The 57671-nt window shown below is 68.3% G+C and carries 52 protein-coding genes and 2 pseudogenes (2 of these 54 cut by a window edge); 21 read left to right on the top strand and 33 right to left on the bottom strand.

Annotated features, from left to right (window positions below):
- On the top strand, positions 1 to 302 hold the final stretch of the coding sequence (locus BLU62_RS15095) for a 3-deoxy-7-phosphoheptulonate synthase (protein WP_074850325.1). It extends 787 nt beyond the left edge of the window; the window shows 302 of its 1089 coding nt (coding positions 788–1089); its start codon lies beyond the left edge, outside the window; it ends in the stop codon at positions 300 to 302.
- An 83-nt stretch (positions 303 to 385) separates the two neighbouring features.
- On the opposite strand, the gene BLU62_RS15090 is transcribed toward BLU62_RS15095, so the two are convergent.
- Entirely contained in the window at positions 386 to 2020 is a 1635-nt protein-coding gene (locus tag BLU62_RS15090; protein WP_074850323.1) for an alkaline phosphatase D family protein, read from the bottom strand.
- A gap of 231 nt (positions 2021 to 2251) precedes the next feature.
- On the opposite strand from BLU62_RS15090, the gene BLU62_RS15085 reads away from it, so the two are divergent.
- Entirely contained in the window at positions 2252 to 2707 is a 456-nt protein-coding gene (locus tag BLU62_RS15085; RefSeq protein ID WP_074850321.1) for an Hsp20/alpha crystallin family protein, read from the top strand.
- A 273-nt stretch (positions 2708 to 2980) separates the two neighbouring features.
- On the opposite strand, the gene trhA is transcribed toward BLU62_RS15085, so the two are convergent.
- Entirely contained in the window at positions 2981 to 3655 is a 675-nt protein-coding gene (gene trhA / locus BLU62_RS15080) for a PAQR family membrane homeostasis protein TrhA (protein WP_074850319.1), read from the bottom strand.
- Between the two features lie 116 nt (positions 3656 to 3771).
- Here trhA and BLU62_RS15075 point away from each other — a divergent pair, with 116 nt between their 5' ends.
- A complete protein-coding gene (locus BLU62_RS15075) occupies positions 3772 to 4554 on the top strand; it encodes an isoprenyl transferase (RefSeq protein ID WP_074850317.1) in 783 nt (260 codons plus the stop codon).
- Between the two features lie 107 nt (positions 4555 to 4661).
- On the opposite strand, the gene BLU62_RS15070 is transcribed toward BLU62_RS15075, so the two are convergent.
- Together BLU62_RS15070 and BLU62_RS15065 are read right to left on the bottom strand one after the other, a co-directional pair.
- Complete coding sequence (locus tag BLU62_RS15070; RefSeq protein ID WP_074850315.1) at positions 4662 to 6056, bottom strand: PepSY-associated TM helix domain-containing protein; 1395 nt, start codon at positions 6054 to 6056, stop codon at positions 4662 to 4664.
- Positions 6057 to 6201: 145 nt separating this feature from the next.
- Positions 6202 to 6744, bottom strand: coding sequence for a hypothetical protein (locus BLU62_RS15065; protein ID WP_244278191.1), 543 nt, complete (start codon positions 6742 to 6744; stop codon positions 6202 to 6204).
- A gap of 63 nt (positions 6745 to 6807) precedes the next feature.
- On the opposite strand from BLU62_RS15065, the pseudogene BLU62_RS31885 reads away from it, so the two are divergent.
- A pseudogene (locus BLU62_RS31885) lies at positions 6808 to 6906 on the top strand (undecaprenyl diphosphate synthase family protein); the annotation flags it as partial.
- On the opposite strand, the gene pdxR reads toward BLU62_RS31885, so the two are convergent.
- Positions 6865 to 8388 (bottom strand): MocR-like pyridoxine biosynthesis transcription factor PdxR, encoded by a 1524-nt coding sequence (pdxR, locus tag BLU62_RS15060; RefSeq protein ID WP_074850311.1) that lies wholly within the window; start codon positions 8386 to 8388, stop codon positions 6865 to 6867. The pseudogene BLU62_RS31885 and the gene pdxR overlap by 42 nt on opposite strands.
- Before the next feature lie 95 nt (positions 8389 to 8483).
- On the opposite strand from pdxR, the gene BLU62_RS15055 reads away from it, so the two are divergent.
- Entirely contained in the window at positions 8484 to 9278 is a 795-nt protein-coding gene (locus BLU62_RS15055) for an SDR family oxidoreductase (protein ID WP_074850309.1), read from the top strand.
- 60 nt (positions 9279 to 9338) lie between these two features.
- On the opposite strand, the gene BLU62_RS15050 is transcribed toward BLU62_RS15055, so the two are convergent.
- Positions 9339 to 10502, bottom strand: a complete 1164-nt coding sequence (locus BLU62_RS15050; protein WP_074850307.1) for an acyl-CoA dehydrogenase family protein — start codon at positions 10500 to 10502, stop codon at positions 9339 to 9341.
- A 72-nt stretch (positions 10503 to 10574) separates the two neighbouring features.
- On the opposite strand from BLU62_RS15050, the gene BLU62_RS15045 reads away from it, so the two are divergent.
- Positions 10575 to 11162 carry a TetR/AcrR family transcriptional regulator gene (locus BLU62_RS15045; RefSeq protein WP_074850305.1) on the top strand — a complete coding sequence of 196 codons (588 nt, stop codon included), beginning with the start codon at positions 10575 to 10577 and terminating at the stop codon, positions 11160 to 11162.
- Here the strand turns inward: BLU62_RS15045 and coaA are convergent.
- A complete protein-coding gene (gene coaA / locus BLU62_RS15040; RefSeq protein ID WP_074850304.1) occupies positions 11134 to 12075 on the bottom strand; it encodes a type I pantothenate kinase in 942 nt (313 codons plus the stop codon). The genes BLU62_RS15045 and coaA overlap by 29 nt on opposite strands.
- Positions 12076 to 12201: 126 nt before the next feature.
- Between coaA and BLU62_RS15035 the strand changes: the two genes are divergently transcribed.
- The 4 genes from BLU62_RS15035 to phoH2 all read left to right on the top strand — a co-directional run bounded on the left by BLU62_RS15035 (position 12202) and on the right by phoH2 (position 17346).
- Positions 12202 to 13422: a DUF885 domain-containing protein gene (locus tag BLU62_RS15035; RefSeq protein ID WP_074850302.1), complete on the top strand. Its 1221-nt coding sequence runs from the start codon at positions 12202 to 12204 to the stop codon at positions 13420 to 13422.
- Positions 13423 to 13456: 34 nt separating this feature from the next.
- Entirely contained in the window at positions 13457 to 14764 is a 1308-nt protein-coding gene (gene glyA / locus BLU62_RS15030; RefSeq protein ID WP_074850300.1) for a serine hydroxymethyltransferase, read from the top strand.
- Positions 14765 to 14824: 60 nt separating this feature from the next.
- Positions 14825 to 15697: an acyl-ACP desaturase gene (locus BLU62_RS15025; protein WP_074850298.1), complete on the top strand. Its 873-nt coding sequence runs from the start codon at positions 14825 to 14827 to the stop codon at positions 15695 to 15697.
- Between the two features lie 347 nt (positions 15698 to 16044).
- Positions 16045 to 17346, top strand: a complete 1302-nt coding sequence (phoH2, locus tag BLU62_RS15020; RefSeq protein WP_074850296.1) for an RNA 5'-3' helicase PhoH2 — start codon at positions 16045 to 16047, stop codon at positions 17344 to 17346.
- A 176-nt stretch (positions 17347 to 17522) separates the two neighbouring features.
- Here the strand turns inward: phoH2 and BLU62_RS32525 are convergent, their stop codons facing one another.
- On the bottom strand, positions 17523 to 17771 hold the full coding sequence (locus BLU62_RS32525) for a hypothetical protein (protein WP_139180029.1): 249 nt from the start codon (positions 17769 to 17771) through the stop codon (positions 17523 to 17525).
- A 171-nt stretch (positions 17772 to 17942) separates the two neighbouring features.
- Between BLU62_RS32525 and BLU62_RS15015 the strand changes: the two genes are divergently transcribed.
- Entirely contained in the window at positions 17943 to 18914 is a 972-nt protein-coding gene (locus BLU62_RS15015; RefSeq protein WP_074850294.1) for a L,D-transpeptidase family protein, read from the top strand.
- Here the strand turns inward: BLU62_RS15015 and BLU62_RS15010 are convergent.
- The 3 genes from BLU62_RS15010 to BLU62_RS15000 all read right to left on the bottom strand — a co-directional run bounded on the left by BLU62_RS15010 (position 18901) and on the right by BLU62_RS15000 (position 20959).
- Complete coding sequence (locus tag BLU62_RS15010) at positions 18901 to 19107, bottom strand: hypothetical protein (RefSeq protein ID WP_074850292.1); 207 nt, start codon at positions 19105 to 19107, stop codon at positions 18901 to 18903. The two genes, BLU62_RS15015 and BLU62_RS15010, sit on opposite strands and share 14 nt — an antisense overlap.
- Before the next feature lie 147 nt (positions 19108 to 19254).
- Positions 19255 to 20145 carry a universal stress protein gene (locus BLU62_RS15005; protein WP_074852921.1) on the bottom strand — a complete coding sequence of 297 codons (891 nt, stop codon included), beginning with the start codon at positions 20143 to 20145 and terminating at the stop codon, positions 19255 to 19257.
- Positions 20146 to 20314: 169 nt separating this feature from the next.
- Positions 20315 to 20959, bottom strand: a complete 645-nt coding sequence (locus BLU62_RS15000) for a response regulator (protein ID WP_074850290.1) — start codon at positions 20957 to 20959, stop codon at positions 20315 to 20317.
- Positions 20960 to 21225: 266 nt separating this feature from the next.
- Here BLU62_RS15000 and BLU62_RS14995 point away from each other — a divergent pair, with 266 nt between their 5' ends.
- Positions 21226 to 22953, top strand: a complete 1728-nt coding sequence (locus BLU62_RS14995) for a GAF domain-containing sensor histidine kinase (protein WP_074850288.1) — start codon at positions 21226 to 21228, stop codon at positions 22951 to 22953.
- 268 nt (positions 22954 to 23221) lie between these two features.
- Here BLU62_RS14995 and BLU62_RS14990 read toward each other — a convergent pair whose 3' ends face one another.
- The 4 genes from BLU62_RS14990 to glpX form a co-directional block, all read right to left on the bottom strand.
- A complete protein-coding gene (locus BLU62_RS14990) occupies positions 23222 to 23923 on the bottom strand; it encodes a PIG-L deacetylase family protein (protein ID WP_074850286.1) in 702 nt (233 codons plus the stop codon).
- A gap of 13 nt (positions 23924 to 23936) precedes the next feature.
- A complete protein-coding gene (locus tag BLU62_RS14985) occupies positions 23937 to 25349 on the bottom strand; it encodes a class II fumarate hydratase (protein WP_074850284.1) in 1413 nt (470 codons plus the stop codon).
- Between the two features lie 7 nt (positions 25350 to 25356).
- Positions 25357 to 27054, bottom strand: coding sequence for a fumarate hydratase (locus BLU62_RS14980; protein ID WP_074850282.1), 1698 nt, complete (start codon positions 27052 to 27054; stop codon positions 25357 to 25359).
- Between the two features lie 118 nt (positions 27055 to 27172).
- Positions 27173 to 28168 (bottom strand): class II fructose-bisphosphatase, encoded by a 996-nt coding sequence (gene glpX / locus BLU62_RS14975; protein ID WP_074850280.1) that lies wholly within the window; start codon positions 28166 to 28168, stop codon positions 27173 to 27175.
- Between the two features lie 144 nt (positions 28169 to 28312).
- Between glpX and BLU62_RS14970 the strand changes: the two genes are divergently transcribed.
- Positions 28313 to 28888, top strand: coding sequence for a DUF4245 domain-containing protein (locus BLU62_RS14970; protein ID WP_074850278.1), 576 nt, complete (start codon positions 28313 to 28315; stop codon positions 28886 to 28888).
- Between the two features lie 77 nt (positions 28889 to 28965).
- On the top strand, positions 28966 to 29277 hold the full coding sequence (locus tag BLU62_RS14965; protein ID WP_074850277.1) for a methyltransferase: 312 nt from the start codon (positions 28966 to 28968) through the stop codon (positions 29275 to 29277).
- A gap of 13 nt (positions 29278 to 29290) precedes the next feature.
- Here BLU62_RS14965 and BLU62_RS14960 read toward each other — a convergent pair whose 3' ends face one another.
- Genes BLU62_RS14960 through BLU62_RS14950 form a run of 3 tightly spaced genes read right to left on the bottom strand, consistent with a single transcriptional unit; the run spans position 29291 to position 31535 of the window.
- Complete coding sequence (locus BLU62_RS14960) at positions 29291 to 29539, bottom strand: exodeoxyribonuclease VII small subunit (protein ID WP_074850275.1); 249 nt, start codon at positions 29537 to 29539, stop codon at positions 29291 to 29293.
- A complete protein-coding gene (xseA, locus tag BLU62_RS14955) occupies positions 29536 to 30804 on the bottom strand; it encodes an exodeoxyribonuclease VII large subunit (protein ID WP_074850273.1) in 1269 nt (422 codons plus the stop codon). Before xseA ends, BLU62_RS14960 begins: the two co-directional genes overlap by 4 nt.
- Complete coding sequence (locus BLU62_RS14950; RefSeq protein WP_074850271.1) at positions 30801 to 31535, bottom strand: lipid droplet-associated protein; 735 nt, start codon at positions 31533 to 31535, stop codon at positions 30801 to 30803. Before BLU62_RS14950 ends, xseA begins: the two co-directional genes overlap by 4 nt.
- 51 nt (positions 31536 to 31586) lie before the next feature.
- Here BLU62_RS14950 and BLU62_RS14945 point away from each other — a divergent pair, with 51 nt between their 5' ends.
- On the top strand, positions 31587 to 32540 hold the full coding sequence (locus BLU62_RS14945) for a 4-hydroxy-3-methylbut-2-enyl diphosphate reductase (RefSeq protein WP_074850269.1): 954 nt from the start codon (positions 31587 to 31589) through the stop codon (positions 32538 to 32540).
- On the opposite strand, the gene mycP is transcribed toward BLU62_RS14945, so the two are convergent.
- Together mycP and eccD are read right to left on the bottom strand one after the other, a co-directional pair.
- Positions 32541 to 33938 (bottom strand): type VII secretion-associated serine protease mycosin, encoded by a 1398-nt coding sequence (mycP, locus tag BLU62_RS14940; protein ID WP_074850267.1) that lies wholly within the window; start codon positions 33936 to 33938, stop codon positions 32541 to 32543.
- A pseudogene (gene eccD, locus BLU62_RS14935) lies at positions 33938 to 35489 on the bottom strand (type VII secretion integral membrane protein EccD). The gene mycP and the pseudogene eccD overlap by 1 nt, the downstream one beginning before the upstream one ends.
- Positions 35490 to 35587: 98 nt before the next feature.
- Between eccD and eccCa the strand changes: the two are divergent.
- The 6 genes from eccCa to BLU62_RS14905 all read left to right on the top strand — a co-directional run bounded on the left by eccCa (position 35588) and on the right by BLU62_RS14905 (position 44247).
- On the top strand, positions 35588 to 39682 hold the full coding sequence (eccCa, locus tag BLU62_RS14930; RefSeq protein ID WP_074850266.1) for a type VII secretion protein EccCa: 4095 nt from the start codon (positions 35588 to 35590) through the stop codon (positions 39680 to 39682).
- A gap of 6 nt (positions 39683 to 39688) precedes the next feature.
- A complete protein-coding gene (locus tag BLU62_RS14925) occupies positions 39689 to 41002 on the top strand; it encodes a type VII secretion-associated protein (protein WP_074850264.1) in 1314 nt (437 codons plus the stop codon).
- Positions 41003 to 41205: 203 nt separating this feature from the next.
- Positions 41206 to 41649 carry a 50S ribosomal protein L13 gene (gene rplM, locus BLU62_RS14920; RefSeq protein ID WP_006434435.1) on the top strand — a complete coding sequence of 148 codons (444 nt, stop codon included), beginning with the start codon at positions 41206 to 41208 and terminating at the stop codon, positions 41647 to 41649.
- Positions 41646 to 42158, top strand: coding sequence for a 30S ribosomal protein S9 (gene rpsI, locus BLU62_RS14915; RefSeq protein WP_074850263.1), 513 nt, complete (start codon positions 41646 to 41648; stop codon positions 42156 to 42158). Before rplM ends, rpsI begins: the two co-directional genes overlap by 4 nt.
- A 2-nt stretch (positions 42159 to 42160) precedes the next feature.
- On the top strand, positions 42161 to 43540 hold the full coding sequence (gene glmM, locus BLU62_RS14910; RefSeq protein ID WP_074850262.1) for a phosphoglucosamine mutase: 1380 nt from the start codon (positions 42161 to 42163) through the stop codon (positions 43538 to 43540).
- Positions 43537 to 44247, top strand: a complete 711-nt coding sequence (locus BLU62_RS14905; protein WP_074850261.1) for an HAD family hydrolase — start codon at positions 43537 to 43539, stop codon at positions 44245 to 44247. The genes glmM and BLU62_RS14905 overlap by 4 nt, the downstream gene beginning before the upstream one ends.
- Positions 44248 to 44260: 13 nt before the next feature.
- Here the strand turns inward: BLU62_RS14905 and BLU62_RS14900 are convergent, their stop codons facing one another.
- The 13 genes from BLU62_RS14900 to BLU62_RS14840 form a co-directional block, all read right to left on the bottom strand.
- Positions 44261 to 45013 carry an SDR family NAD(P)-dependent oxidoreductase gene (locus tag BLU62_RS14900; RefSeq protein ID WP_074850260.1) on the bottom strand — a complete coding sequence of 251 codons (753 nt, stop codon included), beginning with the start codon at positions 45011 to 45013 and terminating at the stop codon, positions 44261 to 44263.
- A 38-nt stretch (positions 45014 to 45051) separates the two neighbouring features.
- Positions 45052 to 46338, bottom strand: a complete 1287-nt coding sequence (locus tag BLU62_RS14895; protein WP_074850259.1) for an acyl-CoA dehydrogenase family protein — start codon at positions 46336 to 46338, stop codon at positions 45052 to 45054.
- A 75-nt stretch (positions 46339 to 46413) separates the two neighbouring features.
- Complete coding sequence (locus BLU62_RS14890) at positions 46414 to 47487, bottom strand: phosphotransferase family protein (RefSeq protein ID WP_074850258.1); 1074 nt, start codon at positions 47485 to 47487, stop codon at positions 46414 to 46416.
- A gap of 86 nt (positions 47488 to 47573) precedes the next feature.
- Positions 47574 to 49424: a GAF domain-containing protein gene (locus tag BLU62_RS14885; RefSeq protein WP_074850257.1), complete on the bottom strand. Its 1851-nt coding sequence runs from the start codon at positions 49422 to 49424 to the stop codon at positions 47574 to 47576.
- Positions 49425 to 49488: 64 nt separating this feature from the next.
- Complete coding sequence (locus tag BLU62_RS14880; protein ID WP_084811805.1) at positions 49489 to 50781, bottom strand: bifunctional 3,4-dihydroxy-2-butanone-4-phosphate synthase/GTP cyclohydrolase II; 1293 nt, start codon at positions 50779 to 50781, stop codon at positions 49489 to 49491.
- Positions 50778 to 51278 (bottom strand): flavin reductase family protein, encoded by a 501-nt coding sequence (locus tag BLU62_RS14875; protein WP_074850256.1) that lies wholly within the window; start codon positions 51276 to 51278, stop codon positions 50778 to 50780. The genes BLU62_RS14880 and BLU62_RS14875 overlap by 4 nt, the downstream gene beginning before the upstream one ends.
- A gap of 80 nt (positions 51279 to 51358) precedes the next feature.
- Complete coding sequence (locus BLU62_RS14870) at positions 51359 to 52450, bottom strand: LLM class flavin-dependent oxidoreductase (protein ID WP_074850255.1); 1092 nt, start codon at positions 52448 to 52450, stop codon at positions 51359 to 51361.
- A 73-nt stretch (positions 52451 to 52523) separates the two neighbouring features.
- Positions 52524 to 52946, bottom strand: a complete 423-nt coding sequence (locus tag BLU62_RS14865) for a nuclear transport factor 2 family protein (RefSeq protein ID WP_074850254.1) — start codon at positions 52944 to 52946, stop codon at positions 52524 to 52526.
- Between the two features lie 149 nt (positions 52947 to 53095).
- Positions 53096 to 53827, bottom strand: a complete 732-nt coding sequence (locus BLU62_RS14860) for an SDR family NAD(P)-dependent oxidoreductase (protein ID WP_074850253.1) — start codon at positions 53825 to 53827, stop codon at positions 53096 to 53098.
- Positions 53824 to 54624, bottom strand: coding sequence for an alpha/beta fold hydrolase (locus BLU62_RS14855; RefSeq protein WP_074850252.1), 801 nt, complete (start codon positions 54622 to 54624; stop codon positions 53824 to 53826). The genes BLU62_RS14860 and BLU62_RS14855 overlap by 4 nt, the downstream gene beginning before the upstream one ends.
- Complete coding sequence (locus BLU62_RS14850; protein WP_074850251.1) at positions 54605 to 55780, bottom strand: LLM class flavin-dependent oxidoreductase; 1176 nt, start codon at positions 55778 to 55780, stop codon at positions 54605 to 54607. Before BLU62_RS14850 ends, BLU62_RS14855 begins: the two co-directional genes overlap by 20 nt.
- Before the next feature lie 10 nt (positions 55781 to 55790).
- On the bottom strand, positions 55791 to 57473 hold the full coding sequence (locus tag BLU62_RS14845; protein WP_074850250.1) for a long-chain fatty acid--CoA ligase: 1683 nt from the start codon (positions 57471 to 57473) through the stop codon (positions 55791 to 55793).
- Positions 57470 to 57671, bottom strand: the 3' end of a protein-coding gene (locus BLU62_RS14840; protein ID WP_074850249.1) for an LLM class flavin-dependent oxidoreductase. Its footprint extends 833 nt past the window's final position; only the last 202 of its 1035 coding nucleotides appear in the window; its start codon lies off the right edge, out of view; its stop codon occupies positions 57470 to 57472. Before BLU62_RS14840 ends, BLU62_RS14845 begins: the two co-directional genes overlap by 4 nt.

Below are 57671 nucleotides of genomic sequence, written 5' to 3'. Positions count from 1 at the left end.
CTGCGACGGCCCTGGAGAAGGCCGGTCTGCCCGCACGCGTGATGATCGACTGCTCGCACGCCAACTCCGGTAAGGACCACATCCGCCAGGCGGAGGTCGCCACCGAGATCGCCGCGACCCTGCGCGCCGCGCGCGAGGCCGGCGAGGCGTCGAACATCAGCGGGGTGATGCTGGAGAGCTTCCTCGAGCCGGGCGCCCAGTCCACCGATGCCACCCCGCTGATCTACGGCAAGTCGGTCACCGACAAGTGCATGGGCTGGGAGGCCAGCGCCACCGTTCTCGACGCGCTCGCGCGCGCCTGACCCTTCGATACGCCCCTCCGCAAGCTCCGGGGCTACTCAGGGAGCGGATTGGCCTACGTCGACCTCGCCAGCTCCGGGGCTACTCAGGGAGCGGATTGGCCTACGTCGACCTCGCCAGCGGCGTCGGGAATCGTGACGGTGGCGCGTCGTCGCAGCGAGCCGCGTGGTGATCGCACCGACGGTGCCACGCGGAACTCGGCCTCCCAACGGTCGCGGTACACGCGATTGAGCAGATAGCCGCGCTGGGAGTTGCCGAACCGCACATGCGGCGACGCGGCCTTCAACTCGCGGTCGCCGTCGTCGCTGTCCTCGCCGTCGCCGCCCGAGGTGATCGACGTCGTGGCGAGTTCGACTCCGCGAGTGGGGGAGTCGTCGGCATAGTCGGTCCGCAGGTCGGCGACGACACTCCGGTGGATGTCGCCGGCGAGGGACACGAGGTTCCGTACGCGGCGGTGCGCCGCCCCGTCGAGGACGCGCCGTCGCGATGACTCGTAGCCGCTCCACCCGTCCATGCTGACCGCCCGGGACCTGCCGCGGGCGAGGTCGGCCATCGGGACCTGCTGGGCGAGGACATCCCATCGAGCACGGCTCGACGCCAGGCCGTCGAGGAGCCAGCGTTCCTGCGCCGCACCGAGGATCGTCCGTGACGGATCCGCGGTGCGGGCGTTCTGCGGGGAGTCGTTGTCCCCGTTGACCTGATCGTCGCGGTGGCTGCGCGTGTCGAGGAGGTTGATCTCCGCGAGATCGCCGAAGGCGAGGCGCCGATGCGCGCGGATGACGGTGCCGTCGGGTCGCGCGGTGATTCGCACCGGGGTGTTCTCCCACCACGCCCGCAACGCACAGGCGCGCCGTACGGCGAACCGCGACAGGGGTGTCTCGTCCTCGGGAACCTTTGCGGCCCAGTTGTTGTCGATCTCGTGATCGTCGAAGGAGATCGAGAACGGCGACATCGCGTGGGCCTGTTGCAGGTCGGGGTCGGACTTGTAGAGCGCGTACCGCTCCCGATAGTCGTCGAGGCCGACAGCCTCGTGGGTCGCCGATGCGGGCCGGATCGCGCCGCGGCGGGCGTCGAGGGGGATCGGCTTCTCGTAGATGTAGTCACCGAGGTGCAGCACCAGATCCGGTGCGTGCGCGGCCATGTCGCCGAAAGCGTGGTAGTAGCCGTCGGCCCAGTTCTGGCACGACGCCACTGCGATCGACAGCGCACCCGGCCGCGCGTTCGGAGCCGGCGCGGTGCGGGTCCGGCCGATCGGCGAGATCTCACCGAGCGCCCGGAAACGGTAGAAGTGATCGGCCGCCGGGGCGAGCCCGCGCACGTCGACGTGGACGCTGTGGGCCCATTCCGGCGTCGCGTGTGCGGTCCCGCGGCGCACGACGCGCGTCATCGATTCGTCCGTCGCGATCTCCCACTCGACGCGGACCGGACGCGAACCCATCCCGCCTCCGGGGGCGAATGGGTTGCGCGCCAGTCTCGTCCACAACACGACGCCGTCCGGCAGTGGATCGCCGGAGGCGACACCGAGGGAGAACACGCCGGCCGAATTCGCCGGGGAGGTCGCAGCAGGAGGAGCGCCGCCCAGCAGTCCCGGGGTGAAGGCCAGTCCCGTCACGAGTCCGGCCCAGGAGAGAAACCGGCGTCGGGAGGTGCTTGCTCGAAGGGTGGGGTCGGGGTCGCAGTGGACTATCGCCGGCGGTGTACCGGCCGGAGTTCCCGGCATGGCCTCAGCCGACCAGGATCACCTGACGCGGACGTCACCGCGAAGCGGCGGCAAGGTGATGTTCGCGTGAAGAGGAGGCGTGGTGGAGAGGGCTTGGTGACGAGAAGCCGAGGGGTGGGACTGAGTCCGCAGTCCTTCGATGGATGACGGTTGGCCCTACCGCGACGTGCTGATTCGGCACGCAATCACGAGGTCAGTCATCGCGAGATTCCCCTGTTTTCGGAGGTAGTCATGAGTATCCGATCAGCCCGCCGTCCCAACCCGTCGTGGCCGGCGCTGCCGGATTGGTCCGATCTGATGTCCCGATTCGAGTCCATGCCGCCATGGAGCTCCGGGGCGGGACGTCTGATCCGCGTCGAGGAACACCTCGATGAGGGCAAGTACACCGTGCGAGCCGAACTGCCTGGCATGGACCCGGACAAGGACTTCGACATCAGCGTCCGTGACGGGCGATTGACGATCAAGGCAGAACGCGAGGAGCGCAGCGAAGAAGGCACCCGGACGGAGTTCCACTACGGGAGTTTCTATCGCTCCGTGCCGCTGCCCGAGGGCGCGAAGGCGGGCGACATCGACGCGACCTACACCGACGGCATCCTGACCGTGACGATGCCGGTGAGCGAAGCGCCGTCTCCCGAGAAGCGGATCGAGATCAAGCGGACGCCAGCCGAGGGCGGCAAGGACAAGTGACGAGGTAACGGCACCGAACGCGACATTGTCGTGAATTGTGTTGCCGCCGGACGTGACCCGTCGACGATGACGGCGGGTGACCTGGCACAGGGCGGTACCTACCATCTTCCTGAACCGGTCCGGTGTCGTCGTCGAACCGGGGGAGGTGAGGAAGAATGCTCGATCAGATGATGCACATCTGTCACCACCTGATGATGTGGATGCACGGCATGGGGATGATGCCGCCGATGCACATGCACATGTGAGCCGGCGGTGCCGGCCGGCATGCGGACACTACGTCGCGACGACCAGCCAGGCGGCGGCGTAGTGGAGCAGTGCGGCCACCGCGGTGCATAGGTGGAAGACCTCATGATGACCGAAGGTCCGAGGCCACGGGTTTGGCCAGCGGGCCGCGTAGAGGACCCCGCCGACGCTGTACAGGACGCCGCCGAGGGCCAGCAGGATCATGATCAGGTAGCCGGTCTGGGCGACGAGGGCGGGAGCCACCGCGACGATGACCCAGCCGAGCAGGATGTAGAGCGTGACGCCCAGCCAGCGGGGAGCTCCGGGCCAGAGGATCTTGAGCAGAGACCCGCCGAGCGCGCCGGCCCAGACGATGCCGAGAACCCACCAGCTCGCCGGCGACGGCAGTCCGAGGGCACAGAACGGCGTGTAGGTGCCGGCGATGAACAGGAAGATCATCGCGTGGTCGGCGCGCTTCATCCGGATGCGCGCACGCGCGGTCTTCCACGGGACCCGGTGATAGGTCGCACTGACGGTGAACAGCCCGACCACGGTGACCGCATAGATCGCGCACGTCAGCGCGGCGACGGCGCCGTCGAGGATCGCGGCCCCGATGACCAGCGCGAGACCGGCGACCGCTGCCACATAGGCGGAGTAGTGGTGGATGACGCCGCGAAGACGGGGGCGATCGGCCACCCCCGGGGGCGGGCTCGACAGGGTGTTCACGAAACCTACGGTACCGTAACTTACTCGCCTGTAGGGACAGCGCCGGAAGTCGGCGGGGGTCATCCTCCTCGCACCCCGACGCGTAAGGTGTCCCACGTGACACGAGGCCGCGAAGGATGAAGCTGCTGCCGGACCGGGTACGCCGTCCAGTTCTGACCATCTACGAACGTCGACTCATTCAGCTTCTCGACACCCAACGCCTGCCGCGGCATGTCGCGATCATCTGCGACGGCAACCGGCGCTGGGCTCGCGAAGCCGGGTTCGACGACGTCGCCCATGGCCACCGCGTGGGGGCGCAGCGCATCGCCGACATGCTCGGCTGGTGTGCGGGTCTGGGTATCGAGGCCGTAACCATCTATCTGCTCTCCACCGAGAACCTGAACCGGTCGTCGGACGAGCTCGAGGCCCTGCTCGAGATCGTGCCCGACATCGTCGACGAGATCTCGTCGCCGGAGGGGGACTGGTGCATCCGCATCGTCGGCACGCTCGATGCCCTGCCCGACGCCGTCGCGCAGCGGTTGCGGGCCGCCGCCGAGCGCACTTCCGAGCGGAACGGCATGAACGTCAACGTCGCCGTCGGGTACGGCGGGCGCCAGGAGATCGTCGACGCGGTGCGAGCGTTGCTCGACGAGCAGCGTGCCGCCGGGGCGACGCCCGAGGAGATGATCGAGGCGGTCACCGTCGAGGCGATCGACGCGAATCTCTACACCAAGGGGCAGCCCGATCCCGACCTCGTGATCCGGACCTCCGGAGAGCAGCGGCTGTCGGGATTCCTGTTGTGGCAGAGCGCATATTCGGAGATCTGGTTCACCGACGCGTACTGGCCCGAGTTCCGCCGGGTCGATTTCCTTCGCGCGCTACGGGATTACTCCGCGCGGAGCCGTCGCTTCGGCAAGTAGGCCGCGTAGCGCCTGCAGGTCGGTGGCGAAGGTCGACACCGCGGGGGTGCCGAACCCGACGCAGATCCGGTGCGTGCGCGGTTGTCGGGTTCGGTACTCCGGCGCAGTCAGTCCGCTCTGCGGCGTGGCCACCTCGAGATCACGGCATCGACGAGTACGAACACGGCCAGGCTGAGCCCGAGGAGTGGCAGGAACCAACCGATGGCGACCGCGATGACGATGACTGCCGTCGCGGATGGCGCCGGCAGCCGAAGTAACGCGCCACGGACCGGCGGACGGCCGACCGTAAGACGTCCCGACCGCCGTGGACGGCGTTGCCACCACATCTGGTAGCCGCGGATGATCAAGGCCAGCAAGGCGATCGACAACAGCAGAAGCACCAGCTGGTTGATCCAGCCGAACAGGATGCCCATGTGCAGGGCGATGCCCCAGTTCGTCAGCTGCGCCGCCAATGGCCAGTCGCCGAACCGGGATTCGTCCACGATGTGCCCGGTCGCGCCGTCGACGGCGACACTGTCCGGGCTGAACTGCCACGGCTGACGCGTCTCGGTCACCGTGAACGCGGTGCCGGCGCCGGACGGCACGGTCACCTCGACGGCCTCGTCGACACCCGCGGCCCGCGCCGCATCGAGAACGCGGTCGAGTTCGCCGATCATCGACGAGGCGTCTGGTTGTGGTTCGGCACCATGGTCGGCATGGTGATCACCGTGATCGCCCACCGCGGTGACGACCGTGGGCGTCGTCCACTTCAGCGCCGTCCGGAGTTCGGCCACGTTGTCGCCGGCGTACTTCGACCAGGTGAGCCCGGTGGCGGACAAGAACACCAGTCCGACGACGAGCCACACTCCGATCACCCCATGGCGGTTGCGGGTCCGGTTCCGTCCGGTCGCCTGGGCGTCGAACGTCGCGAAGTGTTCCGCGGAACGGCGACGTCTCGCCTGTGAGATCCACAGTGCCAGACCGCCAAGAGCGACCACCCACAGCCAGGAGGCGGCGAGCTCGCTGTAGATCCGGCCGGGCTCACCGAGATGCAGGTTGCGATGCAGGCCGCTCAACCAAGCGCGCAACGGTAGGGCGGCACTACTGCCGTAGGAGACGAGCTGCCCTGTCGACTCCAGGGTGACCGGGTCGATGAAGACGGCCTGCCGTTCGGATTCGCCGAGCGTCGGGTCGTCGAACAGCACGCGGGTGGTGTCGCCGGGGGAGGCCGCGGGCCGCACCGCGGAGAGCGTCAGGTCGGGACGGAGCCGAACCGCGGCGCCGACCTGTTCGGCGACCGGTCGGGCGTCACCGGAGCTGGATGTGTGCAACTGATCGCGGTAGACGACCTGTTCGAGGGACGGGGCGATCGCGTACAGGCCACCGGTGATCGCGGCGACGACGAGGAGGGGTGCGACGAACACACCGGCGTAGAAGTGCAGTCGCCGTAAGAGCGGTTGTAAGCCCGATGGACGGGCCGGTGGTGAGCCGGCTGCCTCGGGAGTGTCGGGTGGATCGGACATGACCGGAGAAGAAGAGTGGGGCACGGGCCCGCCTTTCGATGATGACGGCGCGCGGCAGCCACGACGATGATCGGTCCGTCGACGACCGCAGGATCACACGCGCCGACCGGCCCGCTGGATCAGCGGGTCGGTGAGAAATGGATGGTCAGCGAACCATCAGTGGCGGGCCCCGCGTGTCCAGGGCGGCAACGGCACGGATACTCCGGCGCGCGTCGGGGACGGGGAAGAGACGATCGAGCCTCGGGGCCTTGCTGGTCGGCGGGTCGAGAACCGGCCGGAGAGCGGCGACGATCGCGGTCAGGAGGGCGGGGATGGCGGCTTCCCCGACGCGGATGGCGACGGCGCCCACGACGGTGGCGCCGAGGTGCACGGCGGCCATCGTCGGTGTCACGGCTGCGACGCCATGGTGTCCGTGAGCGGATGCGTCGGCGAGCGTGGTCGAGGAGAGGTGGGCGATCAGCTGGCCGATGCCGAGTAGCGCGAGGGTCGTGAACCAACCCGCCGGGCGACGGAGTGTGGTGCCGATGGTCCCGCCGAGAACTGCGCATGCGGCGACCATCATCAGCAGCGACGAGGTGCCGGGAACTGCGCCGCCGGCCATTCCGTGCGCGGCGATGCCCGTGCTCGCCGACAGCGCGCCGACTGCGCATCCGCGCAATCTGTTCACGGTCTGCTGGGCCGGGTTCACCGCCGCATCGTATCCGGAGGTTCTCATCCCGAGACGACCAGCCAGGCCAGCAGTCAATGATCGCTATGGTTCACCGACGCATACTGGCCCGAGTTCCGCCGCGTCGATTTCCTCCGTCCGCTACGGGACCACTCGGCGCGCAGCAGGCGATACGGCGAGTAGGTCGCGCAGCGCCTGAAGGTCGGTCGTGAAGGTCGATGCCGCGGGAGCTCCGAATCCGACGACCAGACCGCCGTTGGGCAGCGGGTCGGCGTCGGGATGGCGGAACAACGACAGTCCGACGACGCCGATCCCGCGTTCGAATGCCTGGTGGATCAGGGTGTGCTCGTCCGCGTGGCCGACTGGGACGACCGCGTGCAGTCCGGCGGCGATCCCGGGTACTTCGAATCCGCTCGCGCTGACCGCGTCGACGAGTGCGTCGCGGCGCTGTCGATAGAACTGCCGGCTCCGACGGATGTGCCGGTCGTAGGCGCCGGAGTGGATCAGGTCCGCGAGGATCAGCTGATCGACGATGCTCGCATCCGGCTCACGCATTCCCTTGGCGCCCACCACGATGTCCACCAGCGTCGGTGGCAGGGCGAGCCACCCGGCGCGGACGGCGGGGGAGAGGCTCTTGCTCATCGACCCCGCGTGGATGACGACGTCGGGACCGAGTGACTGCAGTGCACCGACGGGATCGCGGTCGTAGCGGAACTCGCCGTCGTAGTCGTCCTCGACGATGATCGCGCCCGTGCGACGGGCCCACTCGATGACCTGCATGCGTCGCGCCGGGGACAGGGCGACCCCGGTGGGGAACTGGTGACTCGGGGACAGCAGGACCGCGGAGGCGTCGCTGCGCTCGAGGTCGTCGATCACCATGCCCTCGGCGTCGACAGGGATCGGGATCACCCGGGTGCCGCCGCGCTCGACTGCCTGCCAGTGGAAGGGCAGGCCGCGGCTCTCGACCGCGATCACGTCTCCGAACACCGTGCGCGACAACAACTCCAGCGCGGCCTGTACCGCGGTGCCGAGCACGATTCGATCGGCGCTCGCACGCACGCCGCGAGTGCGGCTGAGGTATCCACTCAGGGCACGGCGGAGTTCCGGTCGGCCCTGCGGGTGTGACGGGGCGAAGGCCTCGTCGCCGACATCGGTGAGTACCCGACGGGTGGCGCGGATCCAGTCGGTCCGCGGGAACATGCTCGCGCACGGCTGACCGAGCGAGAAGTCGTGCGGGAATCGGAAAGTGGTGGGCGGCGCGGGTTCCTCGCCGGCGATCTGGGTGTCGGTGGTTTTCGTGGCGGTGTCGGGATGTGCCGCGCCGTCGGCCACGCGCGTGGCCGAACCCTGGCGAGCGGTCAGCCAGCCCTCCGCGATCAATTCCTGATACACGGTCGACACCGTGCCGCGGGCCAGACCGAGGTCGGCGGCCAGGGAGCGATACGGCGGCAGCGCGGTGCCGGCGGGGAGGCGCCCGTCGAGGATGGCCGAACGCAACGCCTCGGTGAGGGTTCGGCGCAGCGTCGCGCCGCGTCCGCGGGCGCTCGCCTCGGGGTCGGGCTGCAGGTCGAGGAACAGATCGGCGCCCAGACGTGCGGCCACCTCGGCCCAGGGATCGGGAGTGGTGGCGTCCGGGGTAGCCGGATTGACCCTGTTTTCTTCCATCGGATTGGACCACTTTCTTGTGCTAATCCCGAACTAGCGTAAGTCCTGAACAGGTGAACTGACACAGAGGCCGCGATGTCGGCGAGGAGGGCGAGATGAAGATCGTGGTGGTCGGAGCGAGCGGAGAACTGGGCAATCAAGTTGCGGACATCCTCGCCGAGCGCGGCCACGAGGTGGTGCGGGCGAACCGGGGGACCGGGGTCGATGCCTACACCGGTGATGGTCTGGCTCAGGCGCTGTCCGGGGCCGACACGGTGGTCGACTGCCTCAGCCTCGAGACGCTGAGTGCGAAGAAGGCCGTCGACTTCTTCCGGACGACGGCGCACAACATCGGCAGGGCCGCCACCGCAGCCGCGGTCGGGCAGGTCGTCGTCGTCTCCATCGTCAACGCCGACGATCCGTCGGTGAACGCGAAATTCGGTTACTACCAAGGCAAAGCGGCCCAGGAGGCCGCCTACCGCGATGTCGTCGACCCGGCGTCGCTGACCATCCTGGCCTCGGTGCAGTGGTTCGAACTCGCCGAACAGATGATGGGGAGAATGGCTTTCGGTCCCGTCGCGGTCGTACCGAAGATGTGGTGCCGTCCAGCGGCCGCGGGGGATGTGGCGAAGGTGGTCGCGGACACGGCAACCGCGGCGCCTGTCCCCGCGAACGGGGGCGGGGTCCGCAAGATCGAGGTCGCCGGGCCCGCCGAGATGAGTCTCGTCGAGGTGGCGAAAGCCGTTGCGGGAAGGCGGGGATCGCCACGCTGGGTTCTCAGGGCGCCCGTCGGTGGGCCGGCGATCCGCGGCGGGGGACTGGTGCCGGCGAACCCCGACGTGGTCACCCCGACCACACTCGAACAGTGGCTGGCCCGCCACGTCGACGCTTCCGCGGGCAGTGCGCGATGAGTGTTCATCCCGGCGCCCACATTTCGACGAGCGGCGTGCGTCCGTGACCGCCGGCTGACGTCAGACCATCGCGAACGGGGAGACCTCCATGCCGATCTCGAGAGATCCGGCGATCTCCCGGATCTCGTCGTAGTCGAAGACGACGTGGCCGGACAGGACGTCCACGTCTCGGCGTGCACGCTGCATGGGGTGGTCGACGAAGTGCACACTGGCACCCGATGCCTCGAGCAGAGTACCGATCACCGCTCGCGATTCGTTCACGATGCGGGCCGCGGCGAGGCGTGCCTGCGCACGCGTGCGGATGTCGACCGTCCCTCCGGCGGCGAGGATTGCGTCGATGGTAGTGGTGGTCCCGGCGAGAAGACCGCGCAGGGCCTGAAGCCGGATTCGTGCGTCGCCCAACCGAATACGCGATGCGGGCTTGTCCTTCTGCTTGACCATCTGATAGGCGAGGACCCGTTCGGAGAGCCGCGCCGCGTACATGTCGGCGACCCGCTCGGCCGTGCCGAGGGCCGGCATCGCGGCCAGCAGGGCGAGTGCGGGAACCATCGGCCACCGATACGAGTGGTTGTCGTGCAGTGATGCGCCGGGTGTCCTGCCTCCGTAGAGATCTCGGACCCGGACGGTGCGGTGGGCGGGTACGAAGGCGTTCTCGATCACCACGTCGTTGGAGCCGGTCGCCCGCATGCCGTCGGTGTGCCAGACATCTTCCACCCGCGCGTCGTCGACCGGCAGCAATGCGAGGATCGCGTCGGGCCGGTCGCCGGTGACGACGGCGCCCACCATCACCCAGTTGGCCTCCATGATCCCGGTGGCCCATGACCAGCGTCCGGACACCGAGTAACCGTCACCCCGGGGCTCCGCGGTGCCGGTCGGCGCCAACGGTGCCGGTGCGAGGTACGGGCGGTCGGCGAACGCCTCCTGCTGCGCCTCCTCGCCGAACAGGGCGGTGATCCAGCCGTGCAGCGTGTAGAACCCCAGGGTCCAGGCGCTCGACGTGCATCCGTGGGCGAGGCGTCGGACGTGGTCGAGGATCTCGGGGAAGGGGGCTTCGAGTCCGCCGAATCTCCTGGGGATCAACAGATCCAGGAGGCCGGAGTCGGTCGCGTCCCGGATGGTCTCGGCCGGCAGCCTCCGCAGTTCTTCCGCCCGGCCGGCGCGCTCGGCCAGGGCGGCGATGAATTCGTCGGTGATGCGCACCGTTCCGGATGTCGGGGTGTCCACGGAGCGGAACGTAACATACAAAAAAGTATGGTCTGGGCAGTTCCGGGTAGAACGCGACGTTAGGCTGAGGGAATGGTCCGAGGGCACGAGCGCGGCGGCGGTCACCTATCCGCCGACGACTGGATCGAGCTCGGGTACGCCATCCTGGCCGAGGACGGGTTCAAGCAGATCAAGATCGACACCGTATGTACCCGCATGGGCGTCACCAAGGGCAGTTTCTACTGGCATTTCAAGGACATCGCGGCCTACCGGAGGGCGCTCGTAGCCCGGTGGGGTGAGTGGAGCGACGAGGAGCACCAGAACTTCGCTGCTCTGGACGACCTACCGCCGCGCGACCGCCTGATGGGGCTGATCGCCCAGCTCACGAGTCCGCGGCACTGGATGATCGAACGGGCGATGCGGGAATGGGCCCGTTCGGATCCGGATGCGGAGGCCAGTATCCGCGCATCCGATCGTCGGGCCCGAGAAGCGGTGCGGCAGTGCCTCGTCGACCACGGGCTGGACCCGAAGACCGCATCTGTCCGCGCCGCCTGGATCTTCGCGATGGGTATCGGTGCCCTGCACCTGTCCTACTCCGAAGAGGACCGGGCGGCCGCCGGCCGCCACAGCGTCGAACTGGTGGATCTGATGCTCACAGCTTCCGCAGGCGCACCCGGTTGATCGAGTGGTCGACGTCCTTACGGAGGACCAGCGACGCCCGCGGCCGCGTGGGCAGGATGTTCTCGATGAGGTTCGGCCGGTTGATCGAGGTCCACAGGTCCCGCGCCGCGGCCGTGGCCTGATCGTCGGTGAGCGAGGCGTACGCGTGGAAGTGGGAGTCCGGGTTGGCGAACGAGGTGGTCCGCATCTGCAGGAATCGGGAGATGTACCACTCCTCGATGTCCTCCACCTTGGCGTCGACGTAGATGGAGAAGTCGAAGAGATCCGACACCATCAGCGTCTCGCCGGTCTGCAGGACGTTGAGTCCCTCCAGGATCAGGATGTCGGGCTGTCGCACATAGTGATAGACGTTCGGCACGATGTCGTAGGCCAGGTGGGAGTAGACCGGAGCGGCCACCTCGCGCGCCCCGGATTTCACCTCGGTCACGAACCGGAGCAGGGCGCGGCGGTCGTACGACTCGGGAAAACCCTTGCGATGCAGAATGCCTCGACGCTGCATCTCCGCCGTCGGCAGCAGGAAGCCGTCCGTGGTGATGAGGTCGACCTTCGGGTGTGATTCCCAGCGGGCGAGCAGCGCCGCGAGCACGCGGGCCGTCGTCGACTTCCCCACCGCGACACTGCCCGCGATGCCGATGACGAACGGCACCTGCCGGTTGACCTGACGCTCGCCGAGGAAGGTCGAGGTCGCGGCGAACAGTCGTTGGCGCGCAGCGACTTGCAGGTGGATGAGACGCGACAGCGGGAGGTAGACGTCGGCGACCTCGTCGAGGTCGATCTGCTCACCGAGACCCACGAGTTCGGCGAGCTCGGACTCGTTCAGCACGAGCGGCATCGACTCACGAAGTTCGCGCCACTGCCGGCGGTCGAGTTCCAGGTACAGACTGGGGTCCCGATCACTGGCATTGCGAGCCATCAGCGCAGCTCCGGGGTAGTGGTACGCGCGGCTGCCCGGGTCGTCATGCGTAACAGCTTAGGGCCGACCTCTCGTCACGACGCGGTGGGTCCACGCGGTGCGTCGACCCGCGGTAACGTGCCCGGTATGCCGACCGACCACACGAACCCCGACCTCGTCACCGATTACCTGCGGCTGGGGCTGGCATTCGATCGGCTCGAAGAGGGTTTCGTCGACGCCTTCACCGGTGACCCGGGAATGCGCGCCGAGATCGCCAACGGACCCGCACCCGACCCGGCGCAGCTCGCGGAGCGCGCCCGTGCGCTGCGTGCCGATCTCCCCGGTGAACTGCCCGCGGCGCGCGCGGAGTTCATCGGGTCCCACCTTCGGGCACTCGAGTGTTCGGCCCGCAAGTTCGCCGGCGACGACATCTCCTTCGTCGACGAGGTCAACGCCTATTTCGACGTCGACATAGCACTCGCCGACGCCGATCGCTACCGGCAGGCGCACACCGACCTGGCGGAGGCGCTCGGCATCGCCGACGCCACCGGCGGCGAACTGCGCGACGCCTACGCCGCGCACCGTCGGGCCGACGAGATCCCCGCCGACCGGGTCGACGAGTGCGTGCGGGCGTTCAGCGGCGCCCTCCGGGAACGCGTCCGCGCGCAATACCCCTTGCCGGACAACGAGATCGTCGAGTTCGAGGTCGTCACCGACAAGCCGTGGTCGGGGTTCAACTACTACCTCGGGAACTTCCGGTCCCGGGTGGCGATCAATGCCGACCTCACGCAGTACATGTCGTCGCTCCCGCATCTGATCGCCCACGAGGCGTACCCCGGTCACCACACCGAGCACTGCCGCAAGGAGCAGCTGCTCGTCGGCGCAGGCCAGCACGAGCAGTCGATCTTCCTCGTCAACACCCCGCAGTGTCTGATGGCCGAGGGACTCGCCGACCACGCCCTCACCGCGGTCATGGGCAAAGAGTGGGGAGCCTGGGCGCAGGAGATCTACGCCGACCTCGGCCTGCGCTTCGACGCCGACCGGGCGATGCGCGTCGGAAGCGCCACCTCCGGACTCCTGACCGTCCGCCAGGACGCGGCCCTGATGCTGCACGACCAGCACGCCGAGTCCGACGACGTCGTCGAGTTCCTCGAGACGTGGTTGCTCGCGCCGCCCGAACGCGCCCGCCAGATGCTCCGCTTCCTCACCTCACCGCTGTGGCGTGCGTACATCAGCACCTATGTCGAGGGGTACCAATTGCTCGACAGCTGGCTCGACGCCGCCGATGACCGTGCCGCGGCCTTCGGCCGGCTGCTCGACGAGCCGCTCATCCCGGCGAGCCTCCGGCGGGAACTGGTGCCTGGTTAGGGGATATGCCGGGGGGCTCCCTAGACTTGTCGGCATGACCGCGAACTCGTCATCCGTGAACTCGATGTCCCTGGCCGAGCTCGACCCCGATGTCGCCGCCGCCATGAACGGCGAACTCAGCCGTCAGCGTGACACCCTCGAGATGATCGCCTCGGAGAACTTCGTGCCCCGCGCCGTGCTGCAGGCACAGGGCAGCGTGCTCACCAACAAGTACGCCGAGGGTTACCCGGGCCGCCGCTACTACGGCGGATGCGAGTACGTCGACGTGGTCGAGGACATCGCCCGCAACCGTGCCAAGGAACTGTTCGGCGCCGACTTCGCCAACGTCCAGCCGCATTCGGGAGCGCAGGCGAACGCGGCCGTGCTGCAGGCCCTGATGGAGCCGGGGGAGACCATGCTCGGTCTCGACCTGGCCCACGGCGGTCACCTCACCCACGGCATGCGCCTCAACTTCTCCGGCAAGCTCTACGAGAACGCCTTCTACGGCGTGAGCAAGGAAGACTTCCGGATCGACATGGACGAGGTGCGCAAGATCGCCCTCGACGTCAAGCCGAAGGTCATCGTGGCCGGCTGGTCGGCCTACCCGCGCACCCTCGACTTCGAGGCGTTCCGGTCCATCGCCGACGAGGTCGGCGCCCACCTGTGGGTCGACATGGCGCATTTCGCCGGACTCGTCGCCGCCGGACTGCACCCGTCGCCGGTGCCGCACGCCGACGTCGTCAGCTCGACCGTGCACAAGACCCTCGGCGGACCCCGCTCGGGCATCATCCTCGCCAAGCAGGAGTGGGCCAAGAAACTCAACTCGGCGGTGTTCCCCGGACAGCAGGGCGGGCCGCTCATGCACGCGATCGCCGGTAAGGCCGTCGCCCTCAAGATCGCCGGCACCGAGGAGTTCGCCGAGCGTCAGCGCCGAACCCTGTCGGGCGCGAAGCTCCTGGCCGAGCGCCTCAACGGCGCCGATGTCGCCAAGGCCGGTGTCTCGGTGCTCACCGGCGGCACCGACGTCCACCTCGTGCTCGTCGACCTGCGCAACAGTGACCTCGACGGTCAGCAGGCCGAAGATCTGCTGCACCAAGTCGGCATCACGGTCAACCGCAACGCCGTGCCGTTCGACCCGCGCCCGCCGATGGTGACGTCGGGTCTGCGTATCGGCACGCCCGCGCTGGCCACCCGCGGCTTCGGCGACGAGCAGTTCACCGAGGTCGCCGACATCATCGCCACCGCGCTCGCCAACGGTTCGTCCGCCGACGTCTCGGCGCTGCGCGGCCGGGTCTCGAAGCTCGCCCTCGACTTCCCGCTCTACGAGGGACTCGAGGAGTGGGGGCTGATGAGCCGCATCTGAGCGGAGCGAAGGTGTGACCTGAATTGCCCGCCGTCCCTCGGCGTCCGTATCCTTGCAGCGATGAACGCACTCACTGAAGACGACCTGATCATCGCGCTCGAGAAGGCTCTTCCCGAGATCGCCGAAGACCACCAGTCGGCCGCCACTCCGTGGAATCCGCACGACTGGGTGCCGTGGGACGACGGACGCAACTTCGCGTTCCTCGGCGGCGACGACTTCGATCCGTCGCAGGCGACGCTGTCCGACGAGGCACGTGCCGGGCTGCTGGCGCTGCTCCTCACCAAGGACAACCTGCCGTCGTACCATCGTGTGCTGGCGAAGCACTTCCCGGCCTTCTCCGAGTGGCGTCAGCTGATCGGCGTGTGGACCGCGGAGGACAACCGTCACTCGATCGTCCTGCGCGACTACCTCGTCGTCCGCCGCGCGATCGACCCGGTGGACGCCGAGGACCGTCGACTCGTCCACGTGACCAAGGGCTACCGGCAGACCCCGGAACAGGTCGATGCTCTCGGACCGCTCGACGTGCTCGCACTGATGGCCGTGCACGAGAACCAGTGCGTCAGCTTCATCAAGCGGATGTCCGCAGTCGCCGACGACGAGGTCCTGGAGCAGATCCTCACCAAGATCTCCGCCGACGACCAGCAGCAGGCCAACACGTTCGCGGCGTTCCTCAACGCCGGCGTCATCGCCGACCAGGACGCCACCGTCATCGCGATCGACTCCGCGCTGGCGCTGGGTCGGGCCGAGGCCATCGGTCACGACATCGACGACTTCGAGGCCGAGCGCGCTCTCATCGCCGACTACGAGAACGCCGACACCTGGAAGGAGATCGCGGCGACCCTCGCCGACGCGGTCAAGCTCGACAGTGTGGAAGGCCTGGGCGAGGAGGCCGAGGCGGCGCGCCGGCGCATCCTCTCCCACGCGCGCAGTTAACCCTGCGACACCCCCAGAACGCGCTCACGGCGCCATCAGGACGGCAAAAGCCCTGGTGGCGCCGTTTGCGTCCCTGCGTCAGACGATACTGCGGTTAACGCGAAATTCACGCCGACACACCCGATTCCGGCGCGCCGCAGGCGAGGTCTGCGCGTACGTTGGCGAGTGACGGGCCGCGGGGAAGCGGTTCGTCCGGGAGGTTCGATTCGTGGATTGCAACAGCATCACGAGGGGGCCGGCCCCGGTCCTCGTCCACCTCGGCTGACGCCGGGGGCAACGGACTTCGATCAGCCGGTCAACTGCGAGAACTGGTTTGTGCGGGCGCCGCACGAACGTAGGAGCCCCACGTGACCACACGCACCTACGTCCTCGATACTTCCGTCCTGCTGTCCGATCCCTGGGCGGCCATGCGCTTCGCGGAGCACTCAGTGGTGTTACCACTGGTGGTCATCAGCGAACTCGAGGGCAAACGTCACCACCACGAGCTCGGCTGGTTTGCACGTGAGGCGTTGCGCATGCTCGACGACCTGCGGTTGGCGCACGGTCGGCTCGACCTGCCGATCGAGATCGGTGAGGAGGGCGGAACCCTCCAGGTGGAGCTCAACCACACCGATCCGGCTGTTCTGCCGGCGGGTTTCCGCACCGACAGCAACGATTCCCGGATTCTTGCCTGTGCGCTGAACCTGCGCGCCGAGGGCAAGGACGTCACCCTGGTGTCCAAGGACACCCCGCTGCGTGTGAAGGCCGGTGCGGTCGGCCTGGCCGCCGACGAGTACCACGCGCAGGACGTGGTGGTGTCCGGGTGGTCGGGGATGACCGAGCTCGACGTCCCCACCTCGACGATCGACGCGTTGTTCGCCGACGGCGTCGTCGACCTCGACGAGGCCAGGGAGCTGCCGTGCCACACCGGCATCCGTCTTCTCAGCCCGTCGTCGAGCGCGCTCGGCCGCGTCAACGCGGAGAAGCGCGTGCAGCTGGTGCGGGGTGATCGTGAGGCTTTCGGTCTGCACGGGCGTTCCGCGGAACAGCGGGTCGCCCTCGACCTGCTCCTCGACGACAGCGTCGGCATCGTCTCGCTTGGCGGAAAGGCGGGCACCGGCAAGTCGGCGCTGGCGCTGTGCGCGGGTCTCGAGGCGGTCCTGGAGCGCCGGACGCAGCGGAAGGTCGTGGTGTTCCGGCCGCTGTACGCGGTCGGTGGTCAGCAGCTCGGCTACCTGCCGGGTGGCGAGGCCGAGAAGATGGGCCCGTGGGCGCAGGCGGTGTTCGACACCCTCGAAGGTCTCGCGTCGCCGGAGGTCATCGAGGAGGTGCTGAGCCGCGGGATGCTGGAGGTGTTGCCGCTGACTCACATCCGTGGCCGGTCGCTGCACGATTCGTTCGTGATCGTCGACGAGGCGCAGTCACTGGAACGCAACGTCCTGCTGACGGTGCTCTCCCGGTTGGGTTCGGGTTCGCGCGTCGTCCTGACCCACGACGTCGCCCAGCGCGACAACCTCCGTGTGGGCCGGCACGACGGCGTCGCCGCGGTGATCGAGAAGCTGAAGGGGCATCCGCTCTTCGCGCACATCACCCTGACCCGTAGTGAGCGGTCGCCGATCGCGGCGCTGGTGACGGAGATGCTCGAGGAGTTCGGCCCCTCCGCGCCGTGAGTGTGGCGAGTCGGGCTTGTCTGTGTACTGACGGTTAACAATCGTAGGAAAACGGAGGAGGGCCGCGGCGATTCGCTGAGGGGAGTGAATCACCGCGGCCTTCCGTCACGGTGGCCCAGCACCGAGTTCTACTGTGTCGCAGGGGTTCTCGATGGCGGACCGGTCTCAGTGGGCGATCAGGCTTCGCCGCCGCCGCCGAGGCTGTTGAGCAGGTCGATGATGGCCGTCAGGAATTCGATGTTCTCGAGGGAACCCATTGTCTCTCCTTCGTCGGTGGATAATCCGATCGGCGAGGCCGTTGTTCGACTCAAGCCATTGCCGACGCTAACGATCATATTTCGTTCGTGCAAAGGGGAAATCGAAAAAATTGGTGGGGTGTGGACGGGGGAATTGATTTGGGCTGCATTGCCCAGCGTCGCGAGCAATAGAAAATCGTGAATTTTCCTTCGATGATTCGCCGCAGTCCTCGGCATGTCGCGCCATTGCGGCGCATGGTCGCCCTTGATCCGATCCTCATTGCACCGTGACCATCACGTGACTCACGGGGACTTGCGCGCTGTCACACTGTTGTGGTGCAGAAGTTACTGATGAGGCGAATGAGACTGCTGGGACTATTGGTGATTGTGGTGCTCGCCGCTTGTGCCGGTGGTGCGGGTCAGGCGTTCGCCGAGCCGGAGCCGACCACCCCCGGGACGACCACACCCGGGACGCCCACCACGCCGGGGAGTCCGTCGCTTCCGGGGACGGGTCCGGGCCTCGGTATCCCGCTGCTCGACGAGGTGCTCAACCAACTCGCCGGCGACAACGGTTCCGCGGATGCACCCGGCGGCGTCGGGCGCGCCGGAGCCGAGACCAGCCAGATGATCGTCGTGACCGCACCCAAGGCATCGGACACGACCGCCACCCTCACGGCCTTCGAGAAGGGGGCGGACGGCAGCTGGAAGCCCGTCATCGGGCCGACCAAGGCATTCCTCGGTTCCCTGGGTATGGGGGAACCCCAGGACAACGTGTATCGCACGCCGGAGGGCACGTTCCCGCTCGACCAGGCGTTCGGCCGCCAGGCGAACCCGGGCACCAAGATGCCGTACATCAAGGTCGACCAGCAGGACTGGTGGGATTCCGACACCAAGTCGCCGACGTACAACACCCACGTGCGTCAGCCGCAGAGCCCCGGCGGCGACAGCGAGAACCTGTACAACTCGGGTCCCGTGTACGACTACGCCGTCAACATCGCCCACAACCCGGAACGCACGCCCGGCAAGGCGTCGGCCATGTTCCTGCACGTGACCAACAACGAACCCACGATGGGCTGCGTCGCCATCGAACGCGAGCTGATGAAGAAGGTCCTCGTCTGGCTCGACCCGGCGAAGAGCCCGAAGATCACGATCGGCGTCAACCAGGGTGCGCCGACCGACGAGGCGCCCGGAGCAACCCCTCAAACAACTCCGGGTGCCACGCCGTCGACTCCCGACCTTCCCGGCGGTGACATGCTCACCGGTCTGCTGTCGCAGTTGGTCGGTGTGGTGCCTGCGCTGTTCGGTCTCGGCGCGGGTCTCACGGGTCGCTGATCTCGAGACGCGCGTGCCGGCAGGCCGGGCAGAAGGTCTCCTCGGCGCCGATGTGCCAGCCGTTGCCCCTGGCCAGGTCGTCCCGGGCCTGGTCGGCGACGGGTGATCGCGGGATGAAGCTACGCCCGCAGCTGTCGCAGTACCGGTCGGCCGAACCCTCGGTTTCGGCGGACAACGGCGATATGGCTGTCATGTCGGTGGACCTCAGATGCTGGCTGTGTCGACTCGGGTCCTGTCGCTGCTTCGCCCCGAGCTCGGATGAGCGACCACTCCAGTGTCATCAGATGTGATGTACATCTCATAGGGCCGAATGGCACTTGCTTGCGCGACCGGGTCCGGCTCAGCGGTCGTGGGGCACGACCATCACCGGGCACCGCGCCGCTCGCAGGACCGCCAGGGTCGTCGAGCCGAGTCTCAAGTCGGCGAATCCGCCACGGCCACGGGCGCCCACGACGAGCAGTTGGGCCGCCTGGGCGTGGTCGAGCAGTGCGCGGGCAGGACGGTCCCTGGTCACGGCATGGCGGACGGCCACCTGCGGGTACACCCGGCGAACGCCGGCCAGTTCGTCGTCGAGCCAGGCGTCGGCCCGGCCCCGGTGGCTCGGCCATTCGGACATCGTGCACGGCACCGGCATGTCGACGACCTCGGTGTCGCACCAGGCATGCACGACCGTGACAGGTACCTCGCGGACGGCTGCCGCGGCGAATGCGGCGTCGACCGCCCGGCGTCCACCCGGGGAACCGTCGGTACCGACCACGACGCTCGCCCGAGGCCAGCGCGATGCCGGGTCCCGGACCACCGTCAGCGGGCACCTGCAGTGTTCGGCCACGGCGGTGGTCACCGATCCGAGGGCCACGCGGTGGCCCGCCATGTGTCCGCGATTGCCGAGGACGAGCATCCGGGCGTGCTCCGATGCCTCGAGGAGGGCGGCGATCGGCGCGTCGTCGACCACCCGGGTCGTGATCTTCAACGGTTCGGGGGCGTCGGTGGAGTCCTCCACGACGCGACGGGTTTCGGCCAGCGCGCGTTCGCACCGGGCCAGGAGTGGATCGATGCCGTGCTGCTCCAGAACGTGTGGATCGTCGGCGGAGAGGTTCGCCGAGGCGATCATCTCGATCTCGGACCTGTGCAGGGCGGCGTCGCGCGCGGCCCAGCGAGCCGCGGAACGTGCGGTGGCGGATCCGTCGACACCCACGACGACGGGCCGGTCGGTGGTCCTGGACGCGGTCACACGGCTGTCCCCCTGGAGGTCACGCACCGGGTACCGGATTGTCCGGCATCGGCTCTGCCCTCGCTCAAGTACAGGCCACGCCGGGGGGTGAGTCACCGGGTAAAGAGTCCCGAGCCTGAGGACCAAGGGCACGTTTGCTGCCGAAGGTCCTCGGGTATGGGGCCGGCGATCAGTGGGCGCCGCCTCGCTGCGTCTTCGCGGCGTAGACGGCAGCCTGGGTGCGTCGTTCCATGCCGAGTTTTCCGAGCAGCCGGGAGACATAGTTCTTCACGGTCTTCTCGGCGAGGTGCATCCGGGCGGCGATCTGCCGATTGGTCAGGCCCTCGCCGAGAAGGGCGAGCAGAGTGCTCTCCTGGGCGCTCAACCCGTCGCTGGGCGTCTCCTCTTTCTCGCGCTGGGTGCGCAGCCGGTCCATCAGGGCCGCGGCCGCGCGGTTGTCGAGCAGCGACCGTCCGGCGCCCACATCGCTGATGGCCCGGGCCAGCTCCATTCCCGTGATGTCCTTGATGACGTATCCGCTGGCGCCGGCGAGGATCGCGTCCATCATCGCCTCGTCGTCGGTCATCGATGTCAGCATGAGGCATCGGAGGCCCTCGACGCGGTCGAGCAACTCGCGGCACAGCTCGATCCCGTTTCCGTCGGGGAGGCGGACGTCGAGGACCGCGACGTCCGGTTTGACGGTCGGTATGCGGGCGATGGCCTGCTCGCAGGTCGCCGCCTCGCCGACGACCCGGACGTCGTCATCGTGGTCGAGGAGCTCGACGAGACCCCGTCGAACTATCTCGTGGTCGTCGACGAGGAAAACCGAGATCATCGGCGAGGACCTCCCTTGCGGAAAACGGATGTCCCTTGCTGGGTTCCACTGCCACGGATTGTATTCGCTCCTCGTGGAGAATTGCCCCGATTGCCCGGGAGCACCGAAACCCGAGCATTTCCGTTATGTCCGATTTTTCTGAGCGGTGGCGGATTGGGAAATGTCGAATTGCCGTGCGGGATCGACTGATCGAAATTCGGAACGTGAGCCGGCGGGAATCGTTCAACCGAATAACCGTCGGGGGCGGGCGGTCTATCATTCGGAATATGGTCCGCGAGTTACCGGAACACGGCGCGAGATCCATCGAACTGCAAAATGCGTTGTCGCAGATGCGATTACGTGAGCTCCTCGATGAGGTTCGCGACCGGATCGCGCAGATCGCCGATGTTCGCGATCGCATCGACGGTCTGCTCGAGGCCATGCTGACGGTCAGTTCCGACCTCGATCTGGAGAGCACGCTCGAGTCCATCGTGGCCGCCGCGATCCGTTTGGTCGACGCCGAGTACGGGGCGCTCGGAGTTCTCGGCAGCGGTCACGACCTCTCGGCGTTCCTCGCCCAGGGCATCGGGGAGGACGTGCGCACGGAGATCGGGCACCTGCCGACGGGTCGCGGGGTGCTCGGCCTGCTCATCGACGAACCGCGGGTGTTGCGTCTCACCGACCTCTCCGAGCATCCGGCGTCGGTGGGGTTCCCGGCGAACCACCCGCCGATGACCAGCTTCCTGGGTGCACCGATCCGGGTCCGCGAGGAGATCTTCGGCAACCTGTACCTGACCGAGAAGAAGAACGGCGGGCTGTTCACCGAGGACGATGAGCTGGTCATCCAGGCCCTCGCGTCGGCCGCGGGTATCGCGATCGAGAACGCACGGCTCTACGAGCAGGCGCAGGCACAGCTCGCCTGGATCGAGGCGAACCGCGACGTCGTCGCCGAGCTGCTGAAAGGAGCCGACAACCAAGAGGTCCTCGAAGGGATCGCGCGCAAGGTCCTCACGCTGGCCGAGGCCGACCTGGTCTGCATCGCCGAACCCCACGACCACGACGAGCCGCCCGGATCGGTCGAGGAACTCGTCGTCACGGTCGCCGAGGGGATCGACGCGAACGTCTTCCGCGGACGGGCGGTACCCATCAAGGGGTCGACCTCGGGCCACGCCTTCGTGCAACGCCGGGCGGTACTGCGCGACCACCTCGAGTACGACATCTCCGGTGATTCGTCGACGCGCCACGGCCCGGTGATGGTGGCCCCGCTGCGCACGGCCGACTCGACCCGCGGCGTGTTGATAGCTCTGCGGGCGAAGGGGCGCGAAGCGTTCGCCGAGGACCTGTTGAGCCTGAGCGCCGACTTCGCCGACCAGGCGGCCCTGGCACTCCAGCTGGCCGGCGCGACGAACCAGGCCCACCAGATGCGGGTGCTGGAGGATCGCGAACGGATCGCGCGCGATCTGCACGATCACGTGATCCAGCGGATCTTCGCCGAGGGACTCACCCTGCAGGCGACGCTGCAGCGCACCCGGTCACCCGAGATCCGGGAGCGACTGACGCGGTCGATCAACAACATGCAGGACATCGTCCAGGACGTGCGGACGACGATCTTCGATCTCCAGTCGGAGGGCTCCGAGACCACCCGACTCCGTCAACGGGTCCAGGAGGCGGTCGATCAGCAGGTCGACGACCTGCCACTTCAGACACACGTGCGGATGGCGGGACCGCTGTCGATCGTCGAGCCGCGACTGGCCGATCAGGTGGTGGCGGTGGTGCGCGAGGCGTTGAGCAATGCGGTGCGATATGCCCATGCCACGACGGTGATGGTCTCGATCGCCGTCGACGACGAACTCGCCGTGGAGGTCACCGACGACGGTGTCGGACTGCCCGAGGACGTCACGCCGAGCGGGCTGAAGAATCTGCAGACGCGAGCCGTCGAATCGGGCGGGTCGTTCGCTCTCACGACGCCCGGCTCCGGGCACGGATTGTGCGTCCGGTGGTCGGTGCCGCTCTAGTGTTCGGCCGGCAATCGCCAGGCCGAGGTCCGCTCGGTCACCCACGCCACGGCCTGCACTCCCGACAGGAGACCGAAGAGTAGGACGAGCCAGATGGACAGCCCGATCAGTGCGCAGACCGCGAAGGCTGCGAGGAATGCGACGAGAACACCGGTGAGAGTGATGACCGGTCACCTCCTACCTGCTTGGAGGGGGACTCCCGGGGGGCTTCGGGAGACTGACCCTCACACTTTCTCGTGTCGGGGGCGCCTGCGGGAGGGGCCGAAGGTCACAAGTTGCCGGGACCACGTTTGAGTTCGAAGCCCACCGTGCGCACACCGTCGGCGCCGTCCCGGGGTGCGGTCGTCCGGTCGATCTGCGCGCGTGCCTGGTCGAGGACCGGGGTGTCCGGGTCGAGGACCGACAGGTAGCGGTCGTGCGCGGCGAGGGACCGCACGGCCACCTCGAACTGCGCGTCGACGTCGACCGAATGCGTTGCCGCCGGACCGTTCTCGAACAACCAGGCCGGGACCTGCCCGGAACCGGCGGCCAGGGCGTCGTAGGCGTCGAGGACTGCGGCGGCGAACTCCATGTGATCGCGTTGATTCGGCTGGCCGGGTGCCCACTCCGGCCCGCCGTACAGCGACAGGATCACCTGCGGAGCGATGCGTTCGACGGTTTCGGCGATCTTCGCACGGAGTTCGGGGGTGTTGTGGATGTCGCTGTCGGGGAACCCCCAGAACTCCACCTCGTCGACACCGACGATCGAGGCCGACGCGCGCTGCTCGGCCTCGCGCAGCGGTCCGCACTCGGCCGGTGGCATTCCCTCGATGCCGCGTTCGCCGCTGGAAGCGAGGGCGTACACCACGCGCCTGCCCTCGTCGGTCCATCGTGCGACCGCCGCGGCCATCCCGTACTCCGGGTCGTCGGGATGGGCGACGAGGACCAGTGCGGTCCGCCAATCCGTGGGAAAGGGCTTCAGGTTGCTCATGGCGCGACCGTACTCAGCGTTCCCGGTCGAGGTTGGCCATCTTCAGCACGTCGAGCCGCGCGTCGAGTTCCTCCTCGCTGAGCTTGTCGCCCACGAGGCCCCGATCGATCACGGTCTCGCGAATCGTCTTGCCCTCCTTGAGGGCCTGTTTGGCGACCGCGGCGGCCTCCTCGTAGCCGATCGCGCTGTTGAGTGGGGTCACGATCGACGGGGAGCTCTCGGCGAGGATACGCAGACGGTCGACGTTGGCCTGCAGTCCCGAGATGCAGCGGTCGGCGAACAGCCGGGACACGTTGGCCAGCAGCTTGAGTGACTCGAGGACGTTGCGGGCCATCATCGGGATGTAGACGTTGAGTTCGAAGGCGCCGTTGCCGCCGCCCCAGGTGACCGCCGCGTCGTTGCCGACGACCTGTGCGGCGACCTGCGTAACAGCTTCGGGCAGAACGGGATTGACTTTGCCCGGCATGATCGAACTGCCCGGCTGGAGGTCGGGGAGCAGGATCTCGCCCAGACCGGTCAGCGGTCCCGAGCCCATCCACCGGACGTCGTTGGCGATCTTGGTGAGCGACACCGCGACCGTCTTCAGCTGGCCGGACAGTTCGACGAGGCCGTCACGCGCGGCCTGGGCCTCGAAGTTGTCCTTGGCGAGGGAGAGTTCCTCGACGCCGGTGCGGCGGACGAGTTCGGCGACCACCTTGGTGCCGAAGCCGGCCGGGGCGTTGAGTCCGGTGCCGACGGCGGTGCCGCCGATGGGCAGTTCGCCGACCCGCGGCAGGGTCGAGGTGACGCGTTCGATCCCCGCCTCGACCTGCCGTGCGTATCCGGCGAATTCCTGACCGAGGGTGACCGGTACCGCGTCCATCAGGTGGGTGCGGCCGCTCTTGACGACCTCGCGCCACTCGGTCGCCTTGTCGGCCAGGGCCTCACGGAGATGTTCGAGCGCCGGGACGAGGTCGGTGACGACCGCCTCCGTCGCCGCGACATGCGTGGCGGTGGGGAAGGTGTCGTTCGACGACTGGGACATGTTGACGTGATCGTTCGGATGCACGTCGACCCCGTTGGCCTTCGCGATCGATGCGATGACCTCGTTGGTGTTCATGTTGGAGCTCGTGCCCGAACCGGTCTGGAAGACGTCGATCGGGAACTGGTCGTCGTGGCGGCCGTCGGCGATCTCGGTGGCCGCCGCGATGATCGCGTCGGCCCGCTCGGCGTCGAGGAGGCCCAGATCCTTGTTGACCGTGGCGCAGGCCGCCTTCAGCAGACCCATGGCCCGGATCTGCGTCCGTTCCAGCGGGCGATGGCTGATTGGAAAGTTCTCCACCGCCCGCTGCGTCTGGGCGCGCCACAGGGCATCGACAGGCACCTGCACCTCGCCCATCGTGTCGTGCTCGATGCGGTATTCCTGCTTGCCCTGTGCCTCGGCCATCGGTGTTCTACTCCTTCGATCGAATCCTGATGCCGCTCAGCGGGACGTTGACGGTCCCGCTCGGGTCGGTGAAAAAGTCGTTGCCCTTGTCGTCAACAACGATGAAGGCCGGAAAATTCTCGACCTCGATCTTCCACACGGCTTCCATCCCGAGTTCCGGGTACTCGATGATCTCCTGGCTCTTGATGCAGTCGAGCGCCAGACGGGCGGCCGGACCGCCGATCGAACCCAGGTAGAAACCGCCGTGCGAGTCGCATGCCTCGGTGACCTGCTTGGACCGATTTCCCTTGGCCAGCATGACCATCGAGCCGCCGGCAGCCTGGAACTGCTCGACGTAGGAGTCCATGCGGCCGGCGGTGGTGGGGCCGAACGAGCCGGACGCCATGCCCTCCGGGGTCTTGGCGGGACCGGCGTAGTAGACCGGGTGATCGCGCAGGTAATCGGGCATCGGTTCGCCCGCGTCGAGACGTTCTTTGATCTTGGCGTGCGCGATGTCGCGGGCCACCACCAGCGGGCCGGTCAGCGACAGGCGCGTCTTGACGGGGTACTGCGAGAGCTGCGCCAGGATCTCCGACATCGGGCGGTTGAGATCGACCTCGACCACCTCGCCGCCCGAGATGTCCTCGGCCACACCGGCAGCCGGCATGTACTTGGCCGGGTCGGTCTCGAGCTGCTCGAGGAACACGCCGTCGGCCGTGATCTTGCCGAGCGCCTGACGGTCGGCCGAACACGACACCGCGATGGCCACCGGGCACGACGCGCCGTGGCGCGGCAGGCGGACGACGCGGACGTCATGGCAGAAGTACTTGCCGCCGAACTGGGCGCCGATGCCGAAGGACTGGGTCAGCTTGAAGACCTCGTCCTCGAGCTCGAGGTCGCGGAAACCGTGCGCCGACATCGAACCCTGAGTCGGCAGGTTGTCGAGGTAGTGTGCGGAGGCGTATTTCGCGGTCTTCAGCGCGAATTCGGCTGAGGTGCCGCCGATCACGACGGCGAGGTGGTACGGCGGGCAGGCCGCGGTGCCGAGCGACCGGATCTTCTCGTCGAGGAATTTTAGGATGGACTTGGGGTTCAGGATGGCCTTGGTCTCCTGGAACAGGAAGGACTTGTTGGCCGAACCACCGCCCTTGGCCATGAAGAGGAACTTGTACTCCGGCCCCTTCGGGCCCTGCTCGGTGGCGTAGATCTCCACCTGAGCCGGGAGGTTGGACCCGGTGTTCTTCTCCTCGTACGTCGTCAGGGGCGCGAGCTGTGAGTAACGCAGGTTGAGCTGGGTGTAGGCGTCGTAGACACCCTTGGAGATCGCCTCGGCGTCGTCGGTGCCGGTCAGCACACCCTCGCTCTTCTTGCCCATCACGATCGCGGTGCCGGTGTCCTGGCACATCGGCAGCACGCCGCCGGCGGAGATGTTGACGTTCTTGAGCAGGTCGAGCGCGACGAAGCGGTCGTTGCCCGACGCCTCCGGGTCGTCGATGATCTTGCGGAGCTGCGCGAGGTGAGCCGGCCGCAGGTAATGGCTGATGTCGTGCATCGCCTCGGCGGTGAGCTTGCGGATCGCCTCCGGCTCCACCTTGAGGAACTTCTGTCCGCCGGCTTCGAACGTCGAGACACCCTCGGCGGTGATCAGTCGGTACGGGGTCTCGTCGGCGCCGATGGGGAGCAGATCGGAGTAGAGAAACTCGGGGGCTGAGGCTGGTTTACTCACGCACCGGATCGTATCGCCCCAGCAGAACGGCCCCACGTCAGAGGTGACCGGACTCGTGAGGTGGATCACGGTCGCAGTTCCTCGACGCGGGGCCGGTGCCCGGTGTGAGACGAAGGTGTCAGAGATTGAGGCGGGCGTACTCGCGCAGCTTCGCCGGCTTGTGGACGGCCTCGATGCGGCGGACGGTGCCGGACTTCGAGCGCATGACCAGCGACCGGGTCGTCGCACCGTTGGGACGGTAGGTGACGCCGCGCAGCATGTCGCCGTTGGTGACGCCGGTCGCGCAGAAGAAGGAGTTCTCGCCGCTCACCAGGATGTCGTTGGTGAGGACGCGGTCGAGGTCGTGCCCGGCGTCGATGGCCTTCTGGCGCTCCTCGTCGTTGCGCGGCCACAGCTTGCCCTGGATCTCGCCGCCCATGCACTTCATCGCGACGGCGGTGATGATGCCCTCCGGGGTGCCGCCGACACCCATGAGCATGTCGACGGTCGAGTAGTCGTCGGCGGCCGCGACGGCGCCCGCGACGTCGCCGTCTGAGATGAGGCGGATCTTGGCGCCGGCCTGGCGGATCTCGCCGATGAGGTCGGCGTGACGGGGGCGGTCGAGGACGATGACGGTCAGGTCGGCGACGTCGATGCCCTTGGCCTTGGCGACCGAGTTGATGTTCCACTCGACCGACTCGTTGATGTTGATGGCGCCCTTGGCGTCGGGGCCGACGGCGATCTTGTCCATGTAGAAGACGGCCGACGGGTCGTACATGGTGCCGCGCTCGCTGACCGCGATCACCGAGATCGAGTTGGGGCGGCCCTCGGCCATCAGGGTCGTGCCGTCGATGGGGTCGACCGCGACGTCGCAGTCCGGGCCCTCGCCGTTGCCGACCTCTTCGCCGTTGTACAGCATCGGCGCCTCGTCCTTCTCGCCCTCGCCGATCACGACGACGCCACGCATGGAGACCGAGGAGAGCAGCTCGCGCATCGCGTCGACGGCCGCGCCGTCGCCGCCGTTCTTGTCGCCGCGACCCACCCAGCGGCCGGCAGCGAGTGCAGCCGACTCGGTCACGCGGACCAGTTCCATCGCGAGATTGCGATCGGGTGCCTGATTGCTGCTGACTGTCATGGGTTCCGACTCCTCATGTGTGGCCCCGATCTCAGTGGGTCGCAACCCCTGGGATCAGTGTGTGTGGCGGTGGTCTCAGAGACCATCCTTGCATGTCACACCGGCCGTTCGGTGACTGACCCTGGTGGTGGGATACTCGGCCTCATGGCAGACAAACCGCGCATTCTCATCAACGGCAAAGACATGTTCTGGTCGTTGGTGCCGTTGCTCGCGCTGTGCGCCTTGGTGGCGATCGCGTCGGGTAATTGCTCGGTGGGAATCAACCAGGACCCGTCGAACAGCAAGGTTCCCGCGTTCGACGTGGTCACCGCGCTGGACACCGACGCCCGGCAGATGCCGTTCCCGATCCGCCGGCCGGCCACCCCCGAGGGATGGAAGCCCAACTCCGGGTCGTCGGACGCGATCGAGAGCCACCGGGTCAGCACCGTCGGCTGGCTCAGCGCCAGCGGCTCCTACGTACAGCTCAGTCAGACCGACGCCCCGGAGGACCTCCTGGTGCCGTACCTCGGTGGCAGCGGTACGGAGTACGGCGACATCGCCGGCACCGGCACCCGCGAGGCGGGCGGCCGGCAGTGGGTGACCTACGAGACCTCCGGCGGGAAGCGGTTCTGGATCTCCGACTTCGGCAACGTACGCATCGGTGTTCTCTCCCGGGGACCCGACTCCGACATCGAGACGATCGCGGCATCGGTGGCGACGCAACAGCCCCTCGACGCCTGACCGGCGCAATTCGAGTAGCCGACTACTCGCGATAACGGGTGCCCGGATTCATAGCGTCTGCTTCCAAGGAGGCGCTCATGTCCGGGGGAGATCGGCACAGGTACAAGTGGACACCGGCGACGTCACTGTCGGCGCAGGCCGACGCATGGCTGAACATATTGTGGGCACGGCTGGTTCTCGTCGCGGTTCTCGTCGCCCTGCTCGTGATCGTGGTCCCCGTGTACGGGGCCGATGCGGCGACCGGCGGTCAGGCGATCAGCGCGCCGTGCGCCGCTGTCTACTCATCCGCCGACCGCCGGGAGCCGCTGCTGGTCGTCGGTCATCGAGTCGCGGAGAAGGGATTCCTCGCCACCGCCGCCGACCGACAGGCACTACTCGGGTTCGGTTGAGGCCACCGGTCGTCTAGTTCTGGTCGTCGTCTTCGTCGGCCGAGTTCTTCTGTGCGATCACGGTTTCGATGCGTTCGCGCGCGCCGCGCAGGTGTTCCTCGCAGCGGGTCGCGAGTGCCTCGCCCCGTTCCCACAGGGCGAGTGAGGTGTCGAGATCGAGGCCGCCGTGCTCGAGCGTGCTGACGATGTCGGCGAGCTCGTCGCGCGCCTCCTCGTATCCGAGTTCGGCCACCGGTGTGTAATCCTCTCCGTCGGTGCTCACGAATCTCCTTCGTCGTCAGGGGGAGTGGAGGTGGGTGTCTCGGTCGCGGTGACGGTGGCTCTCGCCGCGCCGTCGGCGACCCGGATGCGTAGTTCGGCGCCCGCCGGCAGGTCGTCGAGCGTGCTGACGACATGGGTCACGTCGGTGTCGGTTCGCTGCACGACGGCATAGCCGCGCGCCAGGGTCTGGGCCGGGCCGAGGGTCGAGAGCCGGGCGGCGAGGTGTTCGTGGCGCCGGTCCTCGGTGTCGACGTGGCGCAGGACGTCGCGTCGCAGCGCACGGACCAGTTCGGCCACGTTCGCGGACTCCTGGTCGACGATCACCCCCGGCCGGGCGAGGACCGGGCGTCGCCGCAGGCCCTCGATCACGCCGGTCTCGCGGCGGACCCAGTTGCGCAACGCTTGTGCACTGCGCCGGCGAAGGTCGTCGATGCCGGCGAGTTCGGCCTCGACGTCGGGTACGACTCGTTTGGCGGCGTCGGTCGGGGTGGCGGCCCGCAGGTCGGCGACGAGGTCGAGCAGCGGGTTGTCGGGCTCGTGCCCGATCGCGCTGACCACCGGTGTCCGGCATCGGGAGACCGCGCGCAGCAGGGCCTCGTCGGAGAACGGCAGCAGATCCTCGACGCTGCCGCCGCCGCGGGCGATGATGATCACCTCGACGTCGGGATGCGAGTCGAGTTCGGCGAGGTGGGTCAGGATCCGGGCGACCGCCGTTGGGCCCTGGACGGGTGCCTCGCGGACGTCGAAGCGCACCGCCGACCATCGGTCGGTGGCGACGCTGACGACGTCGTGCTGGGCGGCGCTGGCCCGCCCGCTGATCAACCCGATCGTGCGGGGCAGGAAGGGAATCGGACGTTTGAGCCGGGTGTCGAACAGGCCTTCGGCGGCCAGCAGCTGGCGAAGACGTTCGATACGCAGCAGCAGTTCGCCGACCCCGACCGGACGGATGTCGCTGACCCGCAACGACACCGTGCCCCGGCCCGTGTAGAAGCTCGGCCGGCCGAGGACCACGACGTGACTGCCGTCGGTCAGCGGAACCTCGGTGCGCGCCAAGAGATCCGGGCTGCACGTCACCGAGATGGAGATGTCGGCGGCCGGATCCCGCAGGGTGAGGAACGCCGTGCGGGTACCGGGGCGCCGGCTGATCTGGGTGACCTGACCCTCCACCCAGATCTGGCCCAGCCGGTGAATCCAGTCGGCGATCTTCGTGTTGACCGTGCGAACCGGCCACGGATTCTCGGCCGAATTCGGCGAGGTCCCGCTCACGCCTCGGTGGTGCGCTTGTTCTGCGAGGCGATCCGGTTCTCGAGCATCGTCACGAACGGTGCGCGGGCGCGGTTGGACTTCTCGTAGTCGACGAGGACGGTGAGTTCATCGGTGCCGACCGACCGCAGGCGAGCCCGGAGCTGGGCCAGGGTCAGGGTGTCGTAGTCGATGAGTTCGACGATCTCGGGTGCGGAACCGTTCTTCGGCGTCGCGGCGGGCGCCGGCTTCTTCTCGGCGCCGTCGACGACCTCTTCCGGTGCCGAGCTGTACAGTGCGAACCGGCCGGCGTCCGCACGCGGCGGTGCCGGGACCTCGGAGGCCGTGGCGGGCTGGTCGCCCGGGTCGTCTCCCTCGGCGGCGGCCTCGACCTCGTCGTCGATGGTGGTGGCCTTCGTGGACGGCTTCGCAGGTTTCGAGGATTTGGCGGGCTTCTCGATCGGTACGTCGCCGGCGTGGGCGTCGGCCCCGAAGTCCGGGGTCTCGGCGTCGTCCTCGTCGAAGCGCGCCCACTCGGGCTGCTCGCTGGGCTTGTCGAACAGCATCTCCAGGGCGGCGTCGCCCTTGATGGCGAGTTCGGCGATGTTCTGCTGAGCCCGCATACCTGCCTGCAGGGTCTGGCTGACCGCTGTCATCGGGAGGGTGACGAGCAGCGCGGGAAGCTTGCGCGTCTCCTCGAGGGCGGTGACGATCAGACCTGCGGCGATACGGGCCGGGTAGGGTGCGCGATCCATGCCAACACTCTGCCATCACGGGCACCCGTCTGTAACCCGTACCCTGGAAGCATGTCTGAGACGAAGCGTGTCCTGCTCGCCGAACCCCGCGGCTACTGCGCGGGTGTCGATCGCGCGGTGGAGACGGTCGAACGCGCCCTCGACAAGCACGGCGCTCCCGTCTACGTCCGCAAGGAGATCGTCCACAACCGGCACGTGGTGGAGACCCTGGCGGAACGCGGTGCGATCTTCGTGGGGGAGACCGACGAGGTGCCCGAGGGTGCGATCGTCGTGTTCTCCGCGCACGGTGTCTCGCCGCAGGTCCACGCGACGGCCGCGGAGCGCAACCTGAGGACGATCGACGCGACCTGCCCGCTGGTGACCAAGGTGCACCAGGAGGCCAAGCGGTTCGCGCGCGACGACTACGACATCCTCCTGATCGGTCACGAAGGGCACGAGGAGGTCGAGGGGACGGCCGGTGAAGCCCCCGAGCACATCCAGCTGGTCGACGGCCCGGACAGCGTCGACGCGGTGACCGTGCGCGACGAGTCGAAGCTGGTCTGGCTGTCGCAGACCACGCTGTCGGTCGACGAGACCATGGAGACGGTGAGGCGACTGCGCGAGAAGTTCCCGCTGCTCAACGATCCGCCCAGCGACGACATCTGTTACGCCACCCAGAACCGGCAGGTCGCCGTCAAGGCGATGGCGCCCGAGTGCGATCTCGTCATCGTCGTCGGTTCGCAGAACTCGTCGAACTCGGTTCGCCTGGTCGAGGTGGCCCTGCAGGCCGGTGCCCGGGCCGGTCATCTGGTCGACTACGCCCGCGAGATCGATGACGCCTGGCTCGAAGGCGTGAACACGGTGGGCGTCACATCGGGTGCGTCGGTCCCCGAGGTCCTCGTCCGCGGCGTGCTCGACTACCTCGCCGAACACGGCTACGACACGGTCGAGACCGTCAACACCGCCAACGAGACCCTGACCTTCGCGCTGCCGCGCGAACTGCGTCCGGCGCGCAGCGGCAGCTGATCAGAACTCGTCGGGATCCAGCTTGCGCACCCGACGGTGGGGTAGGGCGATCGCCAGTACCGCGGCGATGACCGCGATGGAGATCCCCGCCCCCGCGACGGCGACGTTGCGCGCGGTATGGTCCGGCGGCGTCGGCGGTGCCGGCGCGGCGAACGGGGCCGACTGCGGCCCGGTCTGCTGACCCGCCGGTATCTCCGCGGTGAGGGCCGCGACCGGGTCGACGACCCCGTGACCGATCCGCCGGTCGTGGCCGGTGCCCGGCGCGTGGGCGGTGGCGATGATGCGGTCCATCACCTCACGCGCGCTCAGCTCGGGGAACCGGGCGCGGACGAGCGCCGCGGTCCCGGCGACGTAGGGCGCGGCGAAGCTCGTCCCGATCAGCGGCAGCGGACCTTGCTCGCTGCGCTGCGCCGACACCAGCCGGTCGGAGCCCCTTGCGTTGTCGAGACTCACGATGTCGGTTCCCGGTGCCGCCACGCCGACCCACGGCCCGTGGAGGCTGAAACCGCTCGGTGCCCCGCTGTCGGCGTCGACCGAGCCGACGGTGAGGACGTACGGCGCGTACCAGGCGGGACTCGCGATCGTCGTGACCGAACTCCAGTCCTCCGGATCGCCGGTGGCGGACGCCGGATTCTGGGTCCGGCACGCGCCGTCACGGGCGAGGTTTCCGGCCGCCGCCACCACGACGACGTCGCGGTCGTAGGCGTACCGGATCGCCGCACCGAGGGCGCGGTCGTCGACCTTGTCGGCGACCGACGCGCACGCGACCTCGGAGATGTTGATGACCGTGGCCCGCAGGTCGACCGCACGGACGATCGCATGCGCGAGCGTCCGGACGGACCCGTATCCGGAGCCGACGGACGGGGCGGGGTCGTCGGCGCGGCGGTTGTTCTTGGCCTTGAAGGCACTGCTCGACTGGCGGATGCCGATGATCGACGCCGCGGGGGCGACCCCGGCGAAGGCGTCGGAGCTGCTCGGCCGGGCGGCGATGATCCCGGCGACCAGGGTGCCGTGGGCGTCGCAGTCCTCGAGTCCGGTGCCGCCGGAGACGTAGTCGCCGCCTGCGGTGACGCGCCCCAGTCGCGGATGCGGCGTGACGCCGGTGTCGATGACGGCCACCCGCTGACCGGCGCCGCGGCTGAAGCGCCACGCCTCCTCGAGGTTCATCATCGACTGGGCCGCAGTCGGTTTCGCGGTGTTGCGGGTCAGTGTAGCGGTGTTGCAGAGATGACTCTGCTCGGTCGGTTCCGGCGGTGCGACGGGTGCCGAACGGATCAGCGCCGAGGCGTCGACACGGGGTGGGGTGACCGCGGCGGCGGGGGACGAGGTCATCCCGAGCAGGGTCGCGGTCAGTGCCAGCGCGAGGGGCGCCGCGACCCGGGAGTGTGCCCGGGACATCAGATCTCCCGGACGATCCGGTACAGGTCGAGCAACCACAGCAGGAGCGGGACGATGAGCGCGACGAGGATGTACTCGCCGATCTCCGCCCAGCGGCGCATCACCGGGGAGAAGTCCTGGTGGGGCGCAACCACTCCGAAGACGAGCGCGGCGACCATCACGACGCCGCCCAGTACGAAGGAGATGATCGGCCACTGGCCGTCGCCGAAGGCCAGCCCGATCAGCAGGGCGACCACCACGAGCGAGCCGCCGATGATGAGGATCGCCGCCTGGAAGAGGTCGCTGTGGGAGCGTCCGCGCAGGCAGAGGACCACACCGATGATCGCGGCGTAGGCCGCGTTCTTCCATTCGAAGCCGGCGAGGGGAGCGGCGGTGAGCACCGCCGCGATCGCGACGATGCCGGTGAGGCCCCCACGATGCCGGTCAGGTACGCGTTGGCGATGTACGAGCGGCGTTCCAGCGCATCGGCTTTCGGTAGCGCGGTGGCGCCGATCGCGCCGATTCCCTCGATCGACGGTTGCGGTTCGATGTCCTTGACGTCGATCGCCGCACCGGCGGTGGGGACCGGCGGCAACGGCAGTTTGGCGAGCAGGATGGTCAGACGCGGGGACAGACCGATCAGCAGCAGACCCACCGCCGCGACGACGGCCGCCACGTCCGAGACGTCTGCATCGATCAGCAGGCGGGCACCGCATCCCAGCGCGCCGAGGAGGGCAGCGCTGGTCACCGCACTGTGGGTGGTCGGACCGACCGCGGTCATCCGATAGGTGACGACCGCCGTCACCAGGGTCAGCGCGAATCCGAGCGTCAGATGCGCGGCGCCGTAGGAACCGGGGGTGAGGATCATGCCGGTCACGAATGCCATCGGCGCCGCGCAGACCGAGAGGATCGTCGAACTGAGCTGGTCGCGGTAGTAACGCGCGACGATCGTGGCCGCGGTGATCAGTCCGATCACCGCCAGGCCGGACAGACCCGCGGGCCACAATGCGCCGCTGTCGATCCGGCTCGCCGCGAGCCCGGCCCCGGCGGCGACCGCCGCGACGAGGGCGAGCGCATAACCCACGTACCGGGCCGAGGTCGCGGTCCAGCCCACGAACTGGGATTCGTTGAGCCGCGCGACGGCGTCGACCACGTCGTCGAAGAGGACCGGCGACTCACCGGTCCGGGTGGAGGTCAGCAGGAGCAGGTCGCCGTCGCGGATCCCCGACTCCGACAGCGAGCGGTGCAGGGGAGCGGTTCCTGGCCGACCAGTGCCAGGGTCCAGCGGTTCTGCCGGTCGTGGGGGCGGCCGCGGCCGCGGGAATCGGCGTCGGGATCGTCCGGGTCGTGCCGGTTGGGGTTGCGCGACTCGATCTGCGCGACGAGGTCGCCGATCAGCCCGGCGATCGGGATACCCGCGGGCAGGCCCACGTCGAGTTGGGTGTTGCCACCCAGCACCGACACACGTACGAGTTGCGGCTCGATCGCGGTGTCCGCACGCCGGCCGTCACCGCCGCTGCCGTCCGCGGCGGTCGTCGGTCGTCCCGGCGCAAATCCGTCCACAGGTGACATACAGGTCAATCCTCCCCCAGGGTTCAGCAGCTAACATAGCCAATTTCAGCGGGTTCGCCCGCCAGGGGATCCACAGCTCGAGGTGTCAGGGGGATCGAGTGGTCACGACCACTGAGGGGTTCGTGCGTCGGCCACGCATCACGCCGCCGCGCATGCCGGGTGGCGAGGTCAACATCCAGGCGCCGCCGGACGTGCCCCGAGTGGTGCCCGGCAACCTTCTCATGAAGCTGCTGCCGGTCGTGATGATCGTCGCCGTCGTCGGCATGATCGCGCTGATGATGGTCACCGGTGGCCGCAACATCCTGACCAATCCGCTGTTCATGATGTTCCCGCTGATGATGCTCATGTCGATGTTCGGCATGTTCGCCGCCGGCGGGCGCGGCGGCGGCAAACGCGCCGGCGAACTCAACGAGGAACGCAAGGACTACTTCCGGTACCTCGGCCAGCTCCGCGGCCAGGTCTTCGACACCGTCGACAACCAGCGTGCCGCCCGCACCTGGAGCCATCCCGATCCGCATGCGCTGCTCGATGTCGTCGGCAGCCGGCGCATGTGGGAACGGCGCCCGGCCGACAACGACTTCGCCCACGTGCGCGTGGGAGTCGGTGTCCAACGCCTGGCCACCCGGCTGATGCCGCCGGAGACCGGTCCCCTCGAGGACATCGAGCCGGTGTCCATGGTCGCCCTGCGACGTTTTGTCCGCACCCATTCCGCGGTGTACCGGCTGCCCCGGTCGATCTCGTTGCGCGGCTTCCCGGCGATCAACATCGAGGGCGCGCGGCAGGAGACCCGCGAACTCGTCCGCGCGATGATCGTCGAACTCTGCGCCTTCCACGGGCCCGACCATCTCCACCTCGGCATCGTCACCGGCGACCCGGCCGGCGAGGCCTGGGACTGGGCGAAATGGCTTCCGCACGTTGGTCATCCGACGCTGCGTGACGGCATCGGCCCGATGCGGATGATCTATCCGACGCTGGCCGATCTCGAGAACGCGCTCGCCGCCGACCTACTCGAACGCGGCCGGTTCAGCCGGTCGGCGCCGCCGAACGGAAGCCGTGCCCATCTGGTGGTCGTCATCGACGACGGCTACGTCGCCGGCGACGAGCGCATCCTCAGCTCGGCCGGCATGGAGGGTGTCACCGTTCTCGACCTGACCGCCCCGCCGGACGGTCTCGCGGTCCGGCGAGGTCTCCAGCTCGTGGTGCGCGGCGGGAAGGTCTCGGCCCGGAGCGCCGCCGGCGTCGAGGAATTCGCCGACATGGACTCGCTGACCATCGCCGAGGCGGAGGCGATCGCGCGCCGCATGGCCCGGTACCGGCTGGCGACCGCGGCGACCCTGGCGAATCTGGAATCCGAGGCGACGTCGACCGATCCGGGGCTGCCCGCACTCCTCGGCATCGACGACGCCGCCCGCTTCGACCCGGCCACCGCCTGGCGCGGACGCACCGGACGTGAGCGTCTCCGGGTACCGATCGGATACACCCCGAGCGGGGCGCCGGTCGAACTCGACATCAAGGAGAGCGCCCACGGCGGCATGGGACCGCACGGCCTCTGTATCGGTGCGACGGGTTCGGGCAAGTCGGAGTTCCTGCGCACCCTGGTCATCGCCATGCTGGCGACACATTCGCCGACCGAGCTGAACCTGGTCCTCGTCGACTTCAAGGGCGGCGCGACGTTCCTCGGACTCGAGTCCGCACCGCACGTCGCGGCGATCATCACGAACCTCGAGCAGGAACTGTCGATGGTCGACCGCATGAAGGATGCGTTGTCGGGTGAGATGAACCGCCGCCAGGAGGTCTTGCGCGCCGCGGGCAACTACGCCAACGTCGCCGACTACGAGCGGGCCCGCGCCTCCGGCGTACGCCTCGAACCGTTGCCCGCCCTGTTCATCGTCGTCGACGAGTTCTCCGAACTGCTCTCGCAGAAACCGGATTTCGCCGAGCTGTTCGTCGCGATCGGTCGGCTGGGCCGTTCGTTGCACATCCACCTGCTGCTGGCCTCGCAACGCCTCGAGGAGGGCAAGCTCCGTGGGCTCGACTCGCACCTGTCGTACCGGATCGGTCTGAAGACCTTCTCCGCCAACGAGTCCCGGTCGGTACTCGGTGTCCCCGACGCGTACCACCTGCCGAGCGTGCCGGGCTCGGCCTACCTCAAATGCGACTCCGACGACCCGGTCCGCTTCACCACCTCGTATGTCTCGGGTCCCTACTACTCGCCGACGGTCCCCGAGGACTCCTCGGACACCTCGACGCCGGGCATGCCGCGACTGGGGAACCTCAAGGTGTTCACCGCACTGCCGGTCCCGCTGGACGAGGGCTCGCCGCGGTCGCTGCTCGACCAGGCCGCGAGCCTGCTCGACGAGGAGCCCCCGGCCCTCGACGCACCGGCTTCCGGCGAGCCCGTCGACTTCGAACCGACCTCGGTGCCGGTGCCGACGCTGATGCAGACCATCGTCGGCCGCCTGGAGGGCTCCGGCGCGCGGGCACACCGGGTGTGGCTGGACCCGCTCGACGATTCGCCGACCGTGGAGAACCTGGTCGGGGCGCGCGACTGGACCAAGCCCGCGGTACCAGGGAATCTGGCGCTGCCCGTCGGCCTGGTCGACCGCCCCTACGATCAGCGACGCGATCCGCTCGTCATCGACCTGGCCGGCGCGGCCGGTAACGTGGCCGTGGTCGGCGGCCCGCAGTCGGGCAAGTCGACCACGCTGCGCACGATCATCATGACCGCGGCGGCCACGCACACGCCGGAGCAGGTGCAGTTCTACTGCCTGGACTTCGGCGGCGGCAGTCTCACGGGTCTCGCCGGACTCCCTCATGTGGGTTCGGTGGCATCCCGCGGCGACATGGACGCCGTCCGCCGCACCGTCGCCGAGGTCGGGGCGATCGTCCGGGCCCGTGAACTACTGTTCGGCCGCCTGGGCGTCGAGTCGATGCGTGACTACCGGGCACGCCGTGCGGCGTGGTTCGCCTCCGGGGCCCTCGCACCCGACGATCCGTTGGCCGGCGACCGGTTCGGTGACGTCTTCCTCGTGCTCGACGGCATCGCCGTGTTGCGTTCCGAACTCGAGGCGCTGGAGGAGCAGATCACCACGATCGTCTCCCAGGGCCTGTCCTTCGGTGTGCACGTCATCGTCAGTGCCTCGCGGTGGGCCGAGATCCGTCCGGCGGTCCGCGACCTCCTGGGTACGCGCATCGAACTGCGCCTCGGCGACCCGACGGACTCCGAGATGAGTCGTCGCGCCGCCGCGGGCGTCCCGCAGAACCGTCCCGGTCGTGGTCTCACCGCGGAGGAGCTCCACATGCTCATCGCGCTGCCGCGCCTCGACCCGGTCAGCAGTGCCGAGTCGCTGCCCGCCGGTGTCGCGGCCTCGGCGGAGAAGCTGACCGCCGCCTACCCGGGCAGGTCGGCCATGCCGGTGCGCAAACTGAGCACCGAGATCGCCCTTGCGGACGTGCAGAACGGGCTCGCCGCGAAGGGGATCACGCTGTCGCCCAACCAGGTCGCCATCGGCGTCGGCGAACTGGAGCTGGCGCCGGTCGTCCTCGACTTCAATGCGCAGCCCCACTTCATGGCCTTCGCCGACGTCGAACACGGGAAGACCAACCTGCTGCGCACGATCGTCACCGGGCTGGTCGCCGGTGGCACGCCGGACCAGGTCCGCATCGTGTTCATCGACTACCGGCGCACGATGCTCGGCATCGTCGACGGCGACCACCTCGCCGGGTATGCGAGCTCGCCGGACCGTGCGGCCACCATGATGGCCGAACTCGCCGCGTATCTGAAGACCCGCATGCCGCCGGATGACGTGACCGTCCAGCAGTTGCGCGAGCGCACCTGGCTGGCCGGACAACCCGAGGTGTATCTCGTGGTGGACGACTACGACATGGTCGCCACCGCGTCGGGCAACCCGCTCATGCCGGTGGTGGAGCTGGCGTCCCATGCCCGCGACATCGGTTTCCACATCTTGCTGGCGCGCCGCTCCGGCGGCCTCGGACGGGCGATGTTCGATCCCGTCATCGCCCGGCTGAAGGACCTGTCCAGCGACATCCTGCTCATGAGCGGCGACCGCGACGAGGGGTTCATCGCCGGTCGGAGCCGTATGCAGCGCCTGGTTCCCGGACGCGGTGAACTCGTCTCGCGGGTGCGTCCGCAGGAGATGATCCAGGTCGCCGACCACCCGATCACCGAGTAGGGACACGTGAACGGCCCACGTCCGACAGTCGTTGACCTCGCGTACGGCCGGATTCGGATCTTCGATCCCGCGACCGGGATCAGGAACCCCGAACTCGACGTACGCCCGCTCCTCGACGCCGTCGACGAGATGACCGTCGTGGCGGACGGCCGCCGTCATCACCTGCGGCAGGCGTGGCAGATGGCGTTCGCCGACCTGCGGCTGCTCGGTTCGGCCGAACCCGACCGTCCGCTGATCGTCGGGTACCCGAGTACATGGGGGCACCGGCGCGCATCGTCACTGGCCGACGTGGGAGAGCGTGTCCCGCTCACACTTCTCCCGCGTGCGGTCCTCATCGCGCGCAGCCACACCGACATCACCGTGCAGCGCTGTGCCGTCGTCGAGACCACCCACATCCCGGAGCCGCCCGACGATCCCGCCCGCCCGCGGCCGGCCGCGTGGGATGTGCAGATCCTCCGGCGGCATCCCGAGGGCTGGGCCGTCGAGCGCAGTGGGGTTATCGAGCGCAGTGGGGTCGTCGAACCGGGGGAGCGGGCAGCCGAGGGGCTCTCGATCGTCGACGACGCGGTCGAGGCCGTCTTCGTCGACGGCGAGGACCCGCGGGAGGTGTCGGCGGCGATCGAGCTGATCGCCGCACACGCGATCGCGGGTCGCGTCGTCCAGGTCGACCGCGACCTCCTCGTGCGCCTGGGCCGCCGGACCGGAGGTACCGCCGACGACGCGGTCCCGGTCGTCGGCGATCCCGCGCCGCCGGAGCCGGATGTGTCGACGCGGCGCAGCCGTCGGGTGCTGGCCGGCGCGGCGATCGCGGCGGTGCTCGTCGTCGCCGGTGCGTTCGCGGTCGGGTGGTGGCAGCGGGACGACCCGGCTCCCGCGACCGCGGAGGTCGCCGTCGGCCGCGCCACGCTGGCGGTGCCCGGCGACTGGCGGCAGACCGCGCAGGACACCCCGAGCGACACCACCGACGACCCGACCACCACCCGTGCGGTGTTCGTCTCACCCGACGACGGCCGGCGGATCGTCGCGGTCCTCACCGAACTGCGCGACGGGTCGACCCGGCAGTCGGTCGGCATCAGCCTGCGCAACCGCATCGACCAGCGGGGCGACGACGTCGTCACCGAGTTCTCCGCGGACACCCGGTACGCGGGACGTGACGTCATCAGTTATCGGGAGGCGCCGGCGTCGGGCAGCGCCATCCGCTGGTATGTCATCGTCGACGACGGTCTGCAGGTCTCGATCGGCTGTCAGGCCGGGACGGCCGCCGAATCGGTCGACGACGAGTGCGTGCGGACCGTGCGCTCGGTACGGGTGGGGCGGTAGGCGTCAGCCGAGGTGCACGTGCCTCGCCGCGATGGGCGTTTTGACCCTGACCTGCACGGTCGCGTAACCTGGATCGCTGGTGCTCGACGCCTGGTGCACACGCGTGTGAACAGGCAGAAGAGGCCCGGGTCCCCACTGGTCGCCGGGAACAACCTCCGCCGAGCACCCGACCAGCACCCTAAACACAAGAGTTGAGGACAACTGTGCCTACCTACACCCCGAAGGCCGGTGACATCACGCGTACGTGGCACGTCATCGATGCCACCGACGTGGTGCTCGGCCGGCTGGCCGTGCAGAGCGCGAACCTGCTCCGCGGCAAGCACAAGCCGACCTACGCCCCGCACATGGACGGTGGCGACTTCGTCGTCATCATCAACGCGGAGAAGGTTGCGCTGACCAGCAACAAGGCCGAGCGCAAGCTGAACTACACCCACTCGGGGCATCCCGGTGGCCTGAAGTCCCGCACCACCGCCGAGCTGCTCGAAACCTTCCCCGAGCGCGTCATCGAGAAGGCCATCAAGGGCATGCTGCCCTCGAACAAGCTCGGTCGCGCCATGGCCTCGAAGCTGAAGGTCTACGCAGGCCCGAATCATCCGCACGCGGCCCAGCGCCCCGTCCCCTTCGAGATCAAGCAGGTGGCCCAGTGACCAACGAGAACATCAACGAGGCCGTCGAGGCCATCGAAGAAGCTGTCGAGGCCGTCGAGGCTGCTGCTGACGACTACGACACCGTTGCCGTCGTCGAAGAGGTTCGCGAGCCGGTCGTCCTCGACCGCCCGATCCAGACCGTCGGCCGCCGCAAGGAAGCCGTCGTCCGCGTGCGCCTCATGCCGGGCACCGGTGACTTCAAGCTCAACGGCCGCCCCCTGGAGGAGTACTTCCCCAACAAGGTGCACCAGCAGCTGATCAAGGCTCCGCTGGTCCTCGTCGAGCGCACCGAGTCGTTCGACATCTTCGCCAAGCTCGTCGGTGGCGGCCCCTCGGGCCAGGCCGGCGCGCTGCGTCTGGCCATCGCCCGTGCCCTCATCGAGGTCACCCCGGATGATCGTCCCGCCCTGAAGAAGGCCGGATACCTCACCCGTGACCCGCGTGCGGTCGAGCGCAAGAAGTACGGCCTCAAGAAGGCCCGCAAGGCGTCGCAGTACTCCAAGCGCTGATCTTGGCACGCCTTTTCGGTACCGACGGCGTCCGAGGCCTGGCCAACGCCGAGCTCACCCCAGAGCTCGCGTTGCGCCTGGCCTCGGCCGCCGCGGTCGTTTTCGAAGACGTTTCCGCCGGCGCCGGGAGCGAAGCGAGCGGGCCAAGTGAACCGGCCAGCGGACGCCGTCCGCGCGCGGTGGTCGGACGTGATCCACGTGCTTCCGGTGAGATGCTGGAAGCCGCTGTGTGCGCGGGTCTCGCCGCGACCGGCGTCGACGCCATCCGCGTCGGCACCGTGCCCACCCCGGCGGTCGCCTTCCTGACCGCGGATTACCGCGCCGACTTCGGCGTGATGATCTCCGCGTCGCACAATCCCATGCCCGACAACGGGATCAAATTCTTCTCCGCCGGCGGGCACAAGCTCGACGACGACGTCGAGAACCGCATCGAGGCGGCGATGGACGGCGACTTCATCCGTCCCATCGGTGCGGCCGTCGGCCGCGTCCTCGACGCGCCGGATGCGGGGGACCGCTACCGCCGTCACCTATCCCAGGCCATCGAGGAGCGCCTCGACGGTCTGACCGTGGTCGTCGACTGCGCGAACGGCGCCGCGTCGCAGCTCGCGCCGCTGGCCTACGCCGAGGCCGGTGCCACCGTCATCACGATCCACGCCGATCCCGACGGTCTGAACATCAACGCCGACTGCGGCTCCACCCACATGGACAAGCTGCAGGCAGCCGTCCTCGAGCACGGTGCAGACCTCGGACTGGCCCACGACGGTGACGCCGATCGCTGCCTCGCTGTCGACTCGACCGGTGCGATCGTCGACGGCGACGCCATCATGGCGATCCTGGCGACCGCGCTCGCCGACAAGAACCGTCTGCACGAGAACGTCCTCGTCGCCACCGTCATGAGCAACCTCGGTCTGCACATCGCGATGCGGGAGGCCGGAATCACGGTGCGCACCACCGCGGTCGGCGACCGCTATGTGGTCGAGGAACTGCGCCGCGGCGATTACTCGCTCGGCGGCGAGCAGTCCGGCCACATCGTCGTCCCGGGATCGGGAACCACCGGTGACGGCATCCTCACCGGCCTGATGATCATGGCGCGGATGGCGGCCACGTCGTCGCGTCTCGCCGATCTCGCCGGGATCGTGACGGTGCTGCCGCAGGAACTCATCAACGTCCGCGTCGCCGACAAGCACGCGGTGGCGGAGTCGCAGTCGGTCAAGCAGGCCGTGGTCGACGCCGAGGCCGAACTCGGTGATTCCGGACGAGTCCTGTTGCGTCCCTCGGGAACAGAGCAACTCGTGCGCGTCATGGTGGAGGCCGGGACCGCCGAGCAGGCCGGTTCGATCGCCGGTCGTCTCGCTGACATCGTCGCGGCTGCGGGCGCATGAGCGCAACCTCCACACAGCCGCGGGCGGTTCTGTTCGACTTCTCCGGCACCCTGTTCCGCTTCGAGGCGCGCGACGACTGGTTCGTCGACCTCCTCGACGACGCCGGCGACACGTTCACCCCGGAGCGCCAGGCCGACATCATCCGCCGGATGGTCGCGCCGGTCGGGTTGCCCGACGGCATCGAGGGTGACGACCGGACCGCCTGGGAGCAAAGGGATCTCGATCCCGAACTGCATCGGGTGGGCTATCTCGCCCTGCTGCGCACGGTCGGGATGAGCAACGCCGGTCACGCCAACTCGCTCTACGACCGGGTCCTCGACCCGGAATCGTGGGTGCCGTTCGCCGACACCGTCGAGGTGCTGACGCGCCTCGCAGACGCAGGGGTGCCGATCGGCATCGTCAGCAACATCGCCTTCGATCTGCGGAAAGTCCTTGCCCTGCACGGCATCGACCATCTCGTGGACGCGTATGCGCTGTCCTATGAGGTCGGTGCGATCAAACCCGACCCGCAGATCTTCCGCGCCGCACTCGACCCGATCGGCGTGCCGGCCGGCGAGGTGCTCATGGTCGGGGACAGCGACAAGGCCGACGGCGGTGCGCGTGCGCTCGGTTGTGCCTTTGCGCTCGTGCACGATGTGCCGCCGGCCGATCGACCGACCGCGCTGCTCGACGCCGTGACCGCTCACGGCATCGAGCTGCGCGCCTGAAGGGTTTCTGCTCTCAGAAGTTGCCCTTGGCGGCCCAGCCGCCGTCGACCGGATAGATCTCGCCGGTGAGGAAGTCGCCCTCACGCATGAGGTACGCGACCATGGACGCGATTTCCGAGGGAAGCCCGAGGCGTTTGACGATGTGCGCGTTGGCATTCGCCTGACGCATCTCCTCGGTGATGTCGGCCAGGATCGGGGTGTCGATGGTGCCCGGCGCGATCGCGTTGATCAAGATGTTGTGGGGCCCGTACTCGTACGCGGCCTGCTTGGTGAGACCCACAACGCCGCCCTTGGCCGCCGAATACGACGCCAGGTTGGGCAGACCGCGGAGCGCGGCCATCGACGAGATGTTGACGATGCGGCCACCACCGTTCTCGATCATGCCGGGGATGACCGCCCGCATACCGAGCCACACGCCCTTGAGGTCGGTGCCGACGACGACGTCCCAGGCCTCCTCGGTGAGGCCGACGACGGTGTCCTCGCTGATCATGTTGACCACGCCGGCCACATTGGCCAGGCAATCGATCGAACCGCGCGAGGCGGTGATCTGCTCCACCGCGGCCGACCAGTCGTCGGCGACGCGGACATCGAGCCGGACGGCCTCCGCGGAGCCGCCGGCCTCCGCGATCTCCTTGAGGGTCACCCCGCAGTCCTGGATGTCGGCGGTGACGACGTGGGCGCCGTCCGCGGCGAGCCGGATGGCGGTGGCCTGACCGATGCCTTGGGCCGCGCCGGTGACGATCGCAGTTTTTCCGTTGAGAGACATACGTGTTCGCTTTCTGTGGAGGGGTGAAACGGGGTGGCTCAGGGCTGTTCGGCGAGCAGCTCGGCGAAGCGGTGCCGGGCGGCCTCACGCCGCGTGGGGATGTGCTCGGTGGGGCGGTCGTCGGCCGGACGGGTGTACCCCTTCAGATACTGACGTGCGACGCTGTCGCGGTGCACCTCGTCGGGACCGTCGTAGAGGCGGGCGGCGCGTGCCGCACGGTACATCGACTCCAGCGGCAGGTCGGCGCTGTAACCGAGTGAACCATGCACCTGCAGCGCGCGGTCGATGACGTCGTGCAGGATCTTGGCGCCGAAGAACTTGATGAGCGCGATGTCCTTGCGCGCGGCGGCCGTGCCCTCCTCGTCGATGCGCCATGCGGCGTGGAGGGTCATGAGGCGCAGGGCCTGGATCTCCGCGGCGGAGTCGGCGATGAAGTTGCGGACCGTCTGCTTGTCGGCGAGGACGGAGCCGTGTGCGTAACGGTAGGTGGCGCGCTCACACATCATGTCGAAGGCGCGGCTCGCCTGACCGATCCAGCGCATGCAGTGGTGAATCCGGCCGGGACCCAGGCGTTTCTGGGCGATCAGGAAGCCGTCGCCCCGATTGCCGAGCAGTGCGGAGTCGTTCACGCGGACGTCGTGCAGGACGACCTCGCAGTGCGAGCCGTAGGTGTACGGCCGCGGCCGCGGATTCTCGACCGAACCGATGTCGCGGACCACGTCGAGACCCGGCGCGTCGATGGGGATGATGAACTGCGAGGTGCGACGGTGGCGTTCGGCGTCGGGATCGGTGACGGCGACGACGATCATGAAGTCTGCGGTGGCCGCATTGCTGATGAACCACTTGTGGCCGTTGAGAACCCAGCCGTCACCGTCGTGGACGGCGGTGGTGGTGAGGTTGGTCGGATCGGCGCCGGCGTTGTCGGGTTCGGTCAGGGCGAACGACGAGTAGTACTCACCGGCCAGCAGCGGTTCGAGCCACCGCTTCTTCTGCTCGTCGGTGCCGACCGCGGCGAGGATCTCGCAGTTGCCGGAATCGGGTGCCTGGCAACCGAACACGAGCGGACCGTACGGTGTGGAACCCAGGATCTCCTGCATCAGGCCGAGCTTCACCTGGCCGTATCCCTGTCCACCGAGTTCCGGGTCGAGATGTGCTGCCCAGAGGTCGTTCGCCTTGACCTCTTCCTGCAGTGGCGCGATCGCCCGCCGTAGTTGATCCCAGTCGAGATCGAGGGTCTCGAGCGGGAAGACCTCGGTGCGGACGAAATCCTTCATCCAGTCGAGCTTCTTCTGGAATTCGGGTTCCGTGGAGAAATCCCAGGCCATGGTGGTGTGCTCCGTTTCTGTGGGGGATCGTTGACGAGTACGCGTGGGTGGGAAAGCGCCGGCGATGTGCGGTGGTCAGGCGCCGGCGATGATCCCGCGTGCGCGGACGAACAAGCCGTCGGCGTAGCGGTGCAGACGTTCACCGACGTCGCGGGGCGCCTTGCCGTCACACGACCGGGCGTAGGTGCCCTCGAGGATGATGCCGAGTTTGAAGCTCGCGAGAACGGTGTACCAGTCCAGAGCGTCGAGATCCCGGTCGGAACGCTCCGCGTAGCGGGCGACGATCGCGGACCGGCTCGGCAGGTTGCCGGCGCGTCCGAGTGCGCTCTCGTAGAGATCGGACTCCCGCGGATCGTCGGGCCAGATCGCCAGCAGCACACCGAGATCGAGCAGCGGGTCGCCGACGGTTGCCATCTCCCAGTCGACGATGGCCGCGACCCGGGGAGCGCGGTGATCGTAGAGGACGTTCGCCACGTGGTAGTCGCCGTGCAAGAGTCCGGGCCGGAAGCGGCCGGGACGGTTGTCCTCGAGCCAGCCCGCGATGCGATCCAGGTCGGGGAATGTTCCACCGGGGTACCCCGGTGTGCCGGCGTACCGTTCGTGCTCGGCCAGCCATCGCGGTACCTGTCGTTCGAGGAAGCCGTCCGGTTTGCCGAAGTCGTCGAGGCCGATGGCGGAGTGGTCGACCGCCGCCAGTCCGGCCAGTGCGTCGACGAGGGCGTGACCCATGGCCTCGCGTCCTTCGGCGGTCGCGGCGTACGGGGCCGGCAGCGCATCGGCGGCGTTGAACCCGTGCACCGGCTCCATCAGGAAGAAGGTGGCGCCGAGGACGTCGGGATCGGTGGTGCCGGCGACGAAGCGCGGGTGCGCGACCTCGGTCGAGCTCAGGGCCGACAGCAGGGTCATCTCACGGGCGATCGCGGCGTTCGACTGCGGGCGCAGGTGCCGGGGTCCGCGCCGCAGGACGTACTCACGTCCGCCGCGGCTGACGATGACCATGATGTTCTGGGTACCGCCGTGCAGCGGCCGGAGCTCGGTGGTGTCACCGGCGGGGAGGCCCTGCTCGTCCATCCATGCCGTCAGCGCTGCGGTGTCCGCCGGGATGGGCTCGGCGGGAGCAGGACGGTCGGGGATCGTGCTGTGGGCCATGACACGAACCTATGGCGTGCCCGCCCCGGGGAGAACCGTCGTCGTGCGCCTCGGTTGGAGGAATCTCCAACCGGCATCGACGCAGGTCACTGACCCGCGAGATCGAGGACCTGGAAGGCCATCTTCGCCGAGAGCAGGCAGTCCAGCGAGGTCGGATCGCGACGCGCGATCTCCTTGATCCGTCCGAGGCGGTAGCGGATGGTGTTCTCGTGGACGTCCAGTGACGACGCGGTGGCCTGCACCTTGCCGTCGTTGGCCACGAAGGCCCGCCACGTGGCGAGGAGCGTGCCGTCGTCGTGCTGCCGTACGGGCGCGACGAAGGAGTGGGCGAAGTGCAGCGCCTCCTTCACGTGGCCGCTGGACACGATCACCCGGAACAGGCCGAGTTCGTCGAGTGTCATCACCCGCTCGTCCCAACCGAAAGACTTTGCCACCGAACCCATCTCGCGGAGATCGCGATGAGCGTGCGGGTAGTCGACCGGGGTGCGGCAGATACCGGAGATCAGGGTCGCGCCGAGGGAGAGATCAGCGGAGAGCCGGTCGCGGATCGTCGACACATGGTCGCGGACGCGCCCGACCTCGTCGAGGTCGTCTGATTCGAGGCGGACCATCACGATGACCGCGCCGGGCAGCCGGACGGCCGGGGGCGGGGAGATGGACATCTCCGCCGCGAAGGTGCGCGTGACCAGGGACTGGATCGCCGACGCCGTCAGCCGGTCGGTCGCGTCGTCGACCGTGAAGCGAACGAGGACATGGGGATTGGTCAGGTCGATGCCGAACTGCGGACCACGCCGGACCAGGTGTTCCTTGTCGCGGCTGTTGCGCAACAGGTCCGACAGATAGTCGTCGCGCGCCTGACCCTCGGTCTCGATCTGCCGGCGTTCGGAGAGCATCTGGAGCGCCAGGACGGTGGCGCCGCGTTCGGCGATGTTCGCGTCGAGGGCCTCCAGGCTGCGGCCCACCTCGACGATGCCGAGGAAACCGGTCTGTCTGCCCTCGATCACCATGCGGCACATGAGATGCCGGCGACCCAGGCCGACCGCGAGCTGCGCGGGCACGATGGCCGACGGCGTGCTCACGGACAGTTCGGCGAGCGCCTGGCGGACCGAGGCGGTGGCCCGCACCTTCTCGCTCATCACCGGCGGCGCGGTCAGCTTCAGCGCCTCCGGCGCGGCCCAGGCCAGCACGTCGAACGAGTTGTTGTAGAGAATCACAGGCTTGGCCGACAGCTCCGACAGGAGCTCGACGACCCGGTGGATGTTGGCGCCCTCGAGCACCGCGCTGGTCAGACGGTGGTGGACGTCGGCGAGGTAGGCCAGCGTGGCGTTGTTCCGGGCGATCTCGGCGGCCTGGCCGCGCAGGCGGGTGTTGAGCATCGCCTGGCTGATGAACAGGGCGGAGAGTCGCGCGAACAGCTCGGCGACCTCGATGTCGTCTTGTGTGAACTCGTGTTCCCGGCCGCGGCTGTCGACGAAGATCAGGCCGATGACCGCGTCGTCGAAGGTGAGCGGGACGCCGAGCATGGCGCGGACATCCCAGTGCGTCATCGTCCGGCGGTGGGGGCGCGGGTCGTTGAGCGCGTCGGCGATGACGACGGGCGCACGCGAGTTGATGACCTCCTGGCTGAACAGGTCGCCGTCGAAACCGGAGATCTGTCTCTTCACCGCCTCGGTGATGTCACCGGCGTCCTCGCAGAAGCCCGCGGCGCCGCGGTAGCTGCCGTTGGCGTGTCGGAGATACACCGAGCAGCGGGTGACGCCGAGGAGCGCGCACAGCTTCTGGCCGACCAGGCTGAGGAGATCCTCGAGTCTGGTGTCGGTGATCGCCTCGGTCGTGATCTCGGCGAAGGCCGCGATGACGTCGCGTTCGCGACCGGTGGCAGGTGCCGCACCGGCCTCGGAGTCGGCAGCGACCTCGCGCTCCACCATGGACGTCATCCGCTCGCCCTCCTCACCAACTGCTCATGATGAACCTCACAGTAGCAACGTAACGTGAGGAGGGTCATGCACCTGTGGTCCCGGTCAGCGCCTCGGGGGTGAGCACGTGACCCATCCGCTCCTGCTTGGTGCGCAGATAGCGGACGTTGTGCGGGGTCGAGACGGTCGGGAGGCCGACGCGCCCGACGATCTCGAGGTCGTGGCCACCGAGTCCGCCGTACTTGGCCGGATTGTTGGTGATGAGGCGTACGCGCCGGATGCCCAGGTCCTTCAGGATCGCGGCGCCGGTGCCGTAGGTGCGGGAGTCCACCGGCAGCCCGAGCGCGGTGTTGGCGTCGACGGTGTCGAGACCCTGTTCCTGGAGTGCATAGGCGCGGATCTTGTGGCCCAACCCGATGCCGCGGCCCTCGTGTCCGCGCAGGTAGACGACTGCTCCGCAGCCCTCTTCCGCGATGGCCGACAGAGCTTGTTCGAGTTGTGCACCGCAGTCGCAGCGCAACGAACCGACGATGTCGCCGGTCAGGCATTCGCTGTGCACGCGGACCAGCGCGCCCCCGGCGGTGGCACCGGCCGCGGCCACGTCGCCCATCACGAGGGCGAGATGTTCGGTGTCGTCGATGTCCGAGCGGTAGGCGACCGCGCGGAAGTCGCCGAAGAGGGTCGGCATCGCCGCGGTGGCCATCTGGTGGACGAACGAACCGGAGGCGGTCCGGTGGGCCACGAGGTCGGCGATGCGCAGCACGGGCAGTCCGTGATGTTCGGCGAACTCGAGCAGGTCGTCGCCGCGTCGCATCGTCCCGTCGTCGGCGATGATCTCGCCGATGACCCCGACCTCGCCGGCGCCGGCCATGGTGACCAGGTCGACCGCGGCCTCGGTGTGTCCGGCGCGGGTGAGGACCCCGCCGTCGCGCGCCTGCAGCGGGAAGACATGGCCGGGGCGGCGCAGATCGCTGGCCAGGGTGTCGTCGGAGGCGAGCGCCCGGACGGTGAGGGCCCGATCGTGCGCCGAGACCCCGGTCCCGGCCCGGTGGTGGTCGACGGTGACGGTGAAGGCGGTGCCGTGCGCGTCCCGGTTGTCGTCGACCATCTGCGGCAGCTCGAGTCGACGGGTGCGCTCGGCCGTCATCGGTGCGCAGATGATGCCGGTGGTGTGCCGGATCAGGAACGCCATCTGCTCATCGGTGATCGACGACGCCGAGCAGATCAGGTCGCCTTCGTTCTCGCGATCGTCGTCGTCGACCACGACGACGAATCCGCCGGCGGCGACCGCGGCGACGGCGCGGGCGACGGCCTGGGTCGACGCCGCGGTCGCGATGGGGGTCGGGTCGGGCGTCTCGAGATCGGGACGGGTGCTCATCGGGCGACCTCGAATGCTGAATGGGTGCCGAACACCCGGTCGTGGTAGGTGAGGGGCGCCGCGGGCGTCAGACCGGTCTCGACGATGTTGCCGAGCGCGACGACATGATCGCCGCCGTCCACCAGGGATTCGGTCGTGCAGGCCAGCCAGCCGGAGGCGCCGTCGAGTCGGGGGAGTGCCGACGACCCGGACCAGGCGATGCCGTCGAACTTGTCGGCGCCCTTGCGGGCGAAACGCAGTGCGACGTCTGCCTGGTCGTGGGCGAGGACGTTCACGCCGAACCGGCCGGTCCGGCGGATGATCGACAGGAGGTCGGAACCACGGTCGAGGGACACGAGGATCATCGGCGGTCCCATCGACAACGACGTGAACGCGCTGACCGTGGTGCCGTGCGGCCGTTCGTCGTCGAAGGCGGTGATGACCGCGACGGGCGTACAGACCCTGGCCATCACGTCTCTGAACTCGACGGCCACCTGATCGATGACGGATTCGCTCACCGGTCCTCCTGGAGGTTCTGGGGGTTGGGGTCGCTGCGGCGCCGGGAAAACTCCGGCGCCGCAGCGATGTTCACTGCGGGTCAGACCGCCGCGGGGGTCTTGGCCTTCATCTTGTGGACCTCGGGGACGACCTTCTCGCCGAAGAGCTTCAGGCTCTTCTCGGCCTCGTCGAAGGGCAGGCCTCCGAAGGCGAAGGCAGCGTTGGGCAGGAAGTCGCCGATGAGCTCGTGGCGGTAGGCGTACTTCTCGACGCACCGCTCGGGCGTGCCGTAGATGTTCGCCTCCACGTAGGCGTCGGCCGCGGCCTCCATGCCGGCCTCACGGATCATGTCCGCGCCCGCCTGGTAGGTCTCGTAGCCCTTGGTCTCACGCCAGTGCTTGCCGGCGAAGTCATAGTGCTTGATGACCGAGAGGAAGTACCGGTTGATGTGCTCGTAGGCCAGACGACGAGCCTCTTCCTCGTCCTCGTGGCAGATGACGAAGTCCTGGATGACCGGCGGGCCGGGCTCGGTGCCCTGGGCGTCGCGGAACATCTGCTTCCAGCCGTTGATGGCCTCGGCATGCTGCTCGAACGGGAACTGCATGAAGGTCATCATCTGGACGCCGAGGTCGGCGACAACGGGAACCGAGTCGGGCGACATCGCCGCGGCGAAGAGTCGTCCGTCCCAGGAGGTGTTCGGGTTCGGCGCCGGCCGCAGCGCGATCTCCTTCTGCGGGTACATCGGGCCGTCGCCGGAGACGACGCCCGTGCGGAGTCCGCGCAGCACCATCTCGGCGGCCTCGTTGAAGCGGGGGCGGGCCTCGTCCATCGGGATGCCGAAGGCCTCGTACTCCATCTTCGCCAGGCCGCGACCCATGCCGAGAAGCACACGGCCACCCGACATCTGATCCAACATGATGGCCTTCTCCACGACGCGCAGCGGATCGTTCCACGGCAGGATCGTGGCGCCGATGCCGAGCTTGACCTTCGAGGTGCGGCCGGCGAGGTAGGACAGGATCGCGAAGTTGTCCGGGCACATCGAGTAGTCGTCGAAGTGGTGCTCCGCCGACCAGACCGAGTCGAAACCGGCCTTCTCGGCGAGTACGCCGAGCTCGAGGTCGCGCAGGAAGACCTCTTCGTCACTCACGTTCTCGTGGTAGTTCTGGAAGACGAGAAGTACGCCGACATCCATTGCATTGACTCCTTGGTTCAAAAGGGTTGGAGAATAGGGGTTCGGGGGTGTTGCGAATTGCGAGGGGGAGTTCTCAGCCGAGGAAGACCGCGCGGGTGTGCTCGGTGTCCAGGAACTCCTTGACCTCGTGGATCTTTCCGTCGCGGACCACGAAGACGAAGTGGTAGAGGTTGTTGTAGACCTTGCCGTTGTTCATCTCCGAGTACGACTCGGTCTCGACCGCCACGCGTTCTCCCTCGGCGGTGAAGGCGAGCGGGGTGAGCGCGATGGCGCCGGTCTTGGTGGTGGCGGAGAGGCCGGCCAGCATGGCGCCGAACTCCTCTTTGTTCTTGGTTCCGGAGATACCGTCGATCTCCCCGCCCACCCACCAGGTGGCCGTCGGCGCCAGGAAGGACAGGATGGCGTCCACGTCGCCGCGGGAGAACACCTCCATGAACTCCGCGACCAGAGCCTTGTTCTGCTGCTCCGTGCTGACGCCGGCTGTACTGGTTGACACCGATTGGCCTCCTTCTGACCGTCACCCTCCGAGGAAGGCGAGAAACTATGTGCAACAACGACGTTATTGGTCGCTGTGGCGTGAGTCACCCTCGCTTCTCGCGCCCCTTGTGGGTTGTCACAACCGTGCCGAGGCGGCCCGACGCCACGTCACCGACCGCCGCCGCTGAAGGTGTTCATCAGTCCACCGTCGACGGGCACGATGGCGCCGTACATGTAGGTGGACAGTGCGACATCGACGATGACCTGCGCGATCTCCTCCGGCCGGCCGGTCCGCCCGGCGGGGATGGACGACACGACCCGTGCCCGAGCCCGGTCGCTGAGTCCGGAGGTCATGTCGGTATCCACAAAACCGGGGATGACCAGGTTGACCCGGATGTCGCGGGGGGCGAGTTCCGCGGCGAGGACCTGCGTCAGACCGCTGAGACCGGCCTTCGCCGAACCGTAGGCGACGTCGCCCGGGAATCCCCGAAAGCCAACCACCGCACCGACATTCACGATCGACGAACCCGGTTCGAGAATCGGGACCGTGGCCTTGCACATCTCGAAGGCGCCGGTGAGGTTGGTGGTCAGCACAAGATCCCAGTCCTCGCGACTCAGATCGTCAACCCGTCCACCGCGGTGCACGCCGGCGACGTTGATCAGGCCGTGGGCGCCGCCGTACTCCTCCTTGACGGTGGCCAGTGCGCGGGCCACCGACGAGGAGTCGGTGATGTCGGTCTTCAGCTCCAGGACCTGTGCCGGCCTGGTGAACGGCGTGGTCGCCACACCGCGTGCCAGGGAAACGACGGAATCGCCTCGGGCCGTGATGTTCTCGACGACGGACCGGCCGATGCCGCGCGACCCGCCGGTCACGATCCAGACCCGGGGTCGGGCGCTCATGACTTCAGGAAACCGGTCAGTTCGGCGAGGTAGCGGTCCCGGTCCTCGAGGAACGGGGCATGACCGCAGGCGTCGAACGGGACGAGACGAGCACGGGAGTTGAGTTCGAGGACGGCCTCGGCCCCGGAGAACGGGACGAAGGCGTCGTCCCGGCCGTGCAGGAGCAGGATCGGGATGTCGAGCCCGCCGAGCTCCTTTCGCAGGTCGGTACGGGCGAGGTCGCGCAGCGAGTCGTCCCCGGCCGGGCCCATCTCCAGGAACATCCCCCAGATCCATTCCAGGACATCGGGACTCGGAGGAGTGGCGCAGACCGCGCCGGCCACGCCGCGGAAGGTGTCGGCGCGGTTGGCGGCGGCACCGGCGAGGACTCCCTCGACGTCTTCGGAAGAGCCGCCATGGGGCCAGTCGTCGGTCGCGGTGTAGCGCGGCGACGCGCCGCCGGTCAGGACCAGGCCGCCCGCACGCGAGCCGAGGGCCGACGCGGCGGCCGTGGCGACGGCTCCGCCGAGAGACCAGCCGTTGATGACGGGAGACTCGAGGCCGAGGTGCTCGACCACCTTGACCACGTCGTCGGCCAGGGCCGCGATCGAGACGTCCTCGAAGTCCTTGTCGGAGCGGCCACATGCGCGCAGATCGACGAGCACGACCTCGTGACCCGCGGCCTTGAGTGCGGGGGCGGTGGTGTCCCAGCAGCGGGTGTTGGCGCCCCAGCCGTGGATCAGCACGATGGGGCGTGCGTCCCCACGGTGGTGCTCGAAGTAGATCCGGCGATCGTTCTCAACCGCGAGATAGCTCATGGACTTCTCCTTCATCGTCGAACTCGATTTCGAAAAATTTGTCGGTCTGGGTGGGTTCCTCGTGCCGCAGAGCACGGGGGACGAGTGGCGGGGCGTCGGCGAAATGCGGCATGACGTGTTCGGCGAGGAGCTCCATCGACCGCACGACGTCGTCGTGGGGCATGCCGCCGAATCGCATCCAGCAGATGAGGTGGTCGAGACCCGTTTCCTCGCGGAGGATCTCGATCTCGCGGATGAGGCCGTCGGGCTCACCGACGTAGCAGATACCGCCCTCGCGCAGGCCGGTCAGCGACATCGCACCCTCGGCGGCGGCCTCGGCCAGTGCCGCGTATCGCTCGTAGCCCGCGGGTGTGGCGGCGCCCTGCGGTACGGCCGACATGACGTTGTCGAAGTACCACTCGAGGGACGGGCGCGCCTGCCGTACGGCCTGCGTGTCGTCGTCGGCGAGATGGATCTGCCAGTTCATCGGGAAGTCGAGGGACAGCGGGTCGCGCCCCCGGTTCATCAGAGTGCGCTTGGCGCCGACCACGAACCCGTTCAGCTCGGGCAGCGTCATCAGCGTCGGGGTCACGAGCATGTTGTGCCCGTGGTCGGCGACCAGGTCGAAGGTCTCCGGACTGATCGACGCGACGTAGATCGGGGGCGTCGGCTGCTGCAGCGGTGCGGGACGGCAGTCCACGCCGTCGATCTGGAAGTGCTTGCCGTGGAACGTGTACGGCTCGCCGACCGCCTTGGTCCACAGGCCCGTGACGATCTGGAACGCCTCCTCGAAGACCTCGCGGCTGACGTCCTGTTTGTCGGCGACACCCATCGCACGGAACTCGTGGGGCTGGTAGCCGCGTCCGACGCCGAAGTCGAGTCGGCCGCCGGAGATGACGTCGACCATCGCGAAGTCCTCGGCGATGCGGACCGGCCAGGCGAGTGTCAGGTTGCTGACCGCGATGCCGATGCGCATCCGGGAGGTGCGGGCCGCGATGGCCGCCGCCGCGACCTGCGGCGACGGCATCGACCCGTAGGCGCTGCCGTGGTGCTCGGCGAGCCATACCCCGTCGAACCCGAGGCGCTCGGCGATCTCGACCTGCGAGAGCATCTCCTCGTAGGCCCGGCGAAAGTCCCGGTCCGGACTCTCCAACACGTAGAACAGGCTGAACTTCACACTGTTGACGTTAGGAATCGGCGTGCGTCACGGGAACGGGAGAATCCGCGGCGGTTGTGGGTTCCCACAAGTCGGGCGTCCCGGCCGCCTGCTCGCGGAGTCGTCGTTTGTCGAGTTTTCCGACGCTGGTCCGGGGGAGGGCGTCGACGGCGACGATCAATTCGGGCACCCACCAGCGCGGGACACGCTCGGCCAGCTCGGCCTTCACCACGTCCACGTCGAGGCGGTCGTCGCCGACCACGTAGGCGACGGGACGTTCCTGCCAGCGCGGATGCGGAACGGAGACCACCGCAGCCTCGTGGACGGCCGGGTGCTCGATCAGGGCCTCCTCCAGCGCGACGGAGCTGATCCACTCGCCGCCGCTCTTGATGAGGTCCTTGGTGCGATCGACGATCGTGAGGTAGCCGTGTTCGTCGATGACGCCGATGTCGCCCGTGCGCAACCAGCCGTCGTCGAACTTGTCGGGATGGTCGGCCCGGTAGTAGCCGGTGGCCACCCACGGTCCGCGGATCAGGATCTCGCCGCGGCTGATCCCGTCGTGGGGCATGATCCGGCCGTCCTCGTCGACGAGCTTCCACTGGAGACCGGGCAGGAGCCGACCCTGTTTGCGGATGTACGCCCAGCGTCGTTCCGGGTCGTCGTCGGTCGACGCCGGGGGACGGGAGAACGTCGCCATCGGCGAGATCTCCGTCATGCCCCAGCCCTGGAAGACCGGGATCCCGAGTTCCTCGAGGTCGCGGATCAGGCCGAGCGTGGGTGTCGAACCGCCCAGGACCAGCGCGCGGAGGCTGCTCAGGTCGGTGCCCGAACCCCGGGCGTGGGCGACCAGGTCCACCGCCACCGTCGGCACCATCCCGGTGTAGGTCACCCGCTCGGCGGCGATGATGCCGGCGGTCTGCGCGGGTGTGGGATGCGGCCCGGGCAGGATCTGCGACGCCCCGGACATCAACGCCGCGAACGGGACTCCCCAGGCGTTGGCGTGGAACATCGGGACCACGAGCAGGACGCGGTCGCGTTCGGAGATCGCATGCCCGTCGGCGAGACAGGCGGCCATCGTGTGCAGATAGAGCGATTTGTGGGAATATCCAACACCCTTCGGGGCCCCGGTCGTGCCCGAGGTGTAGCAGAGCACCGCCAGGTCGTCGTCCGCGCGGGCGGCCGGTGACGCGAGGGGTTCCGCCGAGGCGATCATCGAGTCGAGCGACGGCCCGTCGATCGGGGAGCCGGCGTCGGCGTCGATCGGCACCACGGGCATGTCGGGCCGCTGTGAACGGGCCACGGACAGAAGGTGTTCCAGTGACGGGTCGGCGAAGATCATGGTGTCGTCGGCATGGTCGACGATGTAGGCGATCTCGTCGGGCGCGAGACGGATGTTGATGGTGTGCAGCACGGCTCCGGCGAGCGGCACCGCGAGATACAGCTCGAGGTGACGACGATGGTTCCAGGCCAGTGTGCCGACCCGGTCACCGGGACGTACGCCGCTCGCGACGAGGGCAGACGCGAGTCTCAGGACGCGGTCGGCGTAGTCGCGATAGCTGTACCGGAAGACCTCGGCGCCGTCGACGTGGTCGACGATCTCCTTGTCGCCGAACATGTCTCGTGCCCGGAACAGGAAGTCGGTGATCAGCAGCGGGTGGGCCGACGCCGGGGAGGGCGGTGCGGAGGACGATGCGGCAGCCGGGCTGTTGTTCATGCAGGCACCTCCACGGATGATCGCGCGGCCAGCCGGGCCCGGACCTCGGGAACGACCTTGTCGGCCAGGAGTTCGATGCGGGCGCTGCCGCTGTCGACGGACTCACCGGGCAGCTGCGCCCAGAAGTGCACATCCTCGATCTGTGGGGTGGCGGTCAGCAAGGCGGTGAGTTCATCGGCTGCGGTGGCCGGATCCCAG

Origin of the sequence: Gordonia westfalica (assembly GCF_900105725.1) — a bacterium.
GTDB classification, from domain to species: domain Bacteria; phylum Actinomycetota; class Actinomycetes; order Mycobacteriales; family Mycobacteriaceae; genus Gordonia; species Gordonia westfalica.
This window is presented reverse-complemented; position numbering and strand designations above follow the sequence as displayed.

Coding starts and splice junctions, on each gene's coding strand:
- BLU62_RS14870 (WP_074850255.1), bottom strand. CDS start 52,450: ATGGATGTCGGCGTACTTCTCGTCTTCCAGAACTACCACGAGAACGTG.
- BLU62_RS15015 (WP_074850294.1), top strand. CDS start 17,943: ATGAGACTGCTGGGACTATTGGTGATTGTGGTGCTCGCCGCTTGTGCC.
- BLU62_RS15055 (WP_074850309.1), top strand. CDS start 8,484: ATGAAGATCGTGGTGGTCGGAGCGAGCGGAGAACTGGGCAATCAAGTT.
- BLU62_RS14880 (WP_084811805.1), bottom strand. CDS start 50,781: ATGAGCACCCGTCCCGATCTCGAGACGCCCGACCCGACCCCCATCGCG.
- BLU62_RS15035 (WP_074850302.1), top strand. CDS start 12,202: ATGCCGACCGACCACACGAACCCCGACCTCGTCACCGATTACCTGCGG.
- BLU62_RS14990 (WP_074850286.1), bottom strand. CDS start 23,923: ATGAGCAACCTGAAGCCCTTTCCCACGGATTGGCGGACCGCACTGGTC.
- BLU62_RS14965 (WP_074850277.1), top strand. CDS start 28,966: ATGTCCGGGGGAGATCGGCACAGGTACAAGTGGACACCGGCGACGTCA.
- BLU62_RS15090 (WP_074850323.1), bottom strand. CDS start 2,020: ATGCCGGGAACTCCGGCCGGTACACCGCCGGCGATAGTCCACTGCGAC.
- pdxR (WP_074850311.1), bottom strand. CDS start 8,388: ATGGAAGAAAACAGGGTCAATCCGGCTACCCCGGACGCCACCACTCCC.
- BLU62_RS14970 (WP_074850278.1), top strand. CDS start 28,313: ATGGCAGACAAACCGCGCATTCTCATCAACGGCAAAGACATGTTCTGG.
- BLU62_RS14985 (WP_074850284.1), bottom strand. CDS start 25,349: ATGGCCGAGGCACAGGGCAAGCAGGAATACCGCATCGAGCACGACACG.
- BLU62_RS15000 (WP_074850290.1), bottom strand. CDS start 20,959: ATGATCTCGGTTTTCCTCGTCGACGACCACGAGATAGTTCGACGGGGT.
- BLU62_RS14950 (WP_074850271.1), bottom strand. CDS start 31,535: ATGGATCGCGCACCCTACCCGGCCCGTATCGCCGCAGGTCTGATCGTC.
- glpX (WP_074850280.1), bottom strand. CDS start 28,168: ATGACAGTCAGCAGCAATCAGGCACCCGATCGCAATCTCGCGATGGAA.
- BLU62_RS15085 (WP_074850321.1), top strand. CDS start 2,252: ATGAGTATCCGATCAGCCCGCCGTCCCAACCCGTCGTGGCCGGCGCTG.
- coaA (WP_074850304.1), bottom strand. CDS start 12,075: ATGGCTCGCAATGCCAGTGATCGGGACCCCAGTCTGTACCTGGAACTC.
- BLU62_RS14945 (WP_074850269.1), top strand. CDS start 31,587: ATGTCTGAGACGAAGCGTGTCCTGCTCGCCGAACCCCGCGGCTACTGC.
- BLU62_RS14995 (WP_074850288.1), top strand. CDS start 21,226: ATGGTCCGCGAGTTACCGGAACACGGCGCGAGATCCATCGAACTGCAA.
- glyA (WP_074850300.1), top strand. CDS start 13,457: ATGACCGCGAACTCGTCATCCGTGAACTCGATGTCCCTGGCCGAGCTC.
- BLU62_RS14855 (WP_074850252.1), bottom strand. CDS start 54,624: ATGAGCTATCTCGCGGTTGAGAACGATCGCCGGATCTACTTCGAGCAC.
- BLU62_RS14845 (WP_074850250.1), bottom strand. CDS start 57,473: ATGAACAACAGCCCGGCTGCCGCATCGTCCTCCGCACCGCCCTCCCCG.
- BLU62_RS15045 (WP_074850305.1), top strand. CDS start 10,575: ATGGTCCGAGGGCACGAGCGCGGCGGCGGTCACCTATCCGCCGACGAC.
- BLU62_RS14905 (WP_074850261.1), top strand. CDS start 43,537: ATGAGCGCAACCTCCACACAGCCGCGGGCGGTTCTGTTCGACTTCTCC.
- BLU62_RS15070 (WP_074850315.1), bottom strand. CDS start 6,056: ATGTCCGATCCACCCGACACTCCCGAGGCAGCCGGCTCACCACCGGCC.
- mycP (WP_074850267.1), bottom strand. CDS start 33,938: ATGTCCCGGGCACACTCCCGGGTCGCGGCGCCCCTCGCGCTGGCACTG.
- BLU62_RS15075 (WP_074850317.1), top strand. CDS start 3,772: ATGAAGCTGCTGCCGGACCGGGTACGCCGTCCAGTTCTGACCATCTAC.
- BLU62_RS14900 (WP_074850260.1), bottom strand. CDS start 45,013: ATGTCTCTCAACGGAAAAACTGCGATCGTCACCGGCGCGGCCCAAGGC.
- BLU62_RS15010 (WP_074850292.1), bottom strand. CDS start 19,107: ATGACAGCCATATCGCCGTTGTCCGCCGAAACCGAGGGTTCGGCCGAC.
- BLU62_RS14895 (WP_074850259.1), bottom strand. CDS start 46,338: ATGGCCTGGGATTTCTCCACGGAACCCGAATTCCAGAAGAAGCTCGAC.
- BLU62_RS14860 (WP_074850253.1), bottom strand. CDS start 53,827: ATGAGCGCCCGACCCCGGGTCTGGATCGTGACCGGCGGGTCGCGCGGC.
- BLU62_RS14885 (WP_074850257.1), bottom strand. CDS start 49,424: ATGACGTCCATGGTGGAGCGCGAGGTCGCTGCCGACTCCGAGGCCGGT.
- BLU62_RS15025 (WP_074850298.1), top strand. CDS start 14,825: ATGAACGCACTCACTGAAGACGACCTGATCATCGCGCTCGAGAAGGCT.
- BLU62_RS14890 (WP_074850258.1), bottom strand. CDS start 47,487: ATGGCCCACAGCACGATCCCCGACCGTCCTGCTCCCGCCGAGCCCATC.